Below are 57,671 nucleotides of genomic sequence, written 5' to 3'. Positions count from 1 at the left end.
TTCGAGACGAGCTTCGTGAGCCCGACCGCGAGGGTCTGCTTGTCGGTGTCGATGAGCAGCACGGATGCCACGACGAATTCGTTCACCGAGGCGATGAACGAGAGCAGCGCGACGACCGCGAGGATCGGGGCGACGAGGCGAAGCACGATCGTGAAGAAGATCCGCGCGTGCCCGGCACCGTCGATCTTGGCCGCCTCGTCGATCGAGACCGGGATCGTGTTGAAGAAGCCGTACATGAGGAACGTGTTCACGCCGAGCGCGCCGCCGAGGTAGACCATGATCAGGCCGATGTGCGTGTTCAGGCCGATCGCCGGGAACAGGTCGCCGATCGCGCTCATGAGCAGGAAGATCGCGACGACCGCGAGCAGCTGCGGGAACATCTGCACCACGACGATGCCGATGAGGCCGAACCGGCGGCCGGTGAAGCGCATGCGCGAGAACGAGTAGGCGGCGAGCGCCCCGAGGAACACCGTGAGCAGCGCCGTGATGCCCGAGATCATCAGGGTGTTGCCGAGCCAGGTCGTGAACGGCACCTGCGGGTCGGTGAGGATCCGCACGTAGCTCTCGAGCCCGATCTTCGAGAACAGGGCGTTCGAGCCCGTCAGCGTGCCGTTCGGATTCAGCGACGACGAGACGACGAACACGATCGGGAACAGCGAGAACGCGATCATGACGATGCCGACGATGTGGCGCCATCCGGTCGCCGCGAACCAGCGGCTGAAGTTGAACGGGCGCTTCGGCAGCTCGCGCACGGGGCCGTCGGCGAGCGCGCTGTGCGCACGCGTCGAGTCGTCGAACTCCTCGAGTTCGCCCACCACGAGGCCGGCCTGGGTTCCGGGAACGGGCTTGCGGGCCATCAGTTCAGCTCCTCGAGGGACTTGGTTCGGCGGAACGCGATGATCGAGATCACGGCGACGATGATGAAGATGAGGATCGAGTAGGCGCTGGCGAGACCGTAGTCGCGGGTCTGCCCCGTGAACGCGACCTTGTAGACCATCGTGATCAGGATGTCGGTGAAGCCGACGGGTATCGGCGCGTTCGAGTCGCGCGGGCCGCCGTCGGTCAGCATGTAGATCGTGTTGAAGTTGTTGAAGTTGAACGCGAACGACGCGATCAGCAGTGGGGCGACGCTCACGAGCAGCAACGGCAGCTTGATGAGGCGGAAGACCGCCCAGGGGCGGGCGCCGTCGACCTTCGCGGCCTCGAGGATGTCCTCGGGGATGGACTGCAGGGCGCCCATGCACACGAGGAACATGTACGGGAAGCCGAGCCAGAGGTTCACGAGGAGCACCGAGAACTTGGCCAGCCATGGATCGGTGAGCCATGGAATGGAGGCCCCGCCGAAGAGCACCTGGTTGATGAATCCGAAGCTCTCGTTCATCATGCCCGCCCAGACGAGTGCCGAGAGGAACGACGGGATCGCGTACGGGAGGATGATCAGCACCCGGTAGAACTTGCGTCCGCGCATGCGCATGTCGTTGAAGACGATCGCGAGGAAGAGGCCGAGGAAGAACGTCGACGCCACCGAGATGAGCGCGAACGCGAAGGTCCACAGGGTGACGTAGAGGAGCGGGCCGGCGAGCCGCTGGTCGGTGACGGCGCGCACGAAGTTGTCGAACCCGATGACGATCTGCCAGCCGGGCAGCAGCTCTTCGCCGTCCTCCGAGGTGAAGGCGCCCGTGCCGATGTCGGAGTAGACCGTGCCGGAGTCCAGGTCGGTCATGGTGCCGGCGGCCTCGTCGTACTCGAGCGTCGAGACGTAGAGGTAGGCGCTCGAGCCGTCGGGCGTGCGCACGGCACCGTCGTTCGGGTCGTCGGAGAACGGCACCGCGAGCGCGGTGATCTCGTCGGTGCGGGCGATGACCTCGGCGAAGCTGAGCGTGGTCCAGCCGTCGGCGGAGACCGCCTTCGAGCCGTCGAACTCGGCCGAGACGGCCTCGAGCGGCTTCTCGGCGGTGCCCACGAGCGCGTCGCCCTCGGGGTCGGTGAGGAGCAGTCCGAGCTCGCCGCCGCGGTCGACCACGGTCACCGGGTAGGTGGCCGAGTCCTCGACGCGCTCCAGCGAGGAGGCCATGAGCGACGAGACCGCCTGCTCCTTCGAGCCGTTGTGGCCCGTGCCGTAGTTCGTGAAGGCGATGTAGCCCGTGTAGACGAGCACGAACACCTGGAAGACCACGAGGAAGATCACGCCTGGCGTGAGGTACTTCGCGGGCAGCTTTCGCCGCGAGAAGTAGATCCAGTTGACGAAGATCGCGACGACCGCGACGATCGCTGCGACGAGCCACTGATCGGCCCCGACGAGGATGATGATGCCGAAGATCGCGAGCGCATCGACGATGCCGAGGCCCAGGATCTTCACGAGCAGCACCTTGACGCCGACGGATGCCGCGTCGGCGATGCCTGCGGCCTGTCGCTGTCGCTTGGTGGGCGGCCGATCGCCCGTGCCGCCCGCGCCGGGTTCGCCGGCCTTGGCCGGATCGTCGATGGTGGTGCTCATGCTGCGTGGTCTTCCTGTCGAGTGGGAGAGGACGTACGCCCAGAGGCGGAACCCGCCGGCCGTGGTGCGCGAGACGCGTACCGGAACCAGCGAGCCCCGCCCTGAGGCATCCGTGTATTACTCGATGGCCGCCTGCACGTCGGCGGCGAGCTTCTGCCAGGTCGCGACCGGGTCGGCACCGTTGATGATGTCGGCCTCGGCGATGCCCCAGTACTGCCAGACCGCGCCCATGGCGGGGATGGCCGGCATCGGCACGGCGTCGGCGCCTGCGGCGGCGAAGCCCTCGATGATCGGGTCGCTCGAGGCGGTCTCGGCGGCTGCGGCGTTCGCGGGCAGGACGTTGCCGGCCTTGAACAGCTCGAGCTGGGTGTCCTCGCTGCCGAGGTAGTTGACCAGGAAGTCGTTCGCGGCGACCTTGTTCTTCGACTCGGCGGAGATGAAGAAGCCCTTGACGCCGGCGAACGGCTGGGCCGGGTCGGCGGTCGGGCTCGGGGTCGGGTCGACCGCCACGTTGATGCCGGCGTCGACGGCTGCGCCGACGTTCCACGGGCCGGTCAGCCAGAAGGCGGCCGTGCCGTCGAGGAAGGCCTGCTTGGCGATGTCACCGTCGATGTCGGTGTTGAAGACTCCGGTGCCGTTCTTGCCCTGGCCGCCGAGCCACGTCGCGAACGCGTCGCCGCCCTCGTTGCCGAGCTGCAGGTCGGTGGGGTCGTAGCCCTCTGCGTTCGAGCCGAAGACGGGTGCGCCGAACGCGGTCTGGAAGGGGTACAGGTGGTAGGGGTTGCCCTCTGCGCCCTGCTCGACGACGAACGGCTGGGTGAGGCCGGCGGCCTTGCCCTTCGCGATCATGTCGTCGAAGCTGGTCGGCGCCTCGGGGATGAGGTCGGCGTTGCGCAGCACGGCGATGTTCTCGACCGCGTACGGGAGCATGTAGACGGTGCCCTCGTAGGTCGACGCGTCGATCGCGACGGGCAGGTAGTCGGCAGCGGAGTCGCCGAGCTCGAGCGGGGCGACGACGCCGTTGGTCGACAGCTCGCCGAGCCAGTCGTGCGCACCCATGGTGATGTCGGGGCCCTTGCCGGTCGGCACCTGCTGGATGAAGTCGTCCTTGATGTCGGCGTTGTCCTTGCCGACGAGTTCGACCTTGACGCCCTTCTCCTCGGAGTACGCGTCGGCTGCGGCCTGCAGCGCGTCGACGCGCTCGGCGTCGACCCAGACGGTCAGCGTGCCGCTGGCCGAGGCTTCGCCCTCGGAGCCGCTGTCGGCGCCGGCGCAGCTCGCGAGGCCGAGCGTCGCGACGACCGCGACAGCGCCTGCGGCGAGGAGGCTCTTCGTGTTCACCCTCATTGGTGTGCCCTTCAGTGTGCGTGAGACCGGCGCCTTCGCCGGGCGCGTGCCCCGTGCCCCGTTCAGGGGAGAGGACGTGCACCGTGACCGAAAGGCCGTTCTTCCGTTGGAATGCCCGCAAGAAATGCAAGCGATTACAGGTATACCTTTCCTCAAGTCAATCGCCAAACCGGGATGCCGCTATCGATACGGGTTTGTGACCATTCGGGTTTCGGGCGCGTTATGCAAGCGTTTCCATTGGGTTGACGGATGTCGTACAGTGTCGCCATGACTTCCGAGTGGTGGCGAACCGCCACGATCTACCAGATCTATCCGCGCTCCTTCGCCGACGCGAACGGCGACGGCATGGGCGACCTCGCGGGCATCACCGCGCATCTCGTCGACCTCGAAGAGCTCGGCATCGACGCCATCTGGCTCTCGCCGTTCTACACGTCGCCCCAGCGCGACGCCGGGTACGACGTCGCCGACTACTGCGACGTCGACCCGCTCTTCGGCACGCTCGCCGACTTCGACGCGATGCTGGCCGAGGCGCACGCCCGCGGCATCCGCGTGATCGTCGACCTCGTGCCGAACCACTCGTCAGACGAGCACGAGTGGTTCCAGGCCGCACTCGCCGCCGCGCCGGGCAGCGCCGAGCGCGCCCGCTACCTCTTCCGCGACGGACGCGGCCCCGCCGGCGACGAGCCGCCCAACAACTGGGAGTCCGTGTTCGGCGGCCCCGCGTGGACGCGCATCGTCGAGGCCGACGGCGAGCCCGGACAGTGGTACCTGCACCTCTTCGACAGCTCGCAGCCCGACTTCGACTGGACGAACGACGAGGTGCGCGAGGAGTTCCGCCGCATCCTGCGCTTCTGGCTCGACCGCGGCGTCGACGGCTTCCGCGTCGACGTGGCGCACGGCATGATCAAGGCCGACGGCCTGCCCGACTACACCCCGCCGGCCGAGGGCGGCAGCATGGGCGGCGCAGGCGGTGTCGCCGGCGACGGTGACGGCGTCGCACTCGAGCCAGAGATCAGCGACGAGGGCGACGGTGCGCCCTACTGGGGTCAAGATGGCGTGCACGAGATCTACCGCGATTGGCGCGCCCTGCTCGACGAGTACCCCGACGATCGCATCCTCGCGGCCGAGGCCTGGGTCGACCCCCTCCCCCGGGTCGCCAAGTGGGTGCGCCCAGACGAGATGCACCAGGCGTTCAACTTCGCCTACCTCGAGACGCCCTGGAACGCCGCAGCGCTCCGCACGGTCGTCGACGCCTCGCTCGACGCGTTCGGTGCGGTCGGCGCCCCCTCGACCTGGGTGCTCTCGAACCACGACGTCGTGCGCCACGCGACACGCCTCGCGCTGACCGAGGCGAACCCGCAGGGCCATGGCCTCGGCGCGCGCTCGAAGGGCCTGCCCGAGTACGCCACCGGCGTTCGCCGTGCCCGCGCGGCCACCGCGTTCATGCTCGCGCTGCCCGGCTCGTCGTACCTCTACCAGGGCGAGGAGCTCGGCCTGCCCGAGGTCATCGACCTGCCCGACGACGCCAGGCAGGACCCCACCTGGTTCCGCACGAACCACGAGCGCTACGGGCGCGACGGATGCCGCGTGCCGCTGCCATGGAACGCGGATGCCGCGAACTACGGCTTCGGCGCCACCGGCACGCCCTGGCTGCCCCAGCCCGAGCTGTGGCGCACGCTCGCGCGCGACGCGCAGCGCGGCGACGCGGACTCGACGCTCGAGCTCTACCGCACGGCCCTCCGCCTGCGGCGCGAGCACGCGCTCGGTGCCGGAACCCTCGAGTGGACCGAGCTCGACGGCGTCGCCGACGCATCCGTGCTGGCCTTCCGCAACAGCGGCGTGCTCGTCGTGGCGAACACGGGCTCGACCCCCGTGCCGCTGCCGGCGGGCGAGGTGCTGCTCGCGAGCTCGCCGCTCGACGGCGGCACGCTGCCCGCGGACACGACCATCTGGATCGCCGCCTAGCCCGGCATCCGCGCTCGAACGGGCCGGCCTCCGCACCTCGCGGACGCCGGCCCGTTCCGTGCGCGACCGAATCCATGCGCAACCGAATGCCTGCGCGGCGGGGCCGCCGCGGCATCCGCTCGGCAGAGGTGCACCGAGGCCACTCGGAACGGGTCGCGTCAGTTCGTGTTGGCGTAGAGCCAGTCGAGCGGGTCGACCCACTCGCCGTTGATGCCGCCGATGCGGATCTCGAAGTGCAGGTGCGGGCCGGTGGACATGCCCGTGGTGCCGGTGTTGCCGAGCACGTCGCCGACGTGCACCGTGTCGCCGACCTCGAAGCGGCGCGAGTCGTACTGCATGTGCGCGTACACGCTCGTGACGGTCTGGCCGTCGATCTGGTGGTCGATCATGGTGACGACGCCGAGGGATCCGCCCTCGTCGGTCGAGTTGGACACGACGCCGTCGGCGATGGCCTGGATCTCGGCGCCGTATCCGGGGTTGAAGTCCTGGCCGTGGTGGTCTTCGGAGCAGCCGGCGCAGTCGCGGTAGCCGAACCGGTCGCCGATGTGCACGCCGACCGCGAACGGCCACTGGATGGTGCCGCTCGGGTTGTTCGTGAAGGTCGCCTCGGGCCGGATGCCGGCGGCCTCGGCGTACTCCTCGATGGTCTGCGACGCGTAGCCCTCGCGATCGACCGACTGCGCGACGACGTCGCCGTTGATGAGCATGCGCTGGCCCGCGATGGAGTCGGTGCCGTACTGGGTGAGCGCGAGCGCCTGCACGTCGTCTTCGGTGAGCAGCGACAGCGCGGGGATCGTGGTCGTCACGGCAAGCATCGCCACGAAGCTCATGGCCACGATGCTGGCGATGCCGCGAGCACGGCGACGAGGCGGCTTGGCAATGATCGCGCGGGCTGACGCCTGGTCGGCGCGGGCACCCGTCTCGGCCGTGCTGCGTCGACGGCCCTGGTGCGGTGCGGTGGCCGCGGCTCCGGCGGTGCTCGCCGAGCGGCGCGGCGAGTGGGCGGATGCCTCGGCCTGCCGACTGGCCGGGTGGCGCTGACGTCGGGCGGTGGTCTCCGCGGCCTCTGCGGCGGGCAGCTCGGCCTCGGTCTGCAGGCCGAAGATGTCGAGCCCGGTGATCTCCGTGGCGGCCGGGATCGCGAGGGGCGTCACCGTCGGGATCGGCGGGACCGCGGCGGCCGGCGTCTGCTGGGCGTGGTCGAGGGCCCGGCGCGCGCGACGCGACTCGATGCCGGACGTGGGCTCCGTGCGAAGGGGCTCCGAAGCGGATGCCGCGGGAAGCTGCACGACGGCCTGGGGCTGTGCCGGCTGTGCCGGCTGTGCTGGCCGCGCGGGGGCGGCCTGGGGTGCCGCGGCACGCCCGCCGAACAGGTCGTCGAACGCCGGGCGCGCGGGTGCCGGTGCCTGGATCGGCGCGGGGGCCGATGCCGGCGCGACCCGAGCCGTCGGCGCCTGCGGAGCCGCCTGCGCTGGTGAAACCGCCGGAGCCGCCTGGGCCGCCTGCACCTCGTGAACCGCCTGCGCCGCCTCGCGTTCGCGGAGCTCGCGACGCGTCAGGGGTCGCCCGGACCGCAGTTGATCCATGGTGCCAGGCGTTGAGTCGTCAGGCACGAGGGGGGACTCGAGCACGTAGGGAACCTTCGACAGGGGGAACAGGGGGCGGAGGTGGCATCCCGACTCCGTGCCGAGATTACAGATCGGTAAAGGCTACCCCGAACCCGTCCTCTCGCGCCATGGGATGCGGGGCGGATCCGTCGCGCCGGGGTCGTTCCGCCACGCATTCCGCACCGTCCGCGGCGGAGACCCCGCTGGGAGGCGACGAGAACGCCGGATCCTGCGAAACTCCTCCGAATCGACGGGCCCGCGTGAGGCCCGCAGATCAGGCGTCGACGCCCGCCCGGCGCAGGAGCGCGACGAGCTCGGCGTGCAGCCCGGGAGCAGCCGCGACGAGCAGCTCGGAGTTCTCGCGACCCCCGCGCGGCCCGGTCACGACGGCGCCCGCCTCGCGGGCGATGAGCCCGCCCGCCGCGTGGTCCCATGCGTTGAGCCCGCGCTCGTAGTACGCGTCGAGGCGCCCGGCCGCGAGCGCGGCGAGGTCGAGGGCCGCGGAGCCGATGCGGCGGATGTCGCGCACCTCAGGTAGCACGCCGAGCAGCACCTCGGCCTGCCGCCGACGCACGTCCGTCGCGTAGCCGAATCCGGTTGCGACGAGCGCCTGGTGCAGCGGCACGCCGTCGTTCACCGCGAGTCGGCGGCCGGCGGAGCTCGCTCCCCCGCCGAGGCTCGCCTCGGACAGCTCGCCGCTGACCGGGTTGAGCACCACGCCCGCCAGGGTCGTGCCCTCGATGCCGCCCGGGCCGCTCGCGGCATCCGCCCCTCCACGCTCGGCGACGCCGATGCTGACCGCCCACGAGGGGATGCCGTAGAGGAAGTTCACGGTGCCGTCGATGGGGTCGACGATCCAGTCGAGGCCGCTCGTGCCGATGTGCGCGGCATCCTCCTCGCCGACGATGCCGTCGTGCGGACGCGCGTCGAGGATCAGCGAGCGGATGAGCGCCTCGGTGTCGCGGTCGACCGCGGTCACCACGTCGGTCGGCGTCGACTTGGTCGCCGCCACGCTCACGCCGTGCCCGCGCGCCTCGAGTGCGAACGCACCGGCCCGCACCGCGATGCCGTGCGCCAGTTCCAGCAGGTCGGCGGATGCCGCAGCAGAGGTCATGCCCCCAAGCTACGCGCCGGCCCTGCCGCCGTCACCTGCCGGTCACCCTGCCGGTCACCGGGCGACGCCCGATCGACGCCCGATCGACGCCCGGCCCGCCTCGCCCCGGGAACGACGAAGCCCCGGCTCAGTTCGCGAGGCGTCTGACCGGGGCTTTTCGGTGGCGAGTGAGGGATTCGAACCCCCGAATGCTGAGCAGTCTGATTTACAGTCAGATCCCTTTGGCCGCTTGGGTAACTCGCCAGTCGCACCCGACCGCGTTCTTCACACAACCGGGGGCGACTCAAGGATACCCGTGAGGCGGCGTGTCGTGAAATCGACGCCGAAAGCGGATGCCGCGGCATCCGCTCACCCCTCGGGAAGCCCGGATCCATGCGGCCGACGACCGACTACTGCGAACGCCACCACGGCATCTCGGCCGTCGTGTTGTGGTCTTCGGAGGGGAACTCCGCGGTGTCGCTCGACGGTGAGGAGCTCGGCACGATCGACGGCAGCGCGACGGTCGGGGTCGGCGGTGCCGCAGCCGCGGCAGCCGCCTCTGCAGCCTCGCGCCCACGTCGTTCGTCGGCCTCGCGCCACGCCTGCGCCGACCCTCGGAGGCCCGCGCGCTGGATCGTGCGCTGGATCGTGAGGCCGCGCTCGTTCGGCTTCGGCACGAAGCGGATGTCGCGCAGTCCCTGCTCCTGGGCCGCGGACTCGAACACGAAGTGGCCGTAGCCGAGGATGCGGCCGATGAGCGGCCGGTGCACCGAGATGTCGAGGATTCGCGCGAGCGGCATCGTCGCGATGTTCTGCGTGAGGATGCCGTGCACGCGGAACACGCGCATGTTCGTGATCACGAACCGGTCCATGCGGGCGCCCATGATGCGCCACGAGGCATGCACCACGAGGCCGAGGGCGAGCAGCAGCGGCACCCAGTACGCCTGCGACGGCAGCACCAGGATGAGCAGCAGCACCGGCACCGCTGCGAGCGCCTCGAGGATCGCACCGGCGACCGCGGCCCAGTGCTTGCGCACCTCGTCGACGACGAACTCGCCCTCATCGGCGATGAGGAAGCGCTCGACGCGCGGGTCTCCGAAGAAGCCCATGCGCCTAGGAGGATGCGAGCGTGCTGAAGAACTGGCCGATCGCCTCGGTGGCGCTGAACACGGCGCCGAACGCGCCCTGCACGATGTTCGCGGCCTCTTCGGGCCGGGTGATCACGTAGAACGCGGCGAACACCACGACGAGCGTGAGGACGATTCGTTTGACCCACTTCACGTGCGTGATTCCCTTCGGTTCGGCGGATGGCGGACACCGCCCCTTCCCCCGAACGTGGGCCCGACCGTGCCTGTCTACCTTACGAGGGTGGGTCGGGCAACGCGCCACGCAGGGCTGCGACGATAGGATGTCGAGGTTCCGCCAGACCCGGATGGAGGCGCGATGGCCGGCATCGAAGAGGTCGCACGGCTCGCCGGCGTGTCCACGGCGACCGTCTCGAGGGCGCTCAGCGGGCGCGGGCACGTCTCCGCCGCATCGAAGTCGAAGGTGCTCGACGCCGCCGCGCAGCTCGGTTACGTCGTCTCGTCGAACGCGTCGAGCCTCGCCTCGGGGCGCACGCGCAACATCGGCGTCGTGATCCCGTTCCTCAACCGCTGGTTCTTCTCGTCGGTGCTCGAGGGCGCGCAGGGCGCGCTCCTGCGCCGCGGCTACGACCTCACCCTCTACAACCTCTCTGGCGACGGCGGCGAGCGTTCGAGCGTGTTCGAGCACTTCCTGCTCCGCCAGCGCGTCGACGCCGTGATCGCCGTCTCGCTCGAGCTCACCGAGCCGGAGGTGGCGCGCCTGCACGACCTCGGCAAGCCCCTCGTCGGCGTCGGCGGCCCGATCACCGGCGTGCCGACCCTCACGATCGACGACGTCGCCGTCGCGCGCCTCGCCACCGAGCACCTGCTCGCCCTCGGCCACCGGCGCATCGCCCACATCGGCGGCGACCTCGAGAACGACCTCGACTTCCACCTGCCCACCAACCGCCGCCACGGCTACGAGAACGCCCTCCGCGACGCCGGCATCGAGGTCGACACCCGCCTGTTCGCCCCCGCGGACTTCACGATCCGCGGCGGATTCCACGCGGCCAAGCAGCTGCTCGGCGTGCCCCACGACCGCCCGACGGCGATCTTCGCGGCCTCCGACGAGATGGCGATCGGCTCGATCCTCGCCGCGCGCGAGCTCGGCCTCGTGGTGCCCCGCGACGTGTCCATCGTCGGCATCGACGACCACGACCTCGCCGACTTCTTCGGACTCTCGACCGTCGCGCAGTTCCCGCGATTCCAGGGCGAGAAGGCCGTCGAGATCCTCATGGAGCAGCTCGAACCCGGGTCGGATGCCGCGACGCCCGCCTCGACGCCCCTCCCGTTCGAGCTGCGCGTGCGCTCGTCCACGGCGACCCCGCCACCGGCCTGACGCCGGGTGCCGGCGACGCGCCGGCGACGGTGACCGGCGGTGCGGGCCGTCCCGCAGCCAGGACCGGGCGCACCTCGCCCGCCCGCGGCATCCGCTCTGCTCTGGCGCGCGCTGTTCGCAGGGGCGACCCCCTCGGTAGACTGGCCCGCATGGCTGATTCCACGTTTGACATCGTCTCCAAGGTCGACCACATGGAGGCCGAGAACGCCGTCAACCAGGCGCGCAAAGAGGTCGAGCAGCGCTACGACTTCAAGAACGTCGGCGCCTCGGTCGAGTGGTCGGGCGAGAAGATCCTGCTGAAGGCGCAGACCGACGAGCGCGTCAAGGCCGTGCTCGAGGTCGTCGAGTCGAAGTTCATCAAGCGCGGCATCACGCTGCGCTCGCTCGACACCGGTGAGCCGTACCCCTCGGGCAAGGAGTTCCGCATCGAGATCGCCCTGAAGAACGGCATCGACAGCGAGAACGCGAAGAAGATCTCGAAGATCATCCGCGATGAGGCGCCCAAGTCGGTCAAGAGCCAGATCCAGGGCGACGAGCTGCGCGTCTCGTCCAAGAGCCGCGACGACCTGCAGGCGACCATGGCGTTGCTCAAGGGCAAGGACCTCGAGGTCGCCCTGCAGTTCACGAACTTCCGCTGAGCGCGGTCGCCCCGGGCGCTCCTGAGGTGACTTCGATGCGGTGAGGACCGCTCGAGTGTTCCTCTCCGCATCGAACCGTCCTCAGGCACGATCTGAGCGCAGCACGGATGCCTCGGGCGAGCCGACGAGCGCCCGGCGCGGCCTCGTGCGTGGCACTCCCATGGCGAGCAGGCGCTGCTCGAGCGGGTGTTTGCGCACCATGTCGGTCCAGTCCCAGCGGTCCATCGACGTCACTCGGCGGCGGAGCGCATTCTCGCGGTCCTTCTCCCGGATCACCGCACGGGCTGCGATCGCCGAGACGCGCGACTCCCCCGCCGGGACCGCGGATCCGTGGGCGCTCGCACCCGCGAGGTACTTCCCGCGACCGTCAGCCTCGCCGATGGCACGCACCGACAGCCACCAGAAGTCGACGTCCGCGGTCATCGCGAGCTCGTCGAGCCGGAACGGCTCCTGCAGAACCGGCGCCTCGAACCCGCACTCCTCGATGACGAGTCGGCTGACCGTTTCGAGCACGGTCTGGGATCGGCTCGTCGCGCGAACGAGCACGGCCTCCGTTCGGCGGCTGCCGGGATAGGGCGTCAGTCGCTCGTGCTCACCGCGCAGCCGTTCGATCGTCGTGAGCGGAGCGCGTCTCCCGCCACTCGGCACCCAGAGCGCGGCATCGACCGCGGCCAGGGCCGCGGCGAGCGTGCCCACGCGACAGGCCTGGATGAGGGCGAACTCCACAGAGGTCACGAACATGCCGCCCTGCACACTCCCGACGTCTGGCGGGCGCGGGGCCGCGACGGCGACGACACCCGGGCGACGATGACCGGTCGGGCCTTCGGCGAGCACGCAGACGTCGCGCGGCCATCGGCCGTAGCTCGGCAACCCGAGGAGCGCGAGCGCTGAGAACCCCGTGAACACCGGTGCCCGCATGCTCTCGGCCGCAGCAGAGACGAGATGGGTGTGACGGAGTTCATCTCGGCGCCACTCCGGTGTTCCGAGCGGAGGCGCGTCGACGTAGACGCCCCGCCTCACGCGGACGATTCGACGAGCGGCGACGTCGGCGGCGAGAATTCGCTGCAGTCCTGCCTCACGCACGTCGGCGAACCGGATGAGGCCGTTGGGCAGCCTGGGAAGTTCCATCCGCCAAGGCTCCCCGGTCCGGACGCCCTCGCTCCCGGATCGAGCATCTTGCCGAGCAACCACGCCCGCCGACCGCCTGTGCAGAACGAGTCGCCGCATCGAGCGAGGACGGTTCTGCACACCGAGTGAGCCTCGGCGCGACCTCACCGCGCCGAAGCTCCCTCCACGCGCGGCAGCCGCTCGGGGCGGGGCGGGCGCGGTCAGCGACGCGGGGCGTAGCCGCGCAGCCAGCGGGTGATCGCCGCATAGGCGGCGGTGCGCACGGGCTCCCGCGAGAGGAACACGTCGTGCAGCGCGCCGTCGATGCGGGCGACCGTCACCTCGGGTCCGAGGCGAAGGGTGCGCTCCGCGATCTCGTCGACGACGAGCACGATGTCCGATGCGCGCATGGCCTCGTCCCACCGGGGCAGCAGCGTCGACCGCTTCGAGAGCAGCGTGAGCACGGGCGCGCCGACGTCGATGCGCCCGGCCACCTTCGCGTGCCCGGCGAGGATGCCGGTGAGCCAGGCGGGGTGCACCGTGAATCCGCGGTCGGGCCGCCACTCGTGCGAGTACTCCCACTCGCCGCCGAACTCCTTCGCGACGGTGCGCGTGTAGAAGCCGAGATCCACGTTCGGCATCGGTCCGAGCGGGTTCACGCGTGCGCCCCATCCGATGACGGGCGCGAGTGCGGCGCGCCCGGCGCTGCTCAGCTGGAACTCCAGCCACGGACTGTTCAGCACGAGGGCCGCCGCCCGTCCGGGGTTGCGCGCCGACCAGAGGCTCAGCGTGAGGCCCCCGGTCGAGTGCCCGAGCAGCAGGAGCGACCGGGCGGATGCCGCGGCTCCGCGCCCGTGGCCCATGACCTCGAGTGCCGCCTCGATGTCCTCGTCGTACGTGGCGAGGTCGGTGACGAACCCGGGCGTCTGCCCCGACCTGAGGCTGCGCCCATACTTGCGCAGGTCGAGCGCGAAGAACCGCGCGCCGGCACCGGACCAATAGCGTGCGAGCTCGGGGTTGAAGAAGTAGTCGCTCCAGCCGTGCACGTAGAGCACGTCGATTCCGGATGCCGCGCCGCGCCGCAGCGGCCAGCGGAACCCGGGATCGTGCCGCACGAGCGTCGCGACGACCTCGCCCTCGTCGTCGGCGCCGAGGGGCAGGGTGCGCTGCTCGAAGCCCGGTCCGAGCACGTCTGGACGCCAGCGCTCATCGTGCTGCTCGGCTGCGCGCTCGTCATGCTGCTCGGCAGGTCGGTCGGCCACGACACCTCCCCCGGGGTCTCGGTGCGCCCAGCCTATCGTCGGCGCCGCGGTCGACCGAGGGTCACCGACTCCGACGCTCAGCCGCCCGCGGTGGGCGGGCCGACGAACAGCAGGGCGAGGACCGCCCCGGCGAGCATCGACGGGCCGAACGGGATCGAGCCGCGCAGCGTGACGCGCCGGAGCGCGAGCCCGGTGATCGCCAGGATGCCGCCGATGACGAACGCGGCGAGCAGACCGATGATCCACGCGGTCACGCCGAACCAGCCGAGCACGAGCCCGATGAGCAGCGCGAGCTTCACGTCGCCCATGCCCATGGCGCCGGGCGAGATCAGGGCGAGCAGCAGGTAGACGGCGAACATCGCGGCCGCGCCGACGAGCGAGGACACCACGAAGGCCGAGCGGCCGGTGAGCGCCAGCGGCACCACGAGCAGCAGCAGGGCGACCACGCCGAGCGTCGGGAAGACGACCGCGTTCGGCAGGCGGTGCTCGATGAGGTCGATTAGCGAGAGCACGGTCGCCGAGGCCGCGAACACGAGCAGGGCGGGCAGCAGCAGCCACAGCCCGAACCGCAGCGCGAGGAGGCCGAACGTGATCGCCGTGACGACGGCGGCCGAGACGCGAACGGTGCGCAGCGACGACGCCGGGCTCCGCAGCGACGACGCCGGGCTCTGCAGCGATCGCCGCACCCAGCCCGTCAGCGGCCACCACCCGAGCACCCAGCCGAGCGCGGCGGCGAGCAGTGCGATCACCGCGAACGCGACGGCGGTCGAGGTCTCGGGCGGCACGTCGAGCAGCGTAGCGGCTCGCCACGCTCAGGCGCGGGCATCGTGCACAGGTCGCGCCGCGGCATCCGCCCGTCGTCGAGCTCGAGCCGAGCGGCAGCGCAAGCGACGGACCCGACCGGAGCCGACCCGACTGACCCGACCGACCCGGCCGGCCCAGCCCTACCCCTCGGCGCGCGAGACCTGCACCATGTCGTCGCGGGGCACGACCTTGATGCGCACACGACCGTCGGCCTCGCCGAGCGAACGCTCGTGCTGGTCGAGGCGGTGCCATCCGTCGAGGTCGGTGTAGGCGATGCCGCGTGAGTCGAGCAGCTCGAGCACCGACTCCTCGGAGGGCGACTCGGGGGTCCACCAGTTGCCGAGGTCGTTGATGACGTGCTTGATCGTCTCCATGGCGTCGGACTTCGTGTGCCCGATGAGGCCGACGGGGCCGCGCTTGATCCAGCCGGTGGCGTAGACGCCGTACATCTGGCGCGATTCGCCGGTCTCGGGGTCGCGCGTGAGCACCTGGCCCTCGTGGTTCGGGATCACGCCGAGCTGCTCGTCGAAGGGCACGCCGGAGAGCTGGGATCCGAAGTAGCCGACGGCCCGGTAGACGGCCTGCACCGGGATCTCGCGGATCTCCCCGGTGCCGACGACCCCGCCGGCGCCGTCGGACCTCGTGCGCTCCCAGCGGATCGCGCCGACCCGGCCGGTGCCGTCGTCGACGATCTCGAGCGGCTTGGCGAAGAAGTGCAGGTGCAGGCGACGGCTCGCCTCGCCGACCGACCGCTGCCGCCACTGCTGCAGCACCTTGTCGATCACGAAGACCTGCTTGTTGCCGGCGACCGCCGCGCGTGCCGCGTCGTCGTACTCGAAGTCCTCGTCGTGCACGATCATGTCGACGTCGCGCAGCTCGCCGAGCTCGCGCAGCTCGAGCGGCGTGAACTTGACGGATGTCGGTCCGCGGCGTCCGAACACGTGCACGTCGGTGACGGGCGATGCCGTGAGGCCTGCGGCGACGTTGTCGGGGATCTCGGTGACCATCAGGTCCTCGACGTGCTTGGCGAGGATGCGGGAGACATCGAGCGCGACGTTGCCGTTGCCGATGACGGCGACCTCGCGGGCCTCGAGCGGCCAGGTGCGCGGCACGTCGGGGTGCCCGTCGAACCAGCTGACGAACTCCGCCGCGCCGTACGACCCGTCGAGTGCGATGCCCGGCAGGTTGAGCGAGGCGTCCTTCACGGCCCCCGTGGCGAAGATGACCGCGTTGTAGTGGTGCTTGAGGTCCTCGAGCGTGACGTCTTCACCGAAGCGCACGTTGCCGAAGATGCGGATGTCGCCGCGGTCGAGCACCTCGCGGAGGGCCGTGATGATGCCCTTGATGCGCGGGTGGTCGGGGGCGACGCCGTAGCGCACCAGACCGTAGGGCGCCGGGAGGTGATCGAACAGGTCGATCGAGACGTCGAAGTTGCGCTCGGCCTTCAGCAGGATGTCGGCGGCGTAGATGCCCGCCGGCCCGGCACCGACGATCGCGAGTCGAAGCTTGTTCCTGGTCACGGTGCTCGATCCTCCATCGGAATTCGGATGCCGGTGCGCCCGTCGAGCGCCCGTCGCCCTGCGTCAGCTCGCCCGGTCGACGACCGTCTCGGCGAAGCGGATCAGCGCCTTCTTCACGGTGCCCTCTGGCAGGGGCGCGAGCGCCTCGACGGCCTCGCGGGCCCAGCGGTGCGCCTCGTCGAGGGTGGCCTTGGTGGCCGCGTGGTCGCGCAGCTCGGCGACGATCGCGTCGACGGTCTCGCGCGAGGGCACGATGCGCGAGGCGAGCGTGTTCGTGTCGTGGGGGTCGCCGGCGTCTGCCGGGTCGACCAGCACCATCACGTCGCGTTCGATGCGCCGGAGCAGGTCGGCCGACGCGGCATCGGTCTTCGCGAGCTCTGCGAGGCGCAGCACCGGCAACGTGACGACGCCGGCGCGGAGGTCGGTGCCCGGCACCTTGCCCGTGGTCTCGGGCTGCGGCGAGAGGTCGATCACGTCGTCGATGAGCTGGAACGCGATGCCGATCTTCTCGCCGAACTCGACGACCGGGGCCTCGTAGGCGGGGTCGGCGCCCGAGAACACGAGCCCGGACTGCGCGGCCGCGGCGATGAGCGAGCCGGTCTTGTCGGCGAGCACCTGGATGTAGTGCTCGATGGGGTCGTCGCCCTCGCCCGGCCCGACGGTCTCGTGCAGCTGCCCGAGCACGAGGCGCTCGAAGGTGCCGGCCTGCATGCGGATGGCGCGCTCGCCGAGCTCGGCCATCAGCTGGCTCGCACGGGCGAAGAGCAGGTCTCCGGTGAGGATCGCGACCGAGTTGCCCCAGACGGTCTGCGCGCTCGGCACGCCGCGCCGCCGCTCGGAGTCGTCCATGACGTCGTCGTGGTAGAGCGAGCCGAGGTGCGTGATCTCAATCGCCTCGGCGGCCGTCACGACGTCGTCGGTGATGCCCGCGCCGAGCTGCGCGGTGAGCAGCGTCAGCATGGGGCGCACGCGCTTGCCGCCCGCGTCGAGCAGGTAGCGGGTCGAGGCATCCGCGATCGAATCGGCGAAGCTGACTTCACGGACGAGACCCGCTTCGACCCGATCGATGCCGTCGTCGATGGCCTTCGCCATCGCCTTGTCGGCGGTCGACGCGAACAGGCGCTCGCTCAGACCGAGGTTGGCAGCGAGCGCTGAGCCGCGACGCACGACCGGATGGCTCGGATTCACGTCTCCGAGTCTATCGGGGTGGACCTGTGCGCCCGGTCGACGCCGCATCCACGGCGAGCCCCCGGGTTGGACACGCCGGCGATTGCCCTCGATGGGCGCCCTTCCGGCTCAGGCCAGCGGCATGCGCGCCCGTGCGAAGACTCAGGCCAGCGGCTTGCGCGCCCGGTGCAGGGCGACGATGCCGCCCGTGAGGTTGCGCCACGCGACATCGGTGTAGCCGACGCTGCGGATCAGCGCCGCGAGCTCCGGCTGCTCGGGCCACGCGTCGATCGACTCGTTGAGATAGTCGTAGGCGTCGTCGTTCGAGCTCGACAGGCGCACGAGCGTCGGCATCAGGTACCGCTGGTAGGCGTGGTAGCCGGTGCGGATGATCGGCGCGGGCGGATGCGAGAACTCGCAGATCACGAGGCGACCGCCAGGCTTGGTCACGCGCAGGAACTCGGCGAGCGCCTTCTCGGGCCCGTTCACGTTGCGCAGGCCGAACGAGATCGTCACGGCGTCGAACTCGTCGTCGCCGAAGGGCAGGTTCGTGGCGTCGGCCTCGACGAACACCAGGTTGGCCACGTGCTCCTGCCGCGCACGGCCGACCTCGATCATGCCGGGCGAGAAGTCGGCGGCGACGACGGAGGCCCCGGATGCGGCCAGGCTCGCGCTCGACGTGCCGGTGCCCGCCGCGACGTCGAGGATGCGCTCGCCGGGCTTCGGCGCGACGGCGCGCGTGGTCGCGACGCGCCAGAGCGGCGCATTGCCCATGGAGAGCACGGTGTTGGTGCGGTCGTACCGGGCGGCGACCCGGTCGAACATCGCCGAAACCTGGCCGGGATCCTTGCCGAGATCTGCGCGCGTCATCCTTCGATCCTAGGCCGCCGATGCAGCGCATGCGCTGGGAAGCATGCGGCGGAATGCCCACGGGCCCGCGCGCGTTGGGCCTCGTGGGCCGGTGAATCCGGCCCGCACCGCCCACCGAGCACGAGGAGCACGCATGCAGGCCATCTGGAACGGCACGGTCATCGCCGAGTCCGACGACACGGTCGTCGTCGAGGGCAACCACTACTTCCCCCGCGAGTCGATCGTCGACGCGCACTTCGCCTCGAGCGAGAACCGCAGCGTCTGCCCCTGGAAGGGCACCGCGAGCTACTTCCACGTCGACGTCGACGGATCGCGCAACCCGAACGCCGCCTGGTTCTACCCGACGCCGCACGAGGCCGCATCGGAGATCGCCGGCCACGTCGCCTTCTGGCGGGGCGTCGAGGTCGTCGAGGCCTGAGCCCCTCGCCTCCGGTTCCGGCGAGGCCAGGCGACGGCGCGCAGGGATTCGCGGTCGCCTCCTTCCCAGACCCGCGGTCGTAGGCTGATCCGGTGACGAACACGGATGCCGCCCTCGAGCGCTCCCGGTCGCGCCTCGTGGTGCGAACCGAGCCGGTCGACGAACTCGCCCCCCTCATCCCCCGCGCCGACCCGCGGCATCCGCTGCTCTGGATGCGCCGGGGCGAGGGCATCGTCGGCCTCGGCGAGACGTTGCGCATCGAGACGTCCGGCGTCGACCGCGTCGCCGACGCCGCGGCCGTCTGGACCGAACTCTCGGCCGACGCCGACATCGACGACCGCGTCGGACTGCCCGGCACCGGGCTCGTCGCCTTCGGGGCCTTCGCGTTCGCCGACGAGTCGGCGTCGACGAGCGTGCTCATCGTGCCCGAGCTCGTGCTCGGCCGCCGCGACGGCCGCGCCTGGGTCACCCGCATCGCACTGGCCGAGCGGCCCGCCGAGACGGATGCCGACGCAGACGACGACGCCGACCTCGCCGGTGCCGGCACGGAGGACGACGCGGATGCCGCGGCATCCGGGTCGCTCGAGATCCCCGAGCCTGCGCCTCGCCGTCGCGTGCCGCGCGTCACGTTCGAGCCGGGCGCGGTGCCGCCCGAGCGCTACGAGGCCGCCGTCGCCGAGGCCGTGCGCCGCATCGACGGCGGCGAGCTCGCGAAGGTCGTGCTCGCGCGCGAGCTCGTTGGCGAGCTGCATGAAGAGGACGGCCTGCGGGCCACGATCCACCGGCTCGCCGAGGACTACCCCGACACGTGGGTGTTCGCCGTCGACGGCCTCATCGGCGCGAGCCCCGAGACGCTCGTGCGCGTCGACCACGGCACGGTCTCGGCCCGTGTGCTGGCCGGCACGACGTCGCGGGGTGCCGGCGAGGCGTCCGACCGCGAGCGCGCCGTCGCCCTGACCGAGTCGGCCAAGGACCGGGCCGAGCACGCGCTGGCTGTGGCGAGCGCGGTCAAGCGCCTCGAGCCGCACACGGCCCGCCTCGACGCGAGCCCCGAGCCGTTCACCCTGCAGCTGCCGAACCTCTGGCATCTCGCGACCGACCTCAAGGGCACCCTGGGCGACGGATCGAGCGCGCTCGACCTCGTGCGCGCCGTGCATCCGACGGCCGCGGTGGCCGGCACCCCGCGCCGGGTCGCCCTCTCGGTGCTCGCCGAGCTCGAGGGCTTCGACCGCGGACGCTACGCGGGCCCGGTCGGCTGGGTCGACGGCGACGGCGACGGCGAGTGGGCGATCGCGCTGCGGTGCGCGCAGATCGACGTCGACGGCACCGTGCGCGCCTACGCCGGCTGCGGCATCGTGCACGACTCCGTGCCGGCCGACGAGCTCGCCGAGACCGACATGAAGTTCCGCCCGATCGTCGAGGCGTTCGGCGGGTAGGCGCCGGGACGCGGTCGTCAGCTCGCCGCGAGCCTCGCCTTCTGCTCCTCGACGTCGTAGTCGGCCTTCGGCCAGTCGAGGTCCATGCGCTCGAGCGCGTCGGTGAGCAGGTGCTGCACGACCAGCCGCGCGTACCACTTGCGATTCGCGGGGATCACGTACCACGGGGCATCCGCCGTCGCGGTGTGGTCGAATGCCGCCTGGTAGGCCTGCTGGTAGTCGCCCCAGAGCAGTCGTTCGTCGATGTCGCCGGGATTGAACTTCCAGTGCTTGTCGGGCCGCTCGAGGCGGTCGTGCAGGCGCTCGCGCTGCTCGTCGGGCGAGATGTGCAGCATGACCTTGATGACGGTCGTGCCGGTGCCGGTGAGCTCGCGCTCGAAGTCGTTGATGGCGCCGTACCGGCGTTCGATCTCCTCGGGCGAGGCGAACCCGCGCACTCTCGCGATGAGCACGTCCTCGTAGTGCGACCGGTCGAACACGCCGATGAGGCCGGGACCCGGCACCTGCTTGTGGATGCGCCAGAGGAAGTCGTGCGCGAGCTCCTCCTCGGTCGGCTTCTTGAAGCTCGCCAGCTGCACGCCCTGCGGATCGACCGAGCCCATCACGTGCTTGACGATGCCGCCCTTGCCCGCCGTGTCCATGGCCTGCAGCACGAGCAGGATGCGGCGCTCGTCGCCGCCCATGCGGCTGCTCGCGAAGAGCTGCTCCTGCAGGTCGTCGAGTCGGGCGAGCCCCGCGGAGAGGGCCCGGGCGCCCGCGGCCTTGTCTCCCTCGAACCCGGGCGAGGAGCCCGGGTCGACGTCGGCCAGGCGGAACCCCGGGTCGACGCGCAGCAGTTCGAGCGGGTCGGCGGTCCAGTGCGGCGCGTGATTCATGCGGCTCCCCTCGCGCGACGCGGCGCCGCGCAGGCCTCCATACTGTCGAGCGAGCGGATGCCGCGGCAAGGCCCGGCTGCGTCGGCGCGCACGTGGGATCGTCGCCGGCCCGCGACATCCGCTCGTCCGGCGGCCGAGATGGGCGACGCGACTCAGCGCGGCAGCGGCACCTCGAGCAGGGTCGGGCCGTCGACGGGCGCCCCGAGCGCGTCGCTCAGCTCGCCGCGGGTGGTGGCCCTCGCGTAACCCCAGCCGTAGGCAGTGGCGAGCGCCGCGAGGTCGACCGCCTGCGGCGTGTACTGCACGCGGTCGAACGCCTCGGACTCGGCGGAGCCCGCGACCTCGAGCGCGTCGAAGATGGTGCCGCCACCGTCGTTGCCGACGATGACCTGCAGTCGGGGGCGCGCCTCGCCTGCGCCGAGCAGCAGCGAGCCGACGTCGTGCAGCAGGGTGAGGTCGCCGATCACGGCGCGCGTGACGCCGCCGCTCGCGATGGCGATGCCGAGGGCGGTCGCGACGGTGCCGTCGATGCCCGCGAGTCCGCGGTTCGCGTGCACGGTGATGCGGCGGCCGGTGACCGCGCGATCAGCGTCGCGGATCAGCCGGGATGCGCCGAACACGAGCCGGTCGTGCGGCCAGGTCGCCGCCCAGACGGCGTCGACGAGCATGCGCCGCGACACGGGTTCGCGCACAGCCGCGAGCTGGGCCTTCATGTACTCGCGCTGCGCCGCGTAGTCGGAGACGTGGCCCGTCTCGTCGACGCCGCTCATGAGCCCGAGGGTCTGCGGGAGCCCGGCGTCGACGATCGACCGGCTCGCGTGCACCCAGCGTCCGAGCCATTCGCGGGCGGCCGGCGGCAACGGGGCGGGCTGCGGTTCGGCGCGCACCGCGCGCTCGAACCGCCGGACGCGCCGGCCCGGGTTGTACCACTCGATGCCGGAGGGGGCGACGACGATCGACTCCACGTCGCGTCGCTGCACGAGCGCCGGGACCTCGCGCGACAGCGTCGGATGCCCGAAGACCACGACGCGCTCGATGCGGTCGCCGAATCCCGGTTCGTTCAGGAGCTCGCGGGACGCGACGACGAGGTTCGGTCCGAATCGGGCGCCGCTCGTGACCTCGGCGAGCAGCGGCCACCCGCCGTCGCGCGCGAACTGCTCGGCGACGGGGCCCGCGCCGGCTCCGGCGACGACCACCGTGCGAGGGCCGGCCGCGATGAGCGCCCCCTTCGGTGGTGTCTCGGCAGAGGGGGCGACGGAGCCGGCGGATGCCGCGGCGGCCGTCGCGCCGGTCGCCGCTGCCGTGACCGGGTCGCCGGGGTCGGCCGTCGGCGCCTCGTCGACGTGCACGGGCGTCGAGAGCGGCTCGGTCAGCTGCAGGTTCAGGTGCACGGGGCCCGGACCCGGATGCGGCGCCGGCACCCCGCGGTCGTCGCGCCCGAGCGAGACGGCCACCGCGACGCGCGCGAGTCGCGTCGCGGCGGCGAGCTCGGCCGGGTCGCCGACCGGCGCAGGCACGTCGCGCTCGAGGCGCACGGCACCGGCGAAGATGCCGGGCTGCACGGTGGTCTGGTTCGAGCGGATGCCGCGGAGTTCGACGGGGCGGTCGGCCGAGCAGACGATGAGCGGCACCCCGGAGTGGTGCGCCTCGAGCACGGCCGGATGCAGGTTCGCGACCGCGGTGCCCGACGTGACGACGACGACCGACGGACGCCCCGACTCGACCGCGAGGCCGAGCGCGAGGAACCCGGCGCTGCGCTCGTCGATGCGAACGTGCAGCCGGATCGCGCCGACCCGCTCGAGCTCGGCCGCGACGAGCGCGAACGCCTGCGACCGCGAGCCCGGGGCCACGACGACGTCGCGGACGCCCGCACGCACGAAACCGGTGAGCAGGGCGAGGGCGGCGGCGGTCGCCGGGCTGCGGTCGTGCGGGGTCGGACCTGCGCCCGACGGCTCAGCCATTCGGTCGGCCGGAGGCTCCAGCCTCGCCGGGGGCGTCGGGACCGTCGTGGTGCTTCGGCTCGTGGGGTTCGTGCGGTTCGTGGGGCTCGCCCTTCGGGCCGCCCTTCTTCGAGCCGCCCTTCTTGCCGTCGTCGCCGTCGAGGTCGGCGAGTTCCTGCTCGAGACGGCGGATGCGCTCGTCCTGCTCGGCGTCGGCCCGCAGCCCGCGGAGGAAGTCGGGGTCGTCATCGGGCGCGATCGGCCCCTTGCCGCCCTGGCGGTAGGCTCGGCCGCGGCCGATGATGAACCAGAGGATCGCGCCGATCACCGGGATGAGCACGACGATCGCGACCCACCAGCCCCGGCTCACACCTCGGATGCGGGAACGATCGAAGAACGCGCAGTCGAAGATCGCGTAGATCCAGAAGATCACGGCGGCGATGCCGACGACGAACCAGACCCGTAACATCTCGCCAGTCTAGGCGTGTGCGGGGCGATCCGGCTGGGAGTGCGCACAGGCAGCCAGACCTACACTTGCATGGTGAAGTCCGTGCCCGTCTGGATCTGGTACACCGCCCTGCGCATCGCGCTGTTCGCGGTGCCCCTCATCGTGTTGCTCGTCGCCGGTGTGCCCGGCTGGATCGCCGCCCTCGTGGCCGCACTGTTCGGGCTGAGCGCGTCGCTCATCTTCCTGCGCCGCCCTCGCGAGTCGATGTCGAACGACCTGTACGAAGCGCGTCACCGCGAGACCCCGCTGGTGCACGAGGACGACGCCGAAGAGGATGCCGCGGTCGACGCCGCACCGGCGCAGCCGTCCGCCCGCGCAGCGCACGACGGCCCCTCCGCCGAGACCACCCGCGACTGACCGCGGGCCGCTTGCGGCATCCGCACGCTCGCAGCCGCGGGCGCTCGCATGACCGACCCGGGCCGCCTGCGGCATCCGCACGCCCCTCGCCGTGGCCTCAGAGCGCGATCGCGAGCCCCAAGCCGATGCCGTAGAGGAGCGCGGTGAAGCTCGCGAGCTGCAGTGCGAGGATCAGCTCGCGCGGCGTCTTCGCGGTGACCACGATGAGGCACGCCGGCAGGGCCAGCAGCAGCGCGAAGAACACGAGCACCGCGGTCGGGTAGAACAGCGCGAGCGCGCCGACGATGCCGAACGGCGCGAGCATGAACACGACGAACAGGATGCGGCCGGCGATCGGCCCGACGAGCACCGCGAGCGTGCGCTTGCCCGCCAGGCGGTCCTGATCGACGTCGCGCAGGTTGTTGGCCATGAGCACGGCACAGGCGAGCAGGCCGACGCCGATGCCGCCGAGCCAGGCCTCGAGGTTGACGCTCAGCGCCTGCACGAACGCAGAGCCGGCGGTCGCGACGAGGCCGAAGAACACGAACACGAAGAGCTCGCCGAGACCCGCGTAGCCGTAGGGGCGCTTGCCGCCGGTGTAGAACCAGGCCGCGACGATCGCGACCGCGCCGACCGCGATCAGCCACCACTGCTGCGTGATGACCGTGAGGGCCAGGCCCGCGAGCGCGGCGATGCCGAAGAAGGCGAGGGCCACGGCGAGCACGACCTTCGGGTTCACGAGACCCGACGCGGTGAGGCGAGCGGGGCCGACCCGATGGTCGTCGGTGCCGCGGATGCCGTCGGAGTAGTCGTTGGCGTAGTTCACGCCGATCTGCAGCGCGAGCGCGACGACCAGCGCGAGCGCGAAGCGCGTCGGATGCCACTGGCCGTCGACGACGGCGATGGAGCCCGCACCCGTGCCGAGCGCGACGGGCGCGATGGCGAGCGGGAGCGTGCGCAGGCGCGCACCTGCGATCCAGTCGCCGGGGGTCAGGCGCGTGCGCGCCGCGCGTTCGGGGCCGGCCTTCGCAGCCGCGGCGGCCCGCGCCGGATTGCCGGACCGACCGACGGTGGTCTGGCGCCGCTTGGGGTCGGCCTGGTTCATGCGCTGGGGTTTCGGGCGTGCCACACGAACATGCTAGTTCGCCGTTCCTATGACCCGGCTTCGCGTGCGAGGAGGGCGGCGAGCGCTCGCCGGTCGGGCTTTCCCGAGGCGAGGTGCGGCATGCGTTCGAGCACGAGCAGGCGCACCGGGCGGGCGGCGGGCGGCAGCCCGGCGGCGTCGGTCACGGCGGCGAGGGCTGCGACGGTGACGTCGGTGGTGACGGATGCCGCGGCATCCGCTCGCTCGACGACGACCGCCGGGCGTTCACCCCATTCGGCATCGGCCACGGCGAGCACGACGGCGGCCTCGAGCCCCGAGACGGCGCGGACCGCCCGCTCGACCTCGCCGAGCGCGACCTTGACGCCGCCCGAGATGATCACGTCGTCGGCGCGGCCCGTGATGCGCAGCCGTTCGATCGGTTGATGGTCGGGGTTCGGTTCGGGCACGAGCCCCCCGAGGTCGCCCGTGCGATACCACCGCGTGCCATCGGCGTCGGTCGTGAACGCGGCGGCCGTGCGCTCGGGATCGTCGAGGTAGCCGCTCGCGAGCATCGGGCCGCTGAGCTGCACCTCGCCGTCGACCACGCGCACGCCGACGCCGGTCAGCGGCTGCCCGTCGTAGACGCAGCCGCCGGCCGTCTCGCTCGAGCCGTAGGTGCGGTGCACGTGCGCGCCGAACTCGCGGGCGCGCTCGACGAGGCCCGCCGGCGCGGCCTGCCCGCCGAGGAGGATGCGGTCGAACGACCCGAGGGCGGTGCGCGCCGACCGGTCGTGCTCGGCGGCCTCGACGAGGCGAGCGAGCTGCACCGGAACGAGGGAGGTGAACCACGGATGGTCGGGGTCGAGCGTGCGCGCGGCCTCGACGAATGCCGCAGGGGTGAACCCGCCCTGCGGCAGCACGACGGGAGCGGTGCCCGCGAGGATCGAGCGCACGAGCACCTGGGCTCCCGCGATGTACGTGGCCGGCAGGGCGAGCAGCCACTGGCCGCGCTGCCCGCCGAACCACTGCTCGGTCGCATGGGCGCTCGCCCGCAGCGCGTGCCCCGAGAGCATGACGCGCTTCGGGGCATCCGTGGACCCGCTCGTCTCGACGACGAGGGCGACCTCGGCGGGCACGAAGGCGGCGATGAGGTCGTCTTGGGAGGGCTCGGCATCACCGGGAACCGGCAGCACGGCGAGCGCGGCCTCGTCGAAGAGCACCGCCTCGCGCAACTGGGCGAGCAGTGCCGCAGTGTCGCCGGCGGCAACCCTGATGAGGGGTTTCCGGCCGCTCACCGTAACCCGCTCGACCGGTCAGCGGTAACCGGCATCAGTAATGCCAGGGGTAGGGGCCCCAGTCGGGGTCGCGCTTCTCGAGGAACGAGTCGCGGCCCTCGACGGCCTCGTCGGTGCCGTAGGCCAGCCTCGTCGCCTCGCCCGCGAACACCTGCTGGCCGACCATGCCGTCGTCGACCGCGTTGAACGCGAACTTCAGCATGCGGATCGCCGTGGGCGACTTCGTGAGGATCGTGCGCGCCATCGCGATCGCCTCGCGCTCGAGCTCGGCATGCGGCACGACGCGATTCACGGCGCCCATCTCGTAGGCGCGATCGGCCGAGTACTCCTCGGCGAGGAAGAACACCTCCCGGGCGAACTTCTGCCCGATCTGGCGGGCGAAGTACGCCGACCCGTAGCCGGCGTCGAAGCTGCCGACATCCGCATCGGTCTGCTTGAAGCGCCCGTGCTCACGGCTCGCGATGGTGAGGTCGCAGACGACGTGCAGCGAGTGCCCGCCGCCGGCAGCCCAACCGGGCACGACCGCGATGACGACCTTCGGCATGAAGCGGATGAGCCGCTGCACCTCGAGGATGTGCAGGCGACCCGTGCTCGCCGCGGCAGCGGGGTCGCGCACGACCTCGGCCTCGTCGGCGGAGTACTGGTAGCCGTCGCGCCCCCGGATGCGCTGGTCGCCGCCCGAGCAGAACGCCCAGCCGCCGTCCTTCGCACTCGGGCCGTTGCCCGTCAGCAGCACGACGCCGATACGCGGGTTCGTGCGCGCGTCTTCGAGGGCCCGGTAGAGCTCGTCGACCGTGTGCGGCCGGAAGGCGTTGCGCACCTCCGGCCGATGGAACGCGATGCGGGCGATGCGCCCGTCGGTCGAGTGGTGGTAGGTGATGTCGCTGAGCCCCGCGTCACCGGCGACGGCGGATGCCGCGTCGACCCACTCGCTCGCATCGAACAGTTCGGAAACGCTCACCTCTCCAGCCTAACGACCCGCCGTCGTACGCACGGCGACACAGATCCGCGCCCCGTCGCGCGCGCCCCCTACCCTTGGAACGTGACCACGACTTCGCGCGCCCTCGGCGCCTCCGCAGCCCTGTTCCTCGCACTGGCCCTCGCCGCGTGCGCGCCCTCCGACGGGGGCGGTGCAGAGGAGTCGGCCCCCTCGGCCTCGGCCTCGGCCGATGCGAACGCCGACGGCGGCGACTGCGCCGGCGTCGAGGTCGTCGTCGAGCTGGCCGAGGGGCTCGACCTCGCCGACTCGCCCGCGGGCGTCACGTGCGTCGAGGCCGATGCGCCGATCGCCGCGAGCGACGCCGTCGCCGAGGCCGGCCTCACCACCGAGGGCACCGAGGAGTACGGCGACCAGGTCATCTGCCGCGTCAACGGCGTGCCCGCCGAGGACTTCGCGCTCACCGCCGACGACGGCTCCGACTACTTCGAGACCTGCGCCTCGATGCCGGCCGCGTTCGCCTACTGGTCGCTCTGGACCAAGCCGGTCGACGGCGAGTGGGGCTACGCCCAGGAGGGCCTGTCCACGCTGCAGGTGCAGCCGGGCGAGAGCCTCGCGCTCCTCTTCACGGTGAACGACGAGCCGGCCGCCCCGAGCGAATGACCCGGCAGTCAGGCGCCGCGCAGTGATCATGCGACCCGCTCCCCTCCGCGCCTCGGCCTTCATCGCCGCGGGGTTCATCGGGGTCCGGGTCGCCTACCGCGTGCTCTTCCACGGTGCCGACGGGTCGGGCCCGGTCGTGCTGCCGTTGCCCGAGATCCCGCTCCCCCGGCCGTTCTCGCACGTCGTGCTGCTCGGCCCGGCAACCCTCGACGGGCTCGCGGATGCCGCGCTCAGCGCGGTGCCGATCGCGCTCGCGATCCTCGCGTTCGGCGTGCTGAACGCGGTGCTCGACGTGCCTCGGCTGCTGGCGCGGGGCGCCCGGCGCGGACCGCTCCGCGGCATCGCGCGCACCCTCGCGGTCGCCTGGGCCGGACTCCCGGCGCTCGCCGACGCCGTACGCCGGGTGCGGTTCGCACAGCGCCTGCGGGGCGAACGCGGCGGGCCAAGACTGCTCGCGCCGGTGCTCGAACGCACGCTCGAGCGAGCGACCTCCGTGGCCGCGGCGCTCGAGCTGCGCGGGCTCGCGGGGCATCCGGTCAACGGGGTCTGCGAACGCCCCGTCGAGGCGCGAGACGTGGCGATCCTGCACCGCGATGCGGGTGCCGTCGGCGCCCGTGCCGCCGGCGCCGTGGGCGCCGTTGCTGATCCTGCTGCCGCCGCAACCGTCGTCGTGCCCTCGCTCGAACTCGAGCCCGGCACGCTGACGCTCGTCACGGGCGCGACCGGCAGCGGCAAGTCCACACTGCTCCGAGCGATCGCCGGCCTGCACGCGCACCTCGACGGCGGCACCGTGCACGGCGAGCTGATCGTGGTCGGCCACGACCGCGGACTCACCCCGCCACGCGACACCGCCCGCACCGTCGGCGTCGTGCTGCAGCATCCGCGCGAGGGGTTCGCCACCGAGCGGGTCGACGACGAGATCGGCCTCGCGCTCGAACTGCGCGGCGTCGACCCGGTCATCGTCAGGGCGCGCGTCGACGAGATCGCGGCGCGCATCGGCATCCGGCCCCTGCTCGGCCGCCAGTTGCGCGGCCTGTCCGCCGGAGAGGCGACCCTCGTCGCGATCGCGGCGGCCATCGCCGAGCACCCCATCGTGCTGCTGGTCGACGAGCCGCTCGCCGACCTCGACGTCGCGTTCCGTGCGCGCATCGTCGACCTGCTCGACGCGCTCGCGCACGATGCGGGCATCTGCGTGATCGTCGCCGAGCATCGTCAGGCCGAGTTCGCGGCGGTCGCCGACGAGCGCGTCGACGTGTCGGGCGGAATCGCGCTCGTGCTCGCGGGTGATGCCGCGGACGCGCCGCTCGCATCCGAGGGCCGTTCCGGCGGCGAGGCGCCCGACCTCGCGACGGATCCCCAAACCGGGCTGCCACCACGCTCCCCCGGCATCCGCGGAGACGTCGTGCTCCGCGCCCGCGACGTGACGGTGGTGCACGGCGCGAGCCCGGCGGTCGACGCGGCGAGCCTCGACCTCTCGGCCGGGCAGGTCGTGGCCCTCACCGGACCGAACGGCGCCGGAAAGTCCAGCCTCCTCGTCGCCCTGGCGACGGGCCATGACGGCGTGACGACGGTCCGCGCCGCCACGACGCCCGGCGCCCGGCCGCTCGAGGGCGTCACGCGACAGGACGTCGTCCCGAGGCGAGGCCTGCAGCGGAGCACGCGACGCGAGCGGCGCCACGGCGACATCGCCCTCGTGCCCGACGCCTCCGACGACCTCTTCGCTGCGACGACGGTGGCCGCGGAGTGCGCGCGAACCGACCGCAGGGCGCGACTGGCCCGCGACACGACGCGCGGCCGACTGGCCTCGTTCCTCGGGCTCGAGGCCGACTCGCCCGCATTCGCGGAACGCCTGGCTCGGCATCCGCGCGACCTCTCCCTCGGCGAGCGCCGCTGCCTCGCGATCGCCGTCCAGTCGGCGAACTCCCCCGCGGTGCTGCTCGTCGACGAGCCGACCCGAGGGCTCGATGCCGGGGCGCGCACGCTCGTCGGCGCTGCCCTCCGCCGGGCCGCCGACGGTGGTGCGGCGGTGCTCGTCGCCACGCACGATGCCGAGTTCGTCGGGGCCATCGCCGATCGCGAACTGCCGATGGCCGGCGGCCGCCTCGGCGAGCCGCGTGCCGCGGGGACGCCGGTTGCGCCCCGAACCCGCCCCGAGCCGCACCTGGCGTCCCCGCCGACACGCGCGTCCAGCCCGGCCACCCTCACGTCATCGGCAGTTCCTGTCGCGGGGACGCCAATCGCGGCCCGACCTGATCCCGAGCCGCACCGAGCGGCCCCGGCGGCACCGGCTCCCGCGGGAACCGGCCGGACACGCGGCATCCGCTCGGCCGCACTCGCCCTGACCGCGGCGAACCTCGTCGCCCTCGCCGCCTTCACCTGGCCGCTCGTCGCGGCCGCACTGCCGTCGCAGGCGAGCGCCGCAGCCCCCGTCGCGGCGCTCGCGCTCGCCCCGCTGGCCGCCGTGGTCGTGCTCGCCGCCCTCGACGGCTCGGTGCGCAGCGCGCACACGCTCGCCCTGCTCGGAACCCTCGCCGCGATCGGTGCCGCCGTGCGCATCGTCGGCACGGGCGTCGGCGGCGTCGAGGCCGTGTTCATCCTGCTGATCCTCGCGGGGCGCGCGTTCGGGCCGCGCTTCGGACTGCTGCTCGGCCTGCTCACGATCGCGCTCTCGACGATCGTGACCGGCACGTTCGGGCCGTGGACCCCGTTCCAGATGTTCGCCTGCGCCTGGGTCGGCGCCGGCGCCGGGCTGCTCCCCCGGCGGTTCCCTGGACGACGCGGCGGGCGGATGCCGCGGCGCGCCGAGATCGCCATGCTCGCCGTCTACGGCGTGCTCGCCTCGTACGCCTTCGGCCTCATCATGAACCTCTGGTTCTGGCCGTTCGCGGTGGGTACCGGATCGGGCATCTCCTACGAGGCCGGAGCCCCACTCGGGCAGAACCTCTCGAGCTTCCTGCTGTACTCGCTCGTGACCTCGTCGATCACGTGGGACACCCTGCGGGCGGTCACGACCGTCATCGGCCTCGTCGTGATCGGCTCGGCCGTGCTCGCCGCGTTCCGGCGCGCCAAGCCCGTCGGGCCCGGCGCATCCGGCGTCCCGGGTCCGTCGGCGCGCGCCGGCGGCGCTTCGACGAGCCCCTTCGTCAGCGCTTCGACGAGGCGTTGACGGCGTCCGAGTCGCCCACGTAACCGGCATCGCCGGCATCGCCGGCGGTGTCGCCCGCATCCGCAGCCTCGGCAGCCTCGACGCCTTCGGCGGCCGCGCCATCGCCCGCCGCGACGGCCCGCACGCGGTCGCCGCGGGTCTTGAGCAGGCTCGCCGCGGTCGCGACCGCGACGGTGGCGCCGATGAACAGCAGCGAGAACCAGATCGGGATCTCGGGGGCCCAGAGCATGGGCTCGCCGCCATTGACGAACGGCAGCTCGTTGACGTGCATGGCGTGCAGCACGAGCTTCACGCCGATGAACGCGAGGATGACGGCGAGGCCCTGCGCGAGATACACGAGGCGCTCGAGCAGCCCGCCGATGAGGAAGTAGAGCTGGCGCAGGCCCATGAGCGCGAACGCGTTCGCCGTGAAGACGAGGTACGCCTCCTCGGTCAGGCCGTAGATCGCCGGGATCGAGTCGACGGCGAAGACCAGGTCGACGAAGCCGATCGCGATGATCGTCAGCATCATCGGGGTGACGAACCGGCGCCCGCCCTTGCGAACCGTCAGGCGATCACCGTCGTACTCGTCGCTGACGGGCAGGACGCGTCGCACCAGGCGCATGAACCGGCCCTGCGACGGATCGCTCTCGTGGCCGCTGAACGCCTGGCGGTACGCGAGCACGAGCAGGAGGGCGCCGAAGAGGTAGAAGACCCAGGAGAAGTTCTCGATCAGGGTCGCACCGACCGCGATGAAGATGCCGCGCAGGATCAGCGCGATCACGATGCCGATCATCAGCACCTTCTGCTGGTAGATCTTCGGCACCGCGAAGCCGGTCATCACGATGAGGAACACGAAGAGGTTGTCGATCGACAGCGCCTTCTCGGTGAGGTAGCCGGCGAAGTACTCGCCGCCGTACGTCCAGCCCGAGACCACGCCGACGCCGACGCCGAACAGCACGGCGAGGCCGATGTAGAACGCCGACCACCGGGCCGATTCACCGATGGACGGCTCGTGCGGCTTGCGCACGTGCGCGAAGAACTCGTACACGAAGAAGGCGATCGTGACGGCGATCGTGATGATCCACACGAGGGGGGTGACGTTCAACGGGTGCTCCAGACCTTGGCGTCGCTGATGGACGTCAAGGTCTTCTCCATCCTCGTGAACGAGGACCGGTGGCCCGGGATGCGCCCTGCATCCGTAATGACGGGCCGGCCGTGCCGGAGTACTCCCCTTGGACTTGCGAGCCTACGGGTGCCTGCCGATTCCTTCCTGAGAAGGCGCCGTGTTCGCCGGATTCGCCGGAGCCTCAGACCGAGAAGTACTTCGCCTCGGGGTGGTGGAACACGAATGCGTCGGTCGACTGCTCGGGATGCAGCTGCAGCTCCTCGCTGAGCTCGACGCCCATGCGCTCGGGCTTCAGCAGCTCGACGACCTTGCGGCGATCCTCCATGTCGGGGCAGGCCGGGTAGCCGAGCGAGAACCGTGCGCCGCGGTACTCGAGCTTGAAGAGGCCGGCGGTGTCGGTCGGGTCTTCGGACGAGAACCCGAGCTCCGAGCGGATGCGGGCGTGCCAGTACTCGGCGAGCGACTCGGTGAGCTGCATCACGAGGCCGTTGAGCTCGTAGTAGTCGCGGTACCGGTTCTCGGCGAAGAGCTTCGCGGTGACCTGGTCGATGTGGGCGCCGGCGGTCACGAGCTGCACGGGCAGCACGTCGACCTGTCCGGACTCCTTCGACCGCACGAAGTCGGCGAGGCAGAGGTGGCGATCGCGGCGCTGGCGCGGGAAGTGGAAGCGCAGGCGCTCCTCGCCCGGCGCGCCACCGGAGCCGCCGTCGGGCGCGAGCAGCCCGGCCGGCCCGAGTGCGCCGGAGGGGTCGTCGCCGTGGTGCAGCACGACGAGGTCGTCGCCGTCGCTCACGACGGGGAAGTAGCCGTACGCGACCGAGGCGTCGAGCATGCCCTCGCCGAGGATGCGGTCGAGCCAGTAGCGCAGGCGCGGGCGCCCCTCGGTCTCGACGAGCTGCTCGTACGAGAGGCCGTCTTCGCCGCGTCCGGGCTTGAGCCCCCACTGCCCCATGAACGTGGCCCGCTCGTCGAGGAACGCGGCGTAGTCGGCGAGCGCGATGCCCTTCACGATGCGGGTGCCCCAGAACGGCGGCGCGGGAATCGGGTTGTCGGATGCGACATCCGACCGCCCCGGCATGGCCTCGGGCTCGGTGAGCGTGAGCTTCGACCCCGCACTGTGGATGCGCTTCTTCAGCGCGGGCAGGCCGACCTCACCGGGGTCGGCGCCGCGTGCGACCTTCACGAGCGGCTCCATGAGCGTGAGGCCCTCGAACGCGTCGCGGGCGTAGCGCACCTCGCCGTCGAAGAGGCTCGCGAGGTCGTCCTCGACGTAGGCGCGCGTGAGGGCGGCGCCGCCGAGGATGATCGGCCACTTCTTCGCGAGGCCGCGCGACTGCAGCTCCTGCAGGTTCTCCTTCATCACGACGGTCGACTTCACGAGCAGGCCCGACATGCCGATGACGTCGGCGCCGTGCTCCTCTGCGGCGGCGATGATGTCGGCGATCGGCTGCTTGATGCCGAGGTTGATCACCTCGTAGCCGTTGTTCGTGAGGATGATGTCGACGAGGTTCTTGCCGATGTCGTGCACGTCGCCGCGCACCGTGGCGATGACCATCTTTCCCTTGCCGCCCGACGTGGACTTCTCCATGTGCGGCTCGAGCAGCGCGACCGCGGCCTTCATGGTCTCGGCCGACTGCAGCACGAACGGCAGCTGCATCTCGCCGGAGCCGAAGCGTTCGCCGACGACCTTCATGCCCTCGAGCAGGTGGTCGTTGATGATCTGGAGCGCGCTCAGGCCGCCCTCGCGGGCGAGGTCGAGGTCGGCCTCGAGGCCCTTCGAGGCGCCGTCGATGATGCGACGCTCGAGGCGCTCCCCCACGGGCAGGGCGGCGAGCTCGGCCGCGCGCTGGTCGCGGAGCGCGGCGGTGTCGACGCCGGCGAAGAGGTCGAGCATGACGGCGAGCGGGTCGTAGGTCGTCGCACCCTCGTCGTCGTACTCGCGGCGGTCCCACACGAGGTCGAGCGCGACCTTGCGCTGCTCCTCCGAGAGCGAGGCGAGCGGCACGATCTTCGCGGCGTCGATGATGCCGGAGTCGAGTCCGGCCTCGACGGCCTCGTGCAGGAACACCGAGTTCAGCACGCTGCGAGCAGCAGGGTTGAGGCCGAACGACACGTTCGAGACGCCGAGCGTGGTGTGGATGCCCGGGTACTTGGCGTTCAGGCGGCGGATCGCCTCGATCGTCTCGATCGCGTCGCGGCGGGTCTCCTCCTGGCCGGTCGCGATCGGGAACGTGAGGCAGTCGACGATGAGGTCCTCGACGCGCATGCCCCACTCGTCGACGAGGGCATCGACGAGACGCGAGGCGATGCGCATCTTGTCGTCGGCGGTGCGGGCCTGGCCCTGCTCGTCGATCGTGAGCGCGATCACGGCCGTGCCGTGCTCCTTCACGAGCGGCATGATGCGCCCGAACCGGCTCGTCGCGCCGTCGCCGTCTTCATAGTTGACCGAGTTCACGACGGGGCGGCCGCCGATGAGCTCGAGTCCGGCGGCGATCACGGCCGGCTCGGTCGAGTCGATCACGAGCGGCAGCGTCGAGGCGCTCGCGAAGCGAGACACGACCTCGCGGATGTCGTCGACACCGTCGCGGCCGACGTAGTCGACGCACACGTCGAGCAGGTGCGCCCCCACGCGGATCTGGTTGCGCGCGATCTCGACGCACTCGTCCCACTCGCCGGCGAGCATCGCCTCGCGGAAGGCCTTCGACCCGTTCGCATTCGTGCGCTCGCCGATCGCGAGGTACGACGCGTCCTGGTGGAACGGCACGTGCTGGTAGAGGCTCGCCACGCCCGCCTCGGGCTTCGGGTCGCGAGCGGATGCCGCGGCATCCGCGGTGAGCGAGGCGCGCAGCGGCCGCAGCCGCTCGACGACCGCGAGCATGTGCTCGGGCGTCGTGCCGCAGCATCCGCCGATCAGGCCGAGGCCGAACTCGCGCACGAACTGCTCGTGCGCGGTCGCGAGCTCTGCGGGCTCGAGCGGGTAGTGCGCGCCGTTCGCCCCGAGCACGGGCAGCCCGGCGTTCGGCATGCACGCCACCGGCACGCGCGAGTGCTTCGAGAGGTGCCGCAGGTGCTCGCTCATCTCGGCCGGGCCGGTGGCGCAGTTCAGGCCGATCGCGTCGACCCCGAGCGGTTCGAGCGCGGTGAGCGCTGCGCCGATCTCGCTGCCCATGAGCATGGTGCCGGTGGTCTCGACGGTCACCTCGACGAAGATCGGCAGGCGGATGCCGCGGCTCACGATGGCCTGCTTGCAGCCGTTGACGGCGGCCTTGGTCTGCAGGAGGTCCTGCGAAGTCTCGATGAGGAACGCGTCGGCGCCCCCGTCGATGAGGCCCTCGGCCTGCAGGGCGAACGTCTGCTTGAGGTGGTCGTAGGTGGTGTGCCCGAGGCTCGGCAGCTTGGTGCCCGGGCCCATCGAGCCGAGCACCCAGCGTACGCGACCGTCGGCGGCCTCGGCGGCCTCGACCCGCTCGCGCGCGATGCGGGCGCCGGCCTCGGCGAGCTCGTGGATGCGGTCGTCGATGCCGTAGTCCGACAGGTTCGACCAGTTCGCGCCGAACGTGTTCGTCTCGATCGCGTCGATGCCGACGGCGAGGTACTCGTCGTGGATGTCGGCGATCATGTCTGGCCGGCTCACGTTGAGGATCTCGTTGCAGCCCTCGAGCTGGCGGTAGTCGTCGAGGGTCGGCTCGTGCCGCTGCAGCATGGTGCCCATCGCGCCGTCGGCGATGACCACGTTCGCCCGCACCGCGTCGAGCAGCGCCTGGGACCGTGTCGGGCGCGCGACGCCGTCGATGTCGAGGGGGAAGCGGGGTTCGATCAACGTGCCGGTCACTCGCGCGAGTCTAATGAGCGGCGCCTGCAGCCGCTTGCGATGATGTGTTCATGACACTGCCTGAGCTCGACGACCTGCTCTCCTCCGCCCGCGTCGTCGCGCTGCCGCTCGTCACGCGGTTCCGCGGCATCGACGTGCGCGAGGCCCTGCTGCTCGAGGGGCCGCACGGGTGGACCGAGTTCAGCCCGTTCGTCGAGTACGACGACCGCGAGGCGTCCGTCTGGCTCGAGGGCGCGCTCGACTACGGCTGGAACGCGACGCCGACCGCCCTGCGCGACCGCATCCCCGTGAACGCGACCGTGCCGGGCGTCGACCCCGACAGCGTCGCCGCCGTGCTCGCCCGCTTCCCCGGCTGCCGCACCGCGAAGGTGAAGGTCGCGGCGAGCGACCAGACGCTGGCGCAGGATGTCGCGAGGGTGCGCGCCGTGCGCGAGGTGCTCGGCCCAGAGGGCCGCATCCGCGTCGACGCGAACGCCGGCTGGAACGTCGACGAGGCCGAGCACGCGATCCACGCGCTCGCGGAGTTCGACCTGGAGTACGTCGAGCAGCCGTGCCCGAGCATCGACGACCTCGTCGAGATCCGCCTGCGCACGAAGTACATGGGCATCCCCATCGCGGCCGACGAGAGCGTGCGCAAGGCCGACGATCCGCTCGCCGTCGCCGAGGCCGGTGCTGCCGACCTGCTCGTGATCAAGGCGCAGCCCCTCGGCGGCATCCGCCGGGCGCTCCGCATCACCGAGGCCGCCGGCCTGCCCGTGGTGGTCTCGAGTGCGCTCGACACGAGCGTTGGGCTCGCGATGGGCGCCGCGCTCGCGGCATCCGTCACCGAACTCGACTACGACTGCGGGCTCGGCACGGCCTCGCTACTGGCGGCGGATGTCACGGGCTCGCCGCTCGTGCCCGTCGACGGCGCGATCGACGTGCGCCGGGTCGTGCCCGATGCCGCCCTGCTCGACCGGTACGCGGCCTCGCCCGAGCGCACGGACTGGTGGCTGGAGCGCCTCGGCCGCTGCCACGCGGTGCTCGCGGCACCTGCGGACTGACGCACCCGCCGTCCCGACATCGACGGATGAGAGAATGCACGCACTCGTGCGTCGGCGCATCGGCGCCACGGAGTTCCCCCTACAGGAGGCATTGATGCAGGCTCGCCATCGGCTCGCCCTGACCGGCTCGATCGTCGCGTTCGCGGCCCTGACGCTCGCGGGGTGCACGGCCTCCCCGTCGGGCGACGCGTCCGCGAGCGATGCGGCGTCCGACAGCCCGAAGCCGACCGCGAGCGCGAGCACCCCGGCGACGGATGCCGCAGCCGACGACGATGCCGCCGGAACCGCCGCATCGAACTGCCTCGTGGGCGACTGGGTGCTCGCCGACGAGCAGATGCAGCGCTACTACGACCAGGTCAACGCCGACCTCGCGGAGTACGCGATCGTCTACGACCCGACCGGCGGCTCGGGCCTGTCCTTCGACGAGGACGGCACGTACGCGTACACGCCCGCCCTCTCGCTCTCCGTCGACATCGCCGGCCTGCCTGCCGAGGGAACGCTCGGCGGAACCCTGTCGGGCCAGTACGCCGTCGACGGCGACACCCTCACGACCAGCAACGACACGAACGACCTCACCATGGACGTCACGGTCGACGGCGTCGAGATGGACGGCACGCCCGTGACCGAGCAGATCCTCGCGTCGCCGATCATGTCGGCTCCGTACGACTGCTCGGGCGAGACGCCCGTGATCCACTTCTCGACCGGCGCGAGCACCGTGCCGCTCACGCTCTCACGGGGCTGAGCCACGAGGGCTTCCGGGCACGTCGGTCGAGTAGGCGCCCCGGCGCCGTATCGAGGCCCATCCGGAGACGGGCCTCGATACGGCCGCAGACGGCCTACTCGACCGGCGCAGGCCTCAGTAGACGAGCAGCGGGATCGGCAGCGACTTCGAGTCGCTGAAGCCCTCGCCGCCGTCGAACGAGGTGCGGATCAGGTGCAGCCCCTTGCCGAGCTTCGGCAGGTCGATCGAGAAGCGGCCGCGGTCGGATGCCTTCAGGGCGACCGTCGCGACGACCTTGCCGCCGTCGAGCACGGTGACGGTGCCGACCGGGCGCCCGCCGTCGACCGCGAACGTCTGGCCGACGACCTTGACCGCGGATCCGGCCTTCGCGAGCAGCTTGTTCGGCGCGGCGATCGTGAACGTCGCCACGGCGGGCGGCGGCTGCTCGTCGACCAGCACCGCGACCGAACGAGCCGGGATGGTGACCGAGCCCGTCGCGGCATCCCACCTCGTCGTCTTCACGACCGCGTCGGAACCGGATGCCTGCGCCTTCGCGAGGGCGAATCCGCGACCCTGCAGTCCGTCGACCTGCTCGGTGACCGCCTCGGGCGAGGCGTTGAACACCACGAGGGCGCCGTCGAGCTCCGGGTCGACGTCGGCGCCGACCAGGTCGTCGACGAGCATCGTGATGAGGCCCGGCGTGGCATCCGCTCCACTGTTCGGGAACGAGACCTTCTCGTCGATCAGCGAAGCCGAGCCCAGCTGCAGCAGGTCGACCGACGAGCGCACGCGCAGCAGGTCGAGGGCGGATGCCTCGGCCGCCGCGATGTCGGCCGGCGCCGGCTTCAGTGCGGCGTTCTCGAGCAGCGGCGTCATGATCGACCACTTCTCGCCGTTGTCGGCCTCGTTCGGCAGGCCCGACCCGAAGGTCGACTCCTGACCGGTCCAGTCGATGCGGTTGAACCAGTCGCCCGAGTTGTAGCTGTTGCGGTCGAGCGACTTCGAGCGCAGCAGCTCGGTGCCCGCGTGCCAGAACGACGGCGACTGCGACAGGGTGACCGTCGCGAGCGACAGCGTGTTCATGCGCACGCGGTCGGCCATCGACGTGTCGGTCGGCAGCTTGAACACCGAGAGGTCGTAGAGCGTCTCGTTGTCGTGGGCGTCGACGTAGTTGATCACCTCGTCGGGCTGGTCGGCGTAGCCGGCGGGCGCCCCCCGGTAGTCGAGCTCGTCGCCGCGCACGGTCTCGCCCGCGGCATCCGTCAGCTCGTACGCCCGCAGGTTGCCCGCGAGCCCGAGCTTGACCAGGTCGGTCTGGTGCCCGAGGTCGGTGAGCTGGTCGGCCTGCGACGGCGTGCCCGGCTGCCCGTTCGGGTCGGTGCCGAGGCCGGTGCCGAAGCCCTGCTGGAACGTCGACGTGCCGTCGACGGGGCTGCCGCCGTGCACGGCGTCGCGGAGTCGGTCGTTGAACGTGCCGATGCCCGTGCCGCCGAGCTGTCCCTGCGTGGCCTGCTCGAAGAGCGCGTTGTTCGCAACCTCGCCGAAGTTCCAGCCTTCGCCGTACAGGTAGACCTTCGACCCGTCGACGCCGTCCTTCTTCAGCGTGAGTCCGTCGAGCGCCGCGCGGATCGCGAGCATGTTCGCCTTCGAGTGGTGGCCCATGAGGTCGAAGCGGAACCCGTCGACCTTGTACTCCTTCGCCCACAGCACGACCGAGTCGACCATGAGCTTCTCGGCGACCTCGTGCTCGGTGGCCACGTTCTGGCAGCACGTCGAGGTCTCGACCGCGCCGGCCGCGTTCAGCCGCTGGTAGTAGCCGGGCACGATGCGGTCGAGCACCGACTTCTGGCCCTGGCCGGCCTCGGCGGTGTGGTTGAACACCTGGTCGAGCACGACCTGCAGGCCCATGCCGTGCAGGGCGCCGACCATCTCGCGGAACTCCTCGACACGTGCGCCGCCATCGGCGTCGACGGCGTACGAGCCCTCGGGAGCCTGGAAGTGGAACGGGTCGTAGCCCCAGTTGAACCCGTCGAGGTCGCGGATCGCGTCGATGCACGCCTGCTGCTCGGGTGATGCCGGGCCGTACGACGCGAGATCGCACTCGGGCGTCGCCTGGGCGTCGCGCTCCTCCTCGATCGTGGCGATGTCGAAGGTGGGCAGCAGGTGCACGGTGTTGATGCCCGCGGCCGCCAACTGCTTCAGCTGCGCCGTGCCGGCCGAGTCCGCCGTGAACGCCTTGTACGTGCCGCGCTGGTCCTCGGGCACCGACTCGTCGGTGATCGAGAAGTCCCGAACATGCAGCTCGTAGATCGCCCGGTCGACGGGGCGCTCGACGACCGGCGCCTTCGCCTTCGTCCACTGCTTCGGGGCGAGCGAGGCGTCGTCGAGGTCGACGACGACCGTGCGTGCCGAGTTCGGCGTGAGCGCGACCGAGTACGGGTCGGTCACCGAGTTCGTCTCGTAGGCGCCCGTAGTCGGGGCGAAGACGTCGACCGACCAGCGGTACTCGTCGCCCTTGCGCAGGCCCTCGACGGTCCAGGTGCCGTCGGCGGCGTTCCACTCGGCGTCGAGGCGCTGGGGGTCGCCGGTGGCGCCGGCATCCCATCGCTCGAGTGCCACGTCGCGGGCCGTCGGCGCCCAGAGCGTCGCATCAGCCTTCTTCCCGTGCCAGCCTGTGCCGAGGGCCGCGGATGCCACGGCGTCGGCGTACAGGTCGTCGAGCACGCCGGGCAGCTGCACGCCGGTGAAGGCGCTCAACTCGCCGTCGGTCGTCTGCGCGACCGCCAGCTGACGGGTGAGGAGCTGCTGCACGTCACCGCGGTCGAGGCCGACCGGGTGCAGGGCGACGAAGCCCTCGAGCGCCGGGAACTTCGCGAGCTGCTCGTCGGTGAGGCCCGCGGCGTCGCGCTCGAGCTCGATCGGCTCGCCGCCGCCCGTGACCTCGCCGTCGACGACCGCAAGGGTCGCCTCGTCGGAGTGCTGCAGGGTCCACACGGTGTCATCGGCGGATGCCGCGCCGAGCAGTTCGGCCGGCCAGGCCAGCGTGTCCTCGCTCACCCAGTGCGCGCGCGTCTGCCCGGTGCCCGCGAGCGGCGGGTCGCTCACGATGATCTCGAGCACGTGCGTCGCGAGGGTGTAGCGGAACTCGATGAGCTTGCCGCCGGTCGCCGTGAAGGCGTAGTTGCCGCCTCCCGGCGCGCCGCCGACGCCGTAGTTCTCATCCCAGCTGCGGCCGTGCACGACCTTCGTCTCGTATGCCCCATCGGGAATGCGGCTGGTCGAGAAGGTGTAGACGCCGTCCTTGTCGCCGTCCTGCATGAGCGAGGCGAGGCATTCGGGCTGCCAGTCGCCCGGGCAGCCGACCTCGGACTGGAAGCTGCCGGGCAGCGTCACGACGGGGCCCTCGGCGGTCGAGGAGACCACGTGGGTCTCGGGGTTCCAGAAGAAGGTGATGGGCTGGGTGCCGTCGGTCGTGTACGAGACGTTGCCGCCGTTCGGCTCGCCGTTCGCGCCGTAGTTGAGGTCCCAGCTGCCGTTGATCGCGACCTTGTACTCGTAGTCGCCGGCCGGGATCGTGAAGGTGCCCTCGTAGATGCCGTCGGCGCGCTTCGTGAGCTTCGCGACCTCGCAGCCCGGTGCCCAGTCGCCCGCGCAGCCCATCTCGGAGTTGTGGCTGCCCGGAATCGTCACGAGGTCGATCGGCTGCTCGGGCTCCTCCTCCTCGACGAGGTTCACGGGGTTGCCGACGCTCGCGTAGGTGCTGGCCGCCGAGCGGTGGCCGGCGGCATCCGTCGACACCGCGCGGTACTCGAGGAGGGTGCCGTTCGCGAGGCCGTCCGTGTCGTGGAAGACGCGGGGGCTGGTGTCCTCGGCGGTACCGAGCGCGTGCCAGGCGTCGTCGCCCGTCGCGCCGGCCACGCGCCAGGCGAAGCTCGTCTCCTGCCACGTGTCGTCGTCGACGTCGGCCACGACCGGCGTGATGCCGGTGACGCCCGCGCCCGCCGCCGGGGTCGAGACGGTGATGGCGGCTGCCGCGTCAGGTGCGCTGACCGTGCGATCGGCCTTCCACACCACGGCGCCGAGCGCCGGCACGGTCACGGATGCCACGCCATCGGCGTCGGCCGTGACCGCGGTGCTGTCGCCCGAGAGCACCGAGAACTGGCCGCCGACGGTGAGCGTCGGCACCTCGACGGTGCGCGGCTCGTTCGCGTTGTTCGCGGCGACGAGGTACTCGACCTTCTCGGTGCGGTCGACGCGGCTGAACGCGTACACGCCCGCGCCGTTGTCGACGTAGCGCTCGATCTGGGCGCCCGTCGCGAGGGCGGGGTGCGCCTGGCGCAGCGCCGAGAGCGCCGCGATGTGCTCGTAGAGCGGGGCATCCGTGTCGTAGCGATCGACGCTGCCCGCGTTCTCGCCCGTGACCAGCGGCTGGTTCTGGTACTCGGCGACCTGGCTCGCGAAGAGGGTCTGGCGGGCGCTCTGGTCGCCGCCGATGCCAGCGAAGCCCTGCTCGTCGCCGTAGTAGACGACCGGCTGGCCGCGGGTGAGGAAGAGCAGCTCGTGCGCGAGCTCGTCGCGTTCGAGCGGGGCATCCGTCGACTGCAGGAACGAGCCGACGCGGCCCATGTCGTGGTTGCCGAGGAACGTCGGCAGTGCCGTCGCCGACGAGTCGGAGGTCGTGTAGTAGTCGTCGCCCGCGAACAGCGACTGCAGGTTCTTCGCCGAGTTGCCCGCGGCGAAGCTCACGGCCTGCGACTGGAAGGTGAAGTCGAGCACCGAGTTCATGTCGGTCTTGCGCACGTAGGGCGAGAGCTTCTGCGGGTCGGCGTCGTAGACCTCGCCGAACATGAAGAAGTCGGGCTTGTCGTGTGCGTGCGCGTAGTCGAGCACCTGCGTCGACCACTGCTCCCAGAACTCGAAGTTCACGTGTTTGGCCGTGTCGATGCGGAACCCGTCGATGCCGAGGTCGATCCACTGGTCGTACACGTCGACGAAGCCGTTGACGACGGTCGGGTGCTCGGTCATGAGGTCGTCGAGGCCGACGAAGTCGCCATAGGTGACGGACTCGCCCTCCCACGTCGAGTCACCGCGGTTGTGGTACAGCGTGGGGTCGTTCAGCCAGGCCGGGACCTTGAGGTCGGCGTCCTCGGGGCGCACGACCGGCGTGTACGGGAAGCTCGTCGCCGCGTCGAGCGTCGGGAACGGCGTGGTGCCGTCGGCGTAGTCGGAGAGGTCGATCTCCTCGCCGCCGGCGTCGGTGTACGGGCTCGTCGCCTGGTCGATGTACGAGTACTCCTTCTGCTCGTAGTCGATGACGTCGGCCGTGTGGTTCGTGATGATGTCGAAGTAGACCTTGATGCCCTTGGCGTGGGCCTCGGCGATGAGGGCCTCGAGTTCGGCGTTCGTGCCGAGGTGCGGGTCGATCTGGGTGAAGTCGGTGACCCAGTAGCCGTGGTAGCCGGCACTCGCGTTCGCGCCCTCGCCCTGCACCGGGCGGTTCTTGAAGCTCGGGGTGAGCCAGATCGCCGTCGTGCCGAGGCCGTCGATGTAGTCGAGCCGGTCGCGCAGGCCCTGCAGGTCGCCGCCGTTGTAGAACGCGCGGCTCGTCGGGTCGAACCCGGTCGTGAGCGCGTCGCCGGTGAGGCCGCCCTGGTCGTTCGACGGGTCGCCGTTCGCGAACCGGTCGGTCATCACGAAGTAGAAGGTCTCGTCGCTGCCGGGCTGGCGCACCGGGTCGGCGACGAGCGCGGCGTCGGCCTCGTCGGAGTAGGCGGAGCGGATGCCGGTCGACTCGAGCCCGACGCGCTTCAGCGTGTCGTCGAAGACCACGCGCACCGCCGTGTCACCCGCGACGGTGAGCGGGATGTTGTCGCCGCCGCCGTTCAGGCCGTAGGACTCCCCCCACGAATCGTTCACCGCGACCTTGTACTCGTACGTGCCGGCCGGCACCGTGAAGTCCGCGGCGTAGACGCCCGGCGTCCCGGTGGCGAGCAGCTCGGTCTCGGGGCACGCGGGCTCCCAGTCGCCGCCGGCACCCGCACCGAGGTCGGCGCAGCCGAGCTCCGACTGCAGCGAGCCGACGAGGGCGAACGTGCGGGGCTCCTCGGCCGCGGCGGCGAGGCCCGGCACGACGGCCAGGGCCGATGCTGCGAGTGCGGTCGAGACGGCGAGTGCGAACCAGCTTCGAGCACGTGCCTGTTGCGTCATCCTTGACTCCCGATTTCGGGCACGACCTCGTGCCACCGACATTGGAGCCGAAGCTAGCAGTGGCCGCAAGGTTAATGCAAGCGCTTGCAGATTTCTGCTGATTCGCTTGCGGTGGATTCAAGCCTGTGCCTATCTTTGGGGGCAGTCGTCGTCGTGACGCGGCTGCCGCATCGACGCGGCGGCGGCGCGATCACCCGGACTCCCGGCCGGAGAATCGCTGATCTGCAAAGGATCCACTCCCATGTCCGACCATCCGATCGACGGCGCCTCGAGCGCGGTCCCACTCCGCAAACGCTTGCGATTCCTCGCGACCATCCTGCTCGGGGCGCTCATCGCGACGCTCCTCGCCACGGTGCCGTCACCCGCCGACGACCCGGCGGATGCCGCGGCTCCCGGGCCGCGCGACACCACCGCCGTGCTCTTCTCCTGGACCTGGAACGCCATCGCCCGCGAGTGCACCGACAACCTCGGCCCCGCCGGGTACGGATACGTGCAGACCTCGCCGCCGCAGGAGCACGTGCAGGGCTCCGAGTGGTGGACGTCCTACCAGCCGGTCAGCTACAAGATCGAGTCGCGGCTCGGCACGCGGGCCGAGTTCAAGGCGATGGTCGACACCTGCCACGCCGCGGGCGTCAAGGTCATCGCCGACGCCGTCATCAACCACATGAGCGGCAAGAGCGCGGGCGGCACCGGCTGGGCCGGCTCGTCGTTCCAGCACTACGACTACCCCGGCATCTACCAGTCGCAGGACTTCCACTCCTGCCGCCGCGACATCTCGAACTACCAGAACCGCACCGAGGTGCAGGAGTGCAACCTCGTGAACCTCTCCGACCTGAACACCTCGTCGTCGTACGTGCAGGGCAAGATCGCCGGATACCTCAACGACCTCGTCGCGCTCGGCGTCGACGGGTTCCGCATCGACGCCGTGAAGCACATCGCCGCGAGCGACATGCAGGGCATCCTGTCGAAGGTGAACGACCGCGCCCGGCTCTACGTCGTGCAGGAGGTGATCCGGGCGAACGAGCCGATCCAGCCCGAGGAGTACACCTCGTACGGCGACATCCACGAGTTCGCCTTCGCCCGCAAGCTCAAGGAGGCCTTCGGCGGCGGCACGATCAACTGGCTGGTGACGGGGAACGGCATCGGTCCTTCGTGGGCCGGGTTCCTGCCGAACCAGAACGCCGCCGTGTTCGTCGACAACCACGACACCGAGCGCAACGGCGAGACCCTGAGCTACAAGGACGGCGCGGCCTACGACCTCGCCCAGATCTTCACGCTCGCGTGGAACTACGGCTCGCCGTCGATCCATTCCGGCTACGAGTTCTCGAACAAGGAGGCGGGCCCCGCGCTCGCCGGCAACGGCGAGGTCGTCGACCCCGTCTGCGGCCAGAACGGCTGGACATGCAAGCACGCGCAGACCTCGATCGAGAACATGGTCGGGTTCCGCAACGCGACGTACGGCACCTCGATCACGTCCAAGTGGGACAACGGGTCGACCGCCATCGCGTTCGGCCGCGGCGACAAGGGTTTCGTGGCGATCAACCGCGGCGGGTCGCTCACCCGCACCTTCCAGACCTCGCTGCCCGCCGGCGCCTACTGCAACGTGACCGTCGGCCTGCCGACGGCGAGCGGATGCTCCGCGGGAGGCGTCGTGACCGTGAACGCCGCAGGCCAGCTCACCGCGACGGTCGACGCGAACCGGGCCATCGCCCTGCACGTCGGCGCCAAGGCCGGACAGGGCGGCACGGATCCGGGAACCGACCCCGGCACGAATCCCGGCGCCGGCGACCTGACGGTGTACTACTCGACCTCGAAGGGGTGGAGCGCCCATAACGTGCACTACCGGGTCGGGTCGGGCGCGTGGACGACCGCTCCGGGAACCGGCATGGCCGCGGCCTGCGCGGGCTGGGTGTCCAAGGTCGTCACCGGAGGCGCCTCCGGCATCACGGCCGCGTTCAACAACGGCGCAGGCACGTGGGACAACAACGGGGGCCGCGACTACGCCCTGAGCGGCACGATCGCGACGGTCGCGAACGGGGTCGTGGGCGCGGCGAACCCGTGCGGCGGTACGCAGCCGGCCACCACGACCACCGTGTACTACGCGACAGCCTGGGCCACCGCGAACATCCACTACCGCGTCGGCAACGGCTCGTGGACCACGGCGCCCGGTACCTCGATGACCGCCGCGTGCACCGGCTGGAAGGTGAAGACCATCGAGCTCGCCGGCTCGACGGGCATCACCGCCGCCTTCAACAACGGCACCGGCACCTGGGACAACAACGGCGGCGCCGACTACGCGATCGGATCAGGAGCGGTGAAGGTGTCCAACGGCACCGTCACGGCAGGATCCCCGTGTAGCTGAGAGACCTCGCGGCTGCCGAGACCTTCGGCGCCGCGAGCTGGGAAGGGGGCGGCGTCGGGATTCCGGCGCCGCCCTCTCGTTCGTTCACGTGCTCCATCCGGGTCGCCCTCACAGCAGTCGGCCGACCACGACCCTCTGGAACTGCTCCTCGCGGAGGCGCTGGGCGACCTGACGGCGCTCGTGCAGTTCGATGAGTTCCTCGCGGCTCGGAGCGGGCCGGCGGCGGCGCGCGTCGGCCGCGGAGGCGATGAGCATGCCGATGCGCCGCGACATCCGACCGATCAGGCTGATGGGGCCGACCGGGTTGATCGGGCCGGCGGGCACCCGGCCCGGGTCGACGAGTGCGGTGTTCATGATGTCCTCGATTCGCTCGACTGCGCCCGTTCTCGAGCACACCTCAGTTCTACGGCCGGGCATGCCCGCCGCTCATCGGCGACGGATACCGAGATCCCGCGTCGGGCCTACCGAGATCAGGCCGAGAGCATCCCGAGCCGGCGAGCCGCGAGCACCGCGTCCTGCCGCGTCGGCACGTCGAGCTTCATCAGGATCGCGGCGACGTGGCTGTCGACCGTGCGCACCGAGACCACCAGCCGTTCGGCGATCTCGGCATTCGTGAGTCCTTCGACGAGCAGCACGAGCACCCCGAGCTGGCGATCGGTGAGCCCCTCCGGATTGCGCCTGGTCGTGCCGGCAGGGCCGCGCGGAATACCGCGGACGCCACGGGCACGCAGCTCGGCCCTGACCTGACGGGCGAGGGGCACGGCGCCGAGCCGGTCGAGGATCGCGAGCGCCTCGAGCAGGTCGTCGTCGTGCGGACTCTCGGCGAGCGCGTCGGCCTCGTGGTAGGGCGCACCCGCCGCGTGCCACAGGTCCGCGGCGCGCCGCCAGTCTCCCCGCGCCTGGACCGCGGCCGGGTGGTCGAGGTCGGGCGGCATCGTGTCGGCGGCGTCGGCGACGCCGGCCCGCCGCCGCAGCACGGCGAGCTCGGCCGTCTGGTTCACGGCGCCCAGCCGCACCGCCTCCGCATGGGCCGGCCCCACGACCGCGAGCGCCTCCGACGCAGACCCGCGCAGGAGCGCCGCCTCGGCCATGGCCGCGGCGACCGGGCCCGTTCGCTGCAACTCCCCGAGCCTGGTCGCCACGGCGAGTGCCTCGCGGAGGGTCTCTTCACCCTGCGGGTCGCCCCGCCGCACCTGCACGGTGCCGATGACGGTGAGCGCGACGCAGTGCGCGTGCGGAAGCGCCTCGCGGCCGTAGGCCGCAGCGGCGAGGGCTTCGTCCCACTCGCCGCGGGCGAGGTGGAGCCTGGCGTGCTCGACCTTCTGGTAGGTCCAGAGCCCCATCACCTCGGCGCGCTCCGAGAACTCGAGGGCGGCGTCGAGGTGCCGCTCGGCGAGGTCGATGCGGTACTGGTCGAGCAGGCTCCACACGAGGTTCACGTGTGCGCGGGCCGCGTCGTCCATGAGGTTCGCGGCCGCCGCGACCTCGGCCGCCTCGGTGAGCTCGGCGACGCCCGCCTCGTCGTTCAACAGCAGGCGGGCGGTGCCGAGGTTGTTCAGCGAATGCGACAGTGCCCGTCGGTCGCCCGTCTCCCGCGCGATCGCGACCGCGCGCGGCGCCAGCTCGAGCGCGCGCGACAGATCGTGCGCGAGCATCGCGAGCTGCGCCTCGTTGCTCAGCGCGAGCGCGAACAGCGCGCGATCGGTCGAGTTCGTGAGGCATGCGGATGCCTCACGGGCCGTTGCCTCGGCCTCGGCCCGCTGCCCGGCGAGCCAGTGGAACCGCGACGCCCAGCGCAGGCTCGCGCCGAGCGCGGTCGCGTCCCCGGCCGTCCGCCGCGCGTCGAGGACCTCCGCCTGCACGGCCACCGCCTCCTGGTCGGCGCCGAGCGTGTACAGCTCGATCGCGTAGGCCTGCATGAGGTCGACGCGTTCGACCGGGTCGAGTGCCGACGCGTGCTCGAGTGCCGCCCGGAAGTGCACCGCCGCCTGCCGATGGGCGCCGCTGGCCGCCGCATCGCGCGCGGCACGCGGCGCCCACGCGGCCACGACCTCGCCGTCTCCGGCCTCGACGGCGTGCGACACGATGCGAGCGGGATCCGCGTCGAGCTCGAGGAGCACGGCGAGCACGCGGGCGTTCAGCTCGATGCGCCGTGCGGCCGGCATCGCGTCCACGATCGCCCGGCGCGTCAGCTCGTGCCGGAACGCGACGCCGTCGGGCCGCACGGTCAGCAGTCCGCGCTCCTCGGCCGCGCCGAGCGCCGCGGCTCCCCCCGGCACGAGTCGCGCGACCTCGGCACTCGCGACCGCCGAAGGGATCACGGCGAGCTGCTCGACCTGGCCTCGAGCCTCGACCGGCAGGCGATGGAGCCGACCCGTGACCGCGTCGACGACCGAGCGCGGCACGTGCACGGCATCCGCCGACGCGACGAGTTCGCCGACGAAGTACGGGTTGCCCTGCGTCAGGTCGAACACCTGCTTCGGGTCGAGGCCGCGATCGACCGCAATGGCGGCGACGGCCCCCGGCGACAGCCGCGGAACGGCGAGGTGCCGCACGTTCACATGCAGGTCGCCGAGCAGGCGCGCGAGCGGATGCCCATGGTCGATCTCGTCGTCGCGGTAGGTCAGCACGACGAGCACCGGAAGCGTCTCGACCCGCCGGGCCACGAAGGTCAGGGCATCGAGCGTCGCCTCATCGGCCCAGTGCACGTCCTCGATCACGAGCACGGTGCCCGGGGCCCCGGCGAGCTCGTCGCGCAGCGCGTCGAAGACCTCCTCGCGATCGCCCGCGCGAAGCGCCGCCGCCAGGCGCTCCCCGACGAACGGGATCAGGTCGCGCAGCGGGCCCAGGGTTCGCGGCGTGGCGAGTGCGTCGCACGACCCGACCAGCACGCGGCATCCGCTCGGCGGATCGGTGCGGAGCGCCTGCACGAGACTCGACTTGCCGATGCCGGCCTCGCCGTGCACGAGCAGCACCTCGCCTCGCCCGGCCAGCGACGCACGCGCGCCGGAAATGAGCTCGTCGAGTTCGCGCTCGCGTTCCAGCAGCCTCTGCAGCTCCATACAGCGATGGTGCTCCGGCTACCTCGGCCCTGGCAATGCACGACGCACCTTTTCAGGACCACATCGCTCATATCCGCATACTGCAGCCATGACCGATGTGGTCCTGAAAAGGTCGGTGCCAGAGCGGTGGCGGGTGCCCTGCCGGGGGTCTGACGGAGAGCCCGGTGCGGGTCAGGCCCGCCGAGCCGTGCGGCCGGCGCTGCTCAGAGACCCGAGTACGCGTGCAGACCCTTGAAGAACAGGTTGACGACGGTGAAGTTGAACATGACCGTCGAGAAGCCGATGATCGCGAGCCAGGCCGAACGCGAACCGCGCCAGCCGCGGGTCGCACGCGCGTGGATGTAGCCGGCGTAGACCACCCAGATGATGAAGGTCCACACCTCCTTGGTGTCCCAGCCCCAGTAGCGGCCCCAGGCGGCCTCGGCCCAGATGGCGCCGGCCATGAGGGTGAAGGTCCAGAGGATGAAGCCGATGATGGTGACGCGGTAGGCCAGGTTCTCGAGCGTCGCCGAGTCGGGCAGCGTCGCGAGGAACGACCGCCTGACCTGCTTCGCCGTGGCGAGCATCGTCTCGCGGCGCGACTGCATGAGCTGCACGACCGAGAGCGCGAAGCCGAGCGCGAGGAACCCGACCGCCGAGGTCGCCACGAACACGTGGATGACGAGCCAGGCCGACTGCAGTGCCGGCGGCAGGGGCACGACGCTGACGTAGAAGTTCACGGTCGCGATGCCGAGCAGCACGAGCACGAGGCCGGTGATGAACGTGCCGAGGAACCGCAGGTCGTGCTTCGAGACGACGAGCACGAGCAGGTAGACGCTCGTGATGATGAGGGTTCCGGTGAGCGCGAACTCGTACATGTTCGCCCACGGCACCCGCCCGGCCGCGAGGCCGCGGGTGATGTCGGCGGCGAGGTGCAGCGCCCACGCCAGCACGGTCATGGCGACGCCCACTCGCAGCGACGGCGAGCGGCCGTAGGCCACCGACGCGCCTCCGGCCCGGGCGACGGATGCCGCGGCGCGGCCGCCCTTCGACGGTGCGCCCGCCGCCGCGCCGGCGCCCGAAGCGCCCGACACGCGGGCACCTGCGGTGGCGGGAGCCCCCACGGTCGCCGGGGCGCCCACGGTGGCTGGGGTCGCCGAGGATGCGAGCGACGCCGCGGCCGCGGCATCCGCCGCACTGGCGGCGACCGCCGAGCGGCGCGCGAGGTCGATCGCGTAGGCGATGAACGCGATCGCGTAGACGGCCATGGCCGAGTACACGAGGGTGATGGAGATCTCGTCGAGCGTCACGGCTACAACCTTACGTCGTCGGTTTCGCCGGGTCACCGGCGGATTCGGGGTCTTCGGGAGCGCCGGGAGCGCCGGGAGCCGGCGCAACGGCATCGGAGGCGGTGTCGTCGAGATCGTCGTCGACGTCGTCGAGATCGGCCGCCGGGCCCGCGTGCTTGTCGGCGAACGCGGTCACGGCCTCGTCGAGGCCCGGGTCCTCGCCACGGGCGAGCCCCGCGTACTCGAGCACGACCCGGCCGTCTGGGCGCTTCGCGGCCTTCACCCACACGCGGCGGCGCGGGATGAACAGCGACACCAGCAGGCCCGCGATGATGAGGATCGCGAAGACGAGCACCCAGCCCTGCGACGGATCGCGGTGGATGTCGAAGCTCGCGAACCGGTCGACGCTCTGCGAGTAGTCGCCGTCGGCGACGTTCGGCTCGCCCTCGGGGGTCGCGTCCTCGAACGTCACCGTGCCGAGGCCGTTCGGCAGGTCCTGGGTCTGGCCCGGCATGAGCTCGATCGAGTCGACCCCGGTCTTGCCGCCCGTGAGCTGCTCCATGGTCGAGGGGTCGAGCGTGTAGACCGAGGTCGGCTTTCCGCCGTCGATGCCGAGGTCGCCCGAGTAGACGTTGAGCGTCAGCACGGGGTACACGAGGTCGGGGTAGCTCGACGAGTACGCGCCGGAGTCGAGCGTGGTCTGCGTCGGGTAGAAGAACCCGACCATGCCGAGCTGCTCCGGCATGCCGTCGGGCACCTTCACGACGCCGATCGAGGTGAGGTTCGCATCCTGCGGCAGGAACGGGATCGCGTCGGTGAAGACGACCTCGCCGTCGGCGTCGCGCACGGTGATCGTGGGCGCGTAGCCGTTGCCGAGCAGGTAGACGTCGGTGCCGTGCACGCGCAGCGGGTGGTTGACCTTGACCTCGCCGGCGACCGTCTCGTCGCTGTCGCGGCCGGTGATCTCGACGCTCGCGGTGAAGTCGACGGGCTGGCCGAGGGCCTTCTGGTTCTCGGTCTCGTAGACGGCCTCGAGGTCGGTGAGGGTGAGGCGGTACGCATCGAGGTTCGCGTCGTTGAAGAAGCGGCCCGGATTGAACGAGTCGAACGCCGACAGGGTGTTCACGAACGACTGGCCCTCGACGACGACGCGCTGGCCCGCGAATCCGAACCCGCCGCCGATGCCGACGGCCACCAGGATGCCGAGCAGCGCGGTGTGGAACACCAGGTTGCCCGTCTCGCGCAGGTACCCGCGTTCGGCGGAGACCGACGCCTGGCCGCGCAGGTCGTATCGCTCGACGCGGTAGCCGGCGCGCTTGAGCTCGGCCGCGGCACGCGTGATCGCGGCATCCGCCGTCTCACCGTCGGGCAGGTCGCGCTCGGTGTAGCCGCCTAGCCGCGAGAGGCGCGCCGGCGTACGCGGCGGGCGTGCGCGCAGGGCGTCGAAGTGGTGCTTCGTGCGCGGGATGATGCAGCCGATGAGCGAGACGAACAGCAGCAGGTAGATGGCCGAGAACCAGGCCGACGTGTAGACGTCGAACATCTGCAGGTTGTCGAGCACGGGCGCGAGCCGCGGGTTGTCGGAGAAGTACTGGGTGACGCCGTTCGGGTCGCTCGAGCGCTGGGGCACGAGCGAGCCCGGCACCGCCGCGATCGCGAGCAGCAGGAGCAGCAGCAGCGCGGTGCGCATGCTCGTGAGCTGCCGCCACGCGAAGCGCACCCAGCCGGTGAAGCCGAGCTTCGGTTGCGTGACGGATGCCGCGTCGGCCGAGGGTTCGGGCGAGTCGATGTGGTCGTCGGGGCGCGAGAGCGCACCGGGGTCAGATCGCGGGGACAAAGCCGGAGATCACCGCCTGCAGTTCGTACATCCAGATGGTCCAGAGACCGGTGAGCATGAGCAGGCCGATCGCGATGAGCAGCGACCCGCCGATGATGTTGATGGCGCGGATGTGCCGGCGCACGAAGGCGAGCGACCCGGTGACCCAGCCGAAGCCGAGGGCGACGAGCAGGAACGGGATGCCGAGGCCGATGCAGTACGCGAGGCCGAGCAGCACGCTCCGCCACACCGACCCGGAGTCGGCGCTGAGCGTGAGCACGACCGCGAGCGTCGGGCCGATGCACGGGGTCCAGCCGAGGCCGAAGACGACGCCGAGCAGCGGCGCGCCGGCGAGCCCGGTCGCCGGTCGCCACGACGGCTTGATCGTGCGCTGCAGGAACGTGAACTGCCCGATGAAGACGAGGCCCATGACGATGAGCACCACGCCGAGCACCTGGGTGATGACGTCGCCGTAGGCGTTGAACCACGCACCGGCGACGCCCGCGAGCAGGTTGAAGGTCACGAACACGGCGGTGAAGCCGGCGATGAACAGCAGCACGCCGAACACGAGGCGCCGGCGGTACCGGCGCTCCTCGGAAGGCTCCGCCGACGCCTCGACGAACCCGCCGATGTAGCCGAGGTAGCCGGGAACGAGCGGCAGCACGCACGGCGAGAGGAACGAGACGATGCCGGCGGCGAGCGCGATGGGGACGGCGGCGAGCAACTGCCCGTTCAGGACGATCTCGCCGATGCCGCCCACGTCAGGCCTGCTCGTCGAGGACGCGGTCGACGAGCGACTCGAGGATCGACGCCTCGGTGAGCTGGCCGAGCACGCGTGCGGCGACGCGGCCCTCGCGGTCGAGCACGATCGTCGTCGGCACGGCGGCCGGCGGCACGGGGCCCGCGAACGCGAGCTGCGCCTCACCCGACTCGACGTCGAGGATCGACGGGAACGAGACGCCGTACTTCTTCTCGAAGGATGCCGCGGTGCCGGCCTGGTCACGCACGTTCACGCCGATGAACGCCACGTCGGCGTCGTCGGCCTCGTAGCCCTCGTGCACCTCTTCGAGGATCGGGGATTCGACGCGGCAGGGCGCGCAGCCGGCGTACCAGAAGTTCACGACCGTGACCTCGCCGAGCGTGTCGGCGGAGTCGAAGGCGTCGCCCTCGACGGTCTCCCCCGTGAACGCGATGGGCTCGCCGCGGTCGCCCGACTCGTACTCGGAGATGCTGCCGTCGCCGGCGATGTAGTTCTTGCCGCTGCCCTCGCGGAACTGGTCGGCGAGCGGGTCGCTCGTGCAGCCGGTGAGCAGCAGGGCGGATGCCGCGACGAGCGCCGCGACGGCGGTGACGGGCCTGCGCCCGAGAAGGGTTCGACGCATCACACGGCTCCCACGTCGGTGGCCTGCGCGGCGAGGCCGGAGGCGGGGTCACGGTAGTCGACCTCGACGAACCGATCGCCGCGGCGTTCGAGCGTCGTGATGCTCGAGAGCGCGCAGCGGCGGCGGCGGGGGTCGTGTGCGAGCGAGAGGCCCGCGAGCCTGCGGTGCACCATCCAGATGGGCAGCTGGTGGCTGACGATGACGACGTCGCCGCCGTCTGCGTCCTGCCAGGCGTCGGTCACGGCGGCGAGCATGCGGGCGGCGATCGAGCCGAACGGCTCGCCCCAGCTCGGCTCCCACGGGTTGATGAGGAAGCGCCAGTTGCGCGCGTCGCCGAGGGCGCCGCCCGGACCGGTCATGCGCTTGCCTTCGAACCGGTTCTCGGGCTCGATGACGCGTTCCTCGAGCAGCGGTTCGAGGCCGAACGCGGCGGCCACCGGCTCGGCGGACTGCTGGGTGCGCTGCAGTGGCGACGCGATCAGGGAGCTCACGGGGCGCCCGGCCGCGACGAGCAGGTCGGCCGCGGACTGCGCCATCTTGCGCCCGAGGTCGGAGAGCCCGTAGCCGGGGAGTCGCCCGTAGAGCACGCCCTGGGGGTTGAACACCTCGCCATGGCGCACGAGATGGATCTGCTCGGCAGGCACGGTCTCCAGTCTAAGGAGCGCAATCCTTTGAAATCGCCGAGCGTTCGGGGCCGCCGGGCGCTCGGATGCCGCGGAGCGTCGCCGTCTGCGGCCGCGAGCACCGCATTGACCGGTTAGCCCGTTCGCACCGGCCCCGCCCCAGTAGGATTGACCCTCGTGAACGAACGCACCCTGGTCAAGAACCTCGCCGCCCTGCCCGACGGCCCCGTCACGATCGCCGGATGGGTCGAGACCGTCCGCGATCAGAAGAAGGTGCAGTTCGTCATCCTCCGCGATGAGTCCGGCGCCGTGCAGGTCGTGAACCCCGCGACCCGTGAACTCCCCGAGCCCGTCGAGGGCGAGGCCGCCGACGACACGGCGCCCGCTCGGCTGGCGACGACCGAGGCGATCTCGGCGCTCGCACACGGCTCGTTCATCCGCGTCACCGGCGAGCTCAAGCACGACGAGCGCGTGAAGCTCGGCGGGCTCGAGGTCAAGCTCGCGACCCTCGAGGTCGTCTCCGAGGCGAACCCCGAGACGCCGATCGCGTCCGACTCGAGCCTCGACAAGCGCATGGACTGGCGCTTCCTCGACCTGCGCAACCCGAAGCAGGCCCTCATCTTCCGCATCCAGACCACCTTCCTGCACGCGCTGCGCGGGGTCTGGGTCGAGAAGGGCCTCATCGAGATCCAGACGCCGAAGCTCATGGCCTCGGCATCCGAGTCCCGTGCCGAGCTCTTCGAGGTCGACTACTTCGAGGGCAAGGCGTACCTCGCGCAGAGCCCCCAGTTCTTCAAGCAGATGGCGCAGGCCGCCGGGTTCGGCGGCATCTTCGAGGTCGGCCCGGCGTTCCGCGCCGACCCCTCGTTCACCTCGCGCCACGCGACCGAGTTCACCTCGGTCGACACCGAGATCAGCTGGATCGACTCGCACGAAGACGTCATGGCCCTGCATGAAGAGCTCATGGTCGCCGGCTTCCAGGCCGTCGTCGACGCGCACGGCGCCGCGATCCAGGAGCACTTCGGCATCGAGCTGCAGGTGCCGTCGCGTCCGTTCCCGCGCATCCCGCTCGCCGAGGCGAAGCAGATCGTGGCCGACCGCGGCTACGTCGTGCCCCGCGCCGACGCCGACATGGACCCCGAGGGCGAGCGCCAGATCTCGACCTACGTGAAGGAGGCGTTCGGGCACGACTTCGTGTTCCTCACCGACTACGCGTCGAGCATCCGGCCGTTCTACCACATGCGCCACGAGGGCGACGCCGGCCTCACGAACTCCTACGACCTCATCTACAACGGCGTCGAGATCTCGACGGGCGCGCAGCGCGAGCACCGCATCGACGTGCTCGTCGAGCAGGCGAAGGAGAAGGGCCTCGACCCCGAGGAGCTCGAGTTCTACCTCGACTTCTTCCGCTTCGGCGTTCCCCCGCACGGCGGCTTCGGCATGGGCCTCGCGCGCGTGCTGATGCTCATGCTGGGCGAGTCCTCGATCCGCGAGACCACCTACCTCTTCCGCGGCCCGACGCGCCTGCTCCCCTAGCTCTCAATCGCCTCCCTCAGCGGAGGCCGTGATGTCGCGCAAATCGCTCCCATTCACGCCGGATGACGACGATTCGCGCGACATCACCTGCGCGTGCGCGTGCCGGGCGCCGAGCCGGGCGACCAGCCACGGGCGAGGAGCGCCTCACGCACGCGCTCGAGCTGCATCGTGCGCGCACGACCACGGTGACGCTTGGTGAAGCGGATGACGCGCCAACCCAGCCGCGCCAGGTCGTCGAGCCGTTCGAGGTCGCGAGCGTACTGGCCGTCGTCCATGCGGTGCTGCTCGCCGTCGTACTCGGCGAGCACGAGGTACTCGGGATACGCCATGTCCCCGATGGCGCACAGGCGGCCCGACGCGTCGTGGATCGGCAGGTTGACGGTCGGCTCGGGCAGGCCGCACTCGACGAGGTCGAGCCGCAGCAACGTCTCCTCGGGCGAATCGGTCGCGGCACGCACCAGCTCGAAGGCTGCCGTGAGAGCTCGGTGACCCCGTCTGCCCGCGTGCCGCAGCACTGCGGCCCGCATCTGCTCGCGAGTCGAGTGGGGTCGTCTCCTGCGGAGCAGCGAGTCGCCGGCGACGACGAGTTCACGGATGGTGGCCGTCGACGCGAGCTGGCACCAGGCGTCTTCGGGAGAGACGATCGGGAGGCCGCGCAGGGCGCGCACCCGGGTTCCGCCGGCGGCGAGGCGGTGCCCACGCACGCCGACTCCGCGTGGGATCGCGTTCGGGGCGAATGCCGCGACGTCGACCTGATCGTCTTCCTGGCGCGACGGCACGACGATGCCGAACAGTCGGCACGCGGTGGCGTGGCTGAAGACCTGTCCGTGCCGCATCGTCAGCAGTTTCGCCCGGCATCGCGCCTCGAGATCCAGCGGACCGGGCGCGCGCACCCCATGGAACGGCCGGTCGAGGTCGCGTCCGCGGAGCCGGCCGGCGCCGATGCCTGCGACGAGTGCCTCGCCGACGGTGAATGCGCGGCGCTCGAACGGTTGGGGCATCCGGGCGTGCGGTCTCACCTGCCCACCCTCGGCGATGCGCGGAAACGCTGCTCTCGCAGCCGGCGACCTGTGGAGACATCCGTCGCTCGAACGCCTGTGGAGGCGACATCCGCCCGCCTTTCGGCCGCGCGATGCTCCGCAATCTCACGCGATGTCGCGCAAACTGCTCGCATCCCGCCGAATGCCGACGGTTTGCGCTACATCAGCATCGAGCTACTCGGCCGCCGGCCGATCGACCGGGGCTGCGAGTGCGGCCTCGACTGTCGGGTAGGTGCGCCCCTCGGCCCGCATGCGCTTGAACACGTCGGTGCGTTCGACGATCGCCTCGACGGCGGGGTCGATGCGCGCGATCCGCAGTTGCAGGCCGGACGCCGTGAGTTCCCGCCCGAGATCCTCGAACATCTCGATCACGGTCACCGAGATGTCGTCGATGCGCGCGCCGTCGAGCACGACGATCCTGGCCCCGTGCTCCTGCTCCACGGCGGCGAGGATCGCCTGCTCGGTCGTCTGCGCGTTGGCGGTGTAGAGCGGCCCGAGCAGGGTCACCAGGACCGCGTCATCCGAGGCCCGCTCCACGCGGATGCGTACCTTCGACAGGGCCATCAGCACGAGCACGAGCGTGATCACGACGCCGGCCGCGACCGCGGTGAGCAGGCCCGCGGAGAGGCCGATGAGCGCCGTGACGAGGGCGATCCAGAAGTCGCGCCTCGAG

The 57,671-nt window shown here is 71.3% G+C and carries 43 protein-coding genes and 1 tRNA gene (2 of these 44 only partly in view); 12 read left to right on the top strand and 32 right to left on the bottom strand.

The features are described from left to right. From ASE68_RS02710 to ASE68_RS02700, 3 genes are all read right to left on the bottom strand, one after another. Positions 1–857: the 5' portion of a sugar ABC transporter permease gene (locus ASE68_RS02710; protein WP_082461910.1), read on the bottom strand. 127 nt of this gene lie to the left of the window's left edge; only the first 857 of its 984 coding nucleotides appear in the window; the start codon lies at positions 855–857; its stop codon lies beyond the left edge, outside the window. Beyond that, positions 857–2,497: an ABC transporter permease subunit gene (locus ASE68_RS02705; RefSeq protein WP_055854938.1), complete on the bottom strand. Its 1,641-nt coding sequence runs from the start codon at positions 2,495–2,497 to the stop codon at positions 857–859. The genes ASE68_RS02710 and ASE68_RS02705 overlap by 1 nt, the downstream gene beginning before the upstream one ends. 117 nt (positions 2,498–2,614) lie before the next feature. Further along, complete coding sequence (locus ASE68_RS02700; RefSeq protein ID WP_055854936.1) at positions 2,615–3,844, bottom strand: maltose ABC transporter substrate-binding protein; 1,230 nt, start codon at positions 3,842–3,844, stop codon at positions 2,615–2,617. Between the two features lie 267 nt (positions 3,845–4,111). Between ASE68_RS02700 and ASE68_RS02695 the strand changes: the two genes are divergently transcribed. Then, complete coding sequence (locus ASE68_RS02695; RefSeq protein WP_235480744.1) at positions 4,112–5,809, top strand: glycoside hydrolase family 13 protein; 1,698 nt, start codon at positions 4,112–4,114, stop codon at positions 5,807–5,809. Between the two features lie 158 nt (positions 5,810–5,967). Here ASE68_RS02695 and ASE68_RS02690 read toward each other — a convergent pair whose 3' ends face one another. From ASE68_RS02690 to ASE68_RS20490, 5 genes are all read right to left on the bottom strand, one after another. Continuing rightward, complete coding sequence (locus ASE68_RS02690) at positions 5,968–7,395, bottom strand: M23 family metallopeptidase (protein WP_055854932.1); 1,428 nt, start codon at positions 7,393–7,395, stop codon at positions 5,968–5,970. A gap of 295 nt (positions 7,396–7,690) precedes the next feature. Next, positions 7,691–8,530 carry an inositol monophosphatase family protein gene (locus ASE68_RS02685; RefSeq protein ID WP_055854930.1) on the bottom strand — a complete coding sequence of 280 codons (840 nt, stop codon included), beginning with the start codon at positions 8,528–8,530 and terminating at the stop codon, positions 7,691–7,693. Positions 8,531–8,691: 161 nt separating this feature from the next. Continuing rightward, positions 8,692–8,773, bottom strand: a tRNA-Tyr gene (locus tag ASE68_RS02680). Positions 8,774–8,919: 146 nt separating this feature from the next. Next, on the bottom strand, positions 8,920–9,618 hold the full coding sequence (locus ASE68_RS02675) for a PH domain-containing protein (protein WP_082461907.1): 699 nt from the start codon (positions 9,616–9,618) through the stop codon (positions 8,920–8,922). A 4-nt stretch (positions 9,619–9,622) separates the two neighbouring features. Continuing rightward, complete coding sequence (locus ASE68_RS20490) at positions 9,623–9,790, bottom strand: hypothetical protein (RefSeq protein WP_170298535.1); 168 nt, start codon at positions 9,788–9,790, stop codon at positions 9,623–9,625. Between the two features lie 162 nt (positions 9,791–9,952). Here ASE68_RS20490 and ASE68_RS02670 point away from each other — a divergent pair, with 162 nt between their 5' ends. Further along, a complete protein-coding gene (locus tag ASE68_RS02670; protein ID WP_055854929.1) occupies positions 9,953–10,972 on the top strand; it encodes a LacI family DNA-binding transcriptional regulator in 1,020 nt (339 codons plus the stop codon). Positions 10,973–11,121: 149 nt separating this feature from the next. Next, on the top strand, positions 11,122–11,610 hold the full coding sequence (locus ASE68_RS02665; protein ID WP_055854927.1) for a YajQ family cyclic di-GMP-binding protein: 489 nt from the start codon (positions 11,122–11,124) through the stop codon (positions 11,608–11,610). Positions 11,611–11,691: 81 nt separating this feature from the next. Here ASE68_RS02665 and ASE68_RS02660 read toward each other — a convergent pair whose 3' ends face one another. From ASE68_RS02660 to ASE68_RS02635, 6 genes are all read right to left on the bottom strand, one after another. Then, the gene (locus ASE68_RS02660; RefSeq protein WP_055854925.1) at positions 11,692–12,738 is read right to left on the bottom strand and encodes a hypothetical protein; all 1,047 of its coding nucleotides are present in this window, start codon (positions 12,736–12,738) and stop codon (positions 11,692–11,694) included. Between the two features lie 200 nt (positions 12,739–12,938). Continuing rightward, positions 12,939–13,979, bottom strand: a complete 1,041-nt coding sequence (locus ASE68_RS02655) for an alpha/beta hydrolase (RefSeq protein ID WP_082461905.1) — start codon at positions 13,977–13,979, stop codon at positions 12,939–12,941. Between the two features lie 77 nt (positions 13,980–14,056). After that, positions 14,057–14,764 carry an A24 family peptidase gene (locus ASE68_RS02650; protein ID WP_055854924.1) on the bottom strand — a complete coding sequence of 236 codons (708 nt, stop codon included), beginning with the start codon at positions 14,762–14,764 and terminating at the stop codon, positions 14,057–14,059. Between the two features lie 159 nt (positions 14,765–14,923). After that, positions 14,924–16,303, bottom strand: a complete 1,380-nt coding sequence (locus ASE68_RS02645) for an FAD-dependent oxidoreductase (protein WP_055854922.1) — start codon at positions 16,301–16,303, stop codon at positions 14,924–14,926. Positions 16,304–16,366: 63 nt separating this feature from the next. Then, a complete protein-coding gene (locus tag ASE68_RS02640; protein ID WP_055854920.1) occupies positions 16,367–17,491 on the bottom strand; it encodes a polyprenyl synthetase family protein in 1,125 nt (374 codons plus the stop codon). Between the two features lie 141 nt (positions 17,492–17,632). Then, complete coding sequence (locus ASE68_RS02635; RefSeq protein WP_055854919.1) at positions 17,633–18,340, bottom strand: class I SAM-dependent methyltransferase; 708 nt, start codon at positions 18,338–18,340, stop codon at positions 17,633–17,635. 133 nt (positions 18,341–18,473) lie between these two features. On the opposite strand from ASE68_RS02635, the gene ASE68_RS02630 reads away from it, so the two are divergent. Beyond that, positions 18,474–18,758, top strand: coding sequence for a DUF427 domain-containing protein (locus tag ASE68_RS02630; protein ID WP_055854916.1), 285 nt, complete (start codon positions 18,474–18,476; stop codon positions 18,756–18,758). A 92-nt stretch (positions 18,759–18,850) separates the two neighbouring features. Then, entirely contained in the window at positions 18,851–20,194 is a 1,344-nt protein-coding gene (locus ASE68_RS02625) for an isochorismate synthase MenF (RefSeq protein ID WP_055854915.1), read from the top strand. Between the two features lie 17 nt (positions 20,195–20,211). Here ASE68_RS02625 and ASE68_RS02620 read toward each other — a convergent pair whose 3' ends face one another. The 3 genes from ASE68_RS02620 to ASE68_RS02610 all read right to left on the bottom strand — a co-directional run bounded on the left by ASE68_RS02620 (position 20,212) and on the right by ASE68_RS02610 (position 23,478). Next, the gene (locus tag ASE68_RS02620) at positions 20,212–21,069 is read right to left on the bottom strand and encodes a polyphosphate kinase 2 family protein (RefSeq protein ID WP_055854913.1); all 858 of its coding nucleotides are present in this window, start codon (positions 21,067–21,069) and stop codon (positions 20,212–20,214) included. Positions 21,070–21,221: 152 nt separating this feature from the next. After that, positions 21,222–23,030: a 2-succinyl-5-enolpyruvyl-6-hydroxy-3-cyclohexene-1-carboxylic-acid synthase gene (gene menD, locus ASE68_RS02615; RefSeq protein WP_082461899.1), complete on the bottom strand. Its 1,809-nt coding sequence runs from the start codon at positions 23,028–23,030 to the stop codon at positions 21,222–21,224. Further along, complete coding sequence (locus ASE68_RS02610) at positions 23,023–23,478, bottom strand: PLD nuclease N-terminal domain-containing protein (RefSeq protein WP_082461896.1); 456 nt, start codon at positions 23,476–23,478, stop codon at positions 23,023–23,025. The genes menD and ASE68_RS02610 overlap by 8 nt, the downstream gene beginning before the upstream one ends. A 69-nt stretch (positions 23,479–23,547) precedes the next feature. Here ASE68_RS02610 and ASE68_RS02605 point away from each other — a divergent pair, with 69 nt between their 5' ends. Next, positions 23,548–23,874: a DUF4229 domain-containing protein gene (locus ASE68_RS02605; protein ID WP_055854911.1), complete on the top strand. Its 327-nt coding sequence runs from the start codon at positions 23,548–23,550 to the stop codon at positions 23,872–23,874. A 97-nt stretch (positions 23,875–23,971) separates the two neighbouring features. Here ASE68_RS02605 and ASE68_RS02600 read toward each other — a convergent pair whose 3' ends face one another. Genes ASE68_RS02600 through ASE68_RS02590 form a run of 3 tightly spaced genes read right to left on the bottom strand, consistent with a single transcriptional unit; the run spans position 23,972 to position 27,193 of the window. Next, positions 23,972–24,982, bottom strand: a complete 1,011-nt coding sequence (locus tag ASE68_RS02600; RefSeq protein WP_369800048.1) for a 1,4-dihydroxy-2-naphthoate polyprenyltransferase — start codon at positions 24,980–24,982, stop codon at positions 23,972–23,974. Positions 24,983–25,005: 23 nt separating this feature from the next. Next, positions 25,006–26,232: an AMP-binding protein gene (locus tag ASE68_RS02595; RefSeq protein ID WP_200921653.1), complete on the bottom strand. Its 1,227-nt coding sequence runs from the start codon at positions 26,230–26,232 to the stop codon at positions 25,006–25,008. 34 nt (positions 26,233–26,266) lie between these two features. Then, positions 26,267–27,193, bottom strand: a complete 927-nt coding sequence (locus ASE68_RS02590; RefSeq protein WP_055854907.1) for a 1,4-dihydroxy-2-naphthoyl-CoA synthase — start codon at positions 27,191–27,193, stop codon at positions 26,267–26,269. A gap of 81 nt (positions 27,194–27,274) precedes the next feature. Between ASE68_RS02590 and ASE68_RS02585 the strand changes: the two genes are divergently transcribed. Both ASE68_RS02585 and ASE68_RS02580 read left to right on the top strand, forming a co-directional pair. Next, positions 27,275–27,832 carry a hypothetical protein gene (locus tag ASE68_RS02585; RefSeq protein WP_055854905.1) on the top strand — a complete coding sequence of 186 codons (558 nt, stop codon included), beginning with the start codon at positions 27,275–27,277 and terminating at the stop codon, positions 27,830–27,832. Positions 27,833–27,860: 28 nt separating this feature from the next. After that, on the top strand, positions 27,861–30,998 hold the full coding sequence (locus tag ASE68_RS02580; protein WP_055860559.1) for an ATP-binding cassette domain-containing protein: 3,138 nt from the start codon (positions 27,861–27,863) through the stop codon (positions 30,996–30,998). On the opposite strand, the gene ASE68_RS02575 is transcribed toward ASE68_RS02580, so the two are convergent. Both ASE68_RS02575 and metH read right to left on the bottom strand, forming a co-directional pair. Next, positions 30,976–32,085: a TerC family protein gene (locus ASE68_RS02575; RefSeq protein WP_082461893.1), complete on the bottom strand. Its 1,110-nt coding sequence runs from the start codon at positions 32,083–32,085 to the stop codon at positions 30,976–30,978. The genes ASE68_RS02580 and ASE68_RS02575 overlap by 23 nt on opposite strands. Positions 32,086–32,287: 202 nt before the next feature. Next, on the bottom strand, positions 32,288–35,938 hold the full coding sequence (metH, locus tag ASE68_RS02570) for a methionine synthase (protein WP_055854904.1): 3,651 nt from the start codon (positions 35,936–35,938) through the stop codon (positions 32,288–32,290). A gap of 50 nt (positions 35,939–35,988) precedes the next feature. Here metH and ASE68_RS02565 point away from each other — a divergent pair, with 50 nt between their 5' ends. Both ASE68_RS02565 and ASE68_RS02560 read left to right on the top strand, forming a co-directional pair. Next, positions 35,989–36,981, top strand: coding sequence for an o-succinylbenzoate synthase (locus ASE68_RS02565; protein WP_055860557.1), 993 nt, complete (start codon positions 35,989–35,991; stop codon positions 36,979–36,981). Between the two features lie 94 nt (positions 36,982–37,075). Continuing rightward, the gene (locus ASE68_RS02560; protein WP_235480743.1) at positions 37,076–37,723 is read left to right on the top strand and encodes a hypothetical protein; all 648 of its coding nucleotides are present in this window, start codon (positions 37,076–37,078) and stop codon (positions 37,721–37,723) included. 114 nt (positions 37,724–37,837) lie between these two features. Here the strand turns inward: ASE68_RS02560 and pulA are convergent, their stop codons facing one another. Next, complete coding sequence (pulA, locus tag ASE68_RS02555) at positions 37,838–43,909, bottom strand: pullulanase-type alpha-1,6-glucosidase (protein WP_082461890.1); 6,072 nt, start codon at positions 43,907–43,909, stop codon at positions 37,838–37,840. Positions 43,910–44,150: 241 nt separating this feature from the next. On the opposite strand from pulA, the gene ASE68_RS02550 reads away from it, so the two are divergent. Next, positions 44,151–46,271 carry a carbohydrate binding domain-containing protein gene (locus ASE68_RS02550; protein ID WP_055854900.1) on the top strand — a complete coding sequence of 707 codons (2,121 nt, stop codon included), beginning with the start codon at positions 44,151–44,153 and terminating at the stop codon, positions 46,269–46,271. Positions 46,272–46,379: 108 nt separating this feature from the next. On the opposite strand, the gene ASE68_RS02545 is transcribed toward ASE68_RS02550, so the two are convergent. The 7 genes from ASE68_RS02545 to ASE68_RS02515 all read right to left on the bottom strand — a co-directional run bounded on the left by ASE68_RS02545 (position 46,380) and on the right by ASE68_RS02515 (position 54,443). Continuing rightward, positions 46,380–46,625 carry a hypothetical protein gene (locus ASE68_RS02545; protein ID WP_055854899.1) on the bottom strand — a complete coding sequence of 82 codons (246 nt, stop codon included), beginning with the start codon at positions 46,623–46,625 and terminating at the stop codon, positions 46,380–46,382. 116 nt (positions 46,626–46,741) lie between these two features. Further along, complete coding sequence (locus tag ASE68_RS02540; RefSeq protein WP_055854897.1) at positions 46,742–49,333, bottom strand: AAA family ATPase; 2,592 nt, start codon at positions 49,331–49,333, stop codon at positions 46,742–46,744. A gap of 203 nt (positions 49,334–49,536) precedes the next feature. Beyond that, a complete protein-coding gene (gene ccsB, locus ASE68_RS02535; protein WP_055860552.1) occupies positions 49,537–50,580 on the bottom strand; it encodes a c-type cytochrome biogenesis protein CcsB in 1,044 nt (347 codons plus the stop codon). A gap of 52 nt (positions 50,581–50,632) precedes the next feature. Continuing rightward, complete coding sequence (locus tag ASE68_RS02530) at positions 50,633–52,438, bottom strand: cytochrome c biogenesis protein ResB (RefSeq protein WP_055854895.1); 1,806 nt, start codon at positions 52,436–52,438, stop codon at positions 50,633–50,635. Continuing rightward, on the bottom strand, positions 52,422–53,177 hold the full coding sequence (locus tag ASE68_RS02525) for a cytochrome c biogenesis CcdA family protein (protein ID WP_055854894.1): 756 nt from the start codon (positions 53,175–53,177) through the stop codon (positions 52,422–52,424). The genes ASE68_RS02530 and ASE68_RS02525 overlap by 17 nt, the downstream gene beginning before the upstream one ends. Position 53,178: 1 nt before the next feature. Next, positions 53,179–53,799, bottom strand: a complete 621-nt coding sequence (locus ASE68_RS02520; RefSeq protein WP_055854892.1) for a TlpA disulfide reductase family protein — start codon at positions 53,797–53,799, stop codon at positions 53,179–53,181. After that, a complete protein-coding gene (locus ASE68_RS02515) occupies positions 53,799–54,443 on the bottom strand; it encodes a histidine phosphatase family protein (protein ID WP_055854891.1) in 645 nt (214 codons plus the stop codon). The genes ASE68_RS02520 and ASE68_RS02515 overlap by 1 nt, the downstream gene beginning before the upstream one ends. Positions 54,444–54,599: 156 nt before the next feature. Here ASE68_RS02515 and aspS point away from each other — a divergent pair, with 156 nt between their 5' ends. Beyond that, positions 54,600–55,958, top strand: a complete 1,359-nt coding sequence (aspS, locus tag ASE68_RS02510; protein WP_055854888.1) for an aspartate--tRNA(Asn) ligase — start codon at positions 54,600–54,602, stop codon at positions 55,956–55,958. Between the two features lie 83 nt (positions 55,959–56,041). On the opposite strand, the gene ASE68_RS02505 is transcribed toward aspS, so the two are convergent. Next, positions 56,042–56,977: a hypothetical protein gene (locus ASE68_RS02505; RefSeq protein ID WP_235480742.1), complete on the bottom strand. Its 936-nt coding sequence runs from the start codon at positions 56,975–56,977 to the stop codon at positions 56,042–56,044. Between the two features lie 195 nt (positions 56,978–57,172). Next, positions 57,173–57,671, bottom strand: partial view of a SulP family inorganic anion transporter gene (locus ASE68_RS02500; RefSeq protein WP_055854885.1) — the 3' portion only. 1,148 nt of this gene lie beyond the right edge of the window; the window shows 499 of its 1,647 coding nt (coding positions 1,149–1,647); the start codon falls outside the window, past its right edge — the gene reads right to left on this strand; its stop codon occupies positions 57,173–57,175.

This window comes from Agromyces sp. Leaf222, from assembly GCF_001421565.1.
GTDB lineage: Bacteria > Actinomycetota > Actinomycetes > Actinomycetales > Microbacteriaceae > Agromyces.
Note: the sequence above shows the minus strand (reverse complement) of the source record. Positions and strands in the feature narration are given on the sequence as shown.

Excerpts from the sequence above, each read along its gene's own strand:
- ASE68_RS02705 (WP_055854938.1), bottom strand. The coding sequence starts at position 2,497 with ATGAGCACCACCATCGACGATCCGGCCAAGGCCGGCGAACCCGGCGCG.
- ASE68_RS02700 (WP_055854936.1), bottom strand. The coding sequence starts at position 3,844 with ATGAGGGTGAACACGAAGAGCCTCCTCGCCGCAGGCGCTGTCGCGGTC.
- ASE68_RS02695 (WP_235480744.1), top strand. The coding sequence starts at position 4,112 with ATGACTTCCGAGTGGTGGCGAACCGCCACGATCTACCAGATCTATCCG.
- ASE68_RS02690 (WP_055854932.1), bottom strand. The coding sequence starts at position 7,395 with ATGGATCAACTGCGGTCCGGGCGACCCCTGACGCGTCGCGAGCTCCGC.
- ASE68_RS02685 (WP_055854930.1), bottom strand. The coding sequence starts at position 8,530 with ATGACCTCTGCTGCGGCATCCGCCGACCTGCTGGAACTGGCGCACGGC.
- ASE68_RS02675 (WP_082461907.1), bottom strand. The coding sequence starts at position 9,618 with ATGGGCTTCTTCGGAGACCCGCGCGTCGAGCGCTTCCTCATCGCCGAT.
- ASE68_RS02670 (WP_055854929.1), top strand. The coding sequence starts at position 9,953 with ATGGCCGGCATCGAAGAGGTCGCACGGCTCGCCGGCGTGTCCACGGCG.
- ASE68_RS02665 (WP_055854927.1), top strand. The coding sequence starts at position 11,122 with ATGGCTGATTCCACGTTTGACATCGTCTCCAAGGTCGACCACATGGAG.
- ASE68_RS02660 (WP_055854925.1), bottom strand. The coding sequence starts at position 12,738 with ATGGAACTTCCCAGGCTGCCCAACGGCCTCATCCGGTTCGCCGACGTG.
- ASE68_RS02635 (WP_055854919.1), bottom strand. The coding sequence starts at position 18,340 with ATGACGCGCGCAGATCTCGGCAAGGATCCCGGCCAGGTTTCGGCGATG.
- ASE68_RS02630 (WP_055854916.1), top strand. The coding sequence starts at position 18,474 with ATGCAGGCCATCTGGAACGGCACGGTCATCGCCGAGTCCGACGACACG.
- ASE68_RS02620 (WP_055854913.1), bottom strand. The coding sequence starts at position 21,069 with ATGAATCACGCGCCGCACTGGACCGCCGACCCGCTCGAACTGCTGCGC.
- menD (WP_082461899.1), bottom strand. The coding sequence starts at position 23,030 with ATGGCTGAGCCGTCGGGCGCAGGTCCGACCCCGCACGACCGCAGCCCG.
- ASE68_RS02610 (WP_082461896.1), bottom strand. The coding sequence starts at position 23,478 with ATGTTACGGGTCTGGTTCGTCGTCGGCATCGCCGCCGTGATCTTCTGG.
- ASE68_RS02605 (WP_055854911.1), top strand. The coding sequence starts at position 23,548 with ATGGTGAAGTCCGTGCCCGTCTGGATCTGGTACACCGCCCTGCGCATC.
- ASE68_RS02580 (WP_055860559.1), top strand. The coding sequence starts at position 27,861 with ATGCGACCCGCTCCCCTCCGCGCCTCGGCCTTCATCGCCGCGGGGTTC.
- ASE68_RS02565 (WP_055860557.1), top strand. The coding sequence starts at position 35,989 with ATGACACTGCCTGAGCTCGACGACCTGCTCTCCTCCGCCCGCGTCGTC.
- ASE68_RS02560 (WP_235480743.1), top strand. The coding sequence starts at position 37,076 with ATGCAGGCTCGCCATCGGCTCGCCCTGACCGGCTCGATCGTCGCGTTC.
- pulA (WP_082461890.1), bottom strand. The coding sequence starts at position 43,909 with ATGACGCAACAGGCACGTGCTCGAAGCTGGTTCGCACTCGCCGTCTCG.
- ASE68_RS02550 (WP_055854900.1), top strand. The coding sequence starts at position 44,151 with ATGTCCGACCATCCGATCGACGGCGCCTCGAGCGCGGTCCCACTCCGC.
- ASE68_RS02545 (WP_055854899.1), bottom strand. The coding sequence starts at position 46,625 with ATGAACACCGCACTCGTCGACCCGGGCCGGGTGCCCGCCGGCCCGATC.
- ASE68_RS02540 (WP_055854897.1), bottom strand. The coding sequence starts at position 49,333 with ATGGAGCTGCAGAGGCTGCTGGAACGCGAGCGCGAACTCGACGAGCTC.
- ccsB (WP_055860552.1), bottom strand. The coding sequence starts at position 50,580 with ATGGCCGTCTACGCGATCGCGTTCATCGCCTACGCGATCGACCTCGCG.
- ASE68_RS02520 (WP_055854892.1), bottom strand. The coding sequence starts at position 53,799 with ATGCGTCGAACCCTTCTCGGGCGCAGGCCCGTCACCGCCGTCGCGGCG.